Source organism: Streptomyces sp. NPDC102279 (assembly GCF_044766365.1).
GTDB lineage: Bacteria > Actinomycetota > Actinomycetes > Streptomycetales > Streptomycetaceae > Streptomyces.
In genome coordinates, this window is sequence record NZ_JBIWLU010000007.1 from 393208 (window position 1) to 450188 (window position 56981).

The 56981-nt window shown below is 70.9% G+C and carries 54 protein-coding genes and 1 tRNA gene (2 of these 55 only partly in view); 42 read left to right on the top strand and 13 right to left on the bottom strand.

Annotated features, from left to right (window positions below; translation table 11 throughout):
- Nucleotides 1-297 carry the 5' portion of an SCO7613 C-terminal domain-containing membrane protein gene (locus ACIRQH_RS20370; RefSeq protein WP_404226762.1) on the bottom strand. It extends 2367 nt beyond the left edge of the window, so only the first 297 of its 2664 coding nucleotides appear in the window; it begins with the start codon at nucleotides 295-297; its stop codon lies off the left edge, out of view.
- A 175-nt stretch (nucleotides 298-472) separates the two neighbouring features.
- On the opposite strand from ACIRQH_RS20370, the gene ACIRQH_RS20375 reads away from it, so the two are divergent.
- Together ACIRQH_RS20375 and ACIRQH_RS20380 are read left to right on the top strand one after the other, a co-directional pair.
- A complete protein-coding gene (locus tag ACIRQH_RS20375) occupies nucleotides 473-919 on the top strand; it encodes an SRPBCC family protein (RefSeq protein ID WP_404226763.1) in 447 nt (148 codons plus the stop codon).
- Between the two features lie 39 nt (nucleotides 920-958).
- Nucleotides 959-1030 (top strand) — tRNA-Val (locus ACIRQH_RS20380).
- A 65-nt stretch (nucleotides 1031-1095) separates the two neighbouring features.
- On the opposite strand, the gene ACIRQH_RS20385 is transcribed toward ACIRQH_RS20380, so the two are convergent.
- The gene (locus tag ACIRQH_RS20385; RefSeq protein ID WP_358817230.1) at nucleotides 1096-1824 is read right to left on the bottom strand and encodes a 3'-5' exonuclease; all 729 of its coding nucleotides are present in this window, start codon (nucleotides 1822-1824) and stop codon (nucleotides 1096-1098) included.
- A gap of 170 nt (nucleotides 1825-1994) precedes the next feature.
- Between ACIRQH_RS20385 and ACIRQH_RS20390 the strand changes: the two genes are divergently transcribed.
- The 3 genes from ACIRQH_RS20390 (at nucleotide 1995) to thrS (ending at nucleotide 5874) form a co-directional block, all read left to right on the top strand.
- Complete coding sequence (locus ACIRQH_RS20390; protein ID WP_358817231.1) at nucleotides 1995-2561, top strand: DUF4365 domain-containing protein; 567 nt, start codon at nucleotides 1995-1997, stop codon at nucleotides 2559-2561.
- Nucleotides 2558-3784, top strand: a complete 1227-nt coding sequence (locus tag ACIRQH_RS20395; protein ID WP_388868586.1) for a hypothetical protein — start codon at nucleotides 2558-2560, stop codon at nucleotides 3782-3784. Before ACIRQH_RS20390 ends, ACIRQH_RS20395 begins: the two co-directional genes overlap by 4 nt.
- 113 nt (nucleotides 3785-3897) lie before the next feature.
- On the top strand, nucleotides 3898-5874 hold the full coding sequence (thrS, locus tag ACIRQH_RS20400; RefSeq protein WP_388868583.1) for a threonine--tRNA ligase: 1977 nt from the start codon (nucleotides 3898-3900) through the stop codon (nucleotides 5872-5874).
- A 36-nt stretch (nucleotides 5875-5910) separates the two neighbouring features.
- Here thrS and ACIRQH_RS20405 read toward each other — a convergent pair whose 3' ends face one another.
- The gene (locus ACIRQH_RS20405) at nucleotides 5911-6570 is read right to left on the bottom strand and encodes a potassium channel family protein (protein ID WP_388868580.1); all 660 of its coding nucleotides are present in this window, start codon (nucleotides 6568-6570) and stop codon (nucleotides 5911-5913) included.
- A 67-nt stretch (nucleotides 6571-6637) separates the two neighbouring features.
- Here ACIRQH_RS20405 and ACIRQH_RS20410 point away from each other — a divergent pair, with 67 nt between their 5' ends.
- Complete coding sequence (locus tag ACIRQH_RS20410) at nucleotides 6638-7198, top strand: HIT family protein (protein ID WP_388868577.1); 561 nt, start codon at nucleotides 6638-6640, stop codon at nucleotides 7196-7198.
- 143 nt (nucleotides 7199-7341) lie between these two features.
- A complete protein-coding gene (locus ACIRQH_RS20415; protein ID WP_404226764.1) occupies nucleotides 7342-7854 on the top strand; it encodes a DUF4232 domain-containing protein in 513 nt (170 codons plus the stop codon).
- Nucleotides 7855-7920: 66 nt separating this feature from the next.
- On the opposite strand, the gene ACIRQH_RS20420 is transcribed toward ACIRQH_RS20415, so the two are convergent.
- Nucleotides 7921-9588 carry a hypothetical protein gene (locus ACIRQH_RS20420; RefSeq protein WP_388868571.1) on the bottom strand — a complete coding sequence of 556 codons (1668 nt, stop codon included), beginning with the start codon at nucleotides 9586-9588 and terminating at the stop codon, nucleotides 7921-7923.
- A gap of 156 nt (nucleotides 9589-9744) precedes the next feature.
- Nucleotides 9745-11940, bottom strand: coding sequence for an elongation factor G-like protein EF-G2 (locus tag ACIRQH_RS20425; protein WP_388868568.1), 2196 nt, complete (start codon nucleotides 11938-11940; stop codon nucleotides 9745-9747).
- A gap of 219 nt (nucleotides 11941-12159) precedes the next feature.
- Between ACIRQH_RS20425 and pgsA the strand changes: the two genes are divergently transcribed.
- From pgsA to ACIRQH_RS20500, 15 genes are all read left to right on the top strand, one after another.
- The gene (pgsA, locus tag ACIRQH_RS20430; protein ID WP_358821688.1) at nucleotides 12160-12882 is read left to right on the top strand and encodes a phosphatidylinositol phosphate synthase; all 723 of its coding nucleotides are present in this window, start codon (nucleotides 12160-12162) and stop codon (nucleotides 12880-12882) included.
- Nucleotides 12879-13880 (top strand): phosphatidylinositol mannoside acyltransferase, encoded by a 1002-nt coding sequence (locus tag ACIRQH_RS20435; protein ID WP_388930406.1) that lies wholly within the window; start codon nucleotides 12879-12881, stop codon nucleotides 13878-13880. The genes pgsA and ACIRQH_RS20435 overlap by 4 nt, the downstream gene beginning before the upstream one ends.
- Nucleotides 13877-15037, top strand: a complete 1161-nt coding sequence (locus tag ACIRQH_RS20440; RefSeq protein WP_358821662.1) for a glycosyltransferase family 4 protein — start codon at nucleotides 13877-13879, stop codon at nucleotides 15035-15037. Before ACIRQH_RS20435 ends, ACIRQH_RS20440 begins: the two co-directional genes overlap by 4 nt.
- Before the next feature lie 248 nt (nucleotides 15038-15285).
- A complete protein-coding gene (locus ACIRQH_RS20445) occupies nucleotides 15286-15831 on the top strand; it encodes a hypothetical protein (RefSeq protein WP_355866044.1) in 546 nt (181 codons plus the stop codon).
- A 174-nt stretch (nucleotides 15832-16005) separates the two neighbouring features.
- Complete coding sequence (gene pdxS / locus ACIRQH_RS20450) at nucleotides 16006-16926, top strand: pyridoxal 5'-phosphate synthase lyase subunit PdxS (protein WP_358821663.1); 921 nt, start codon at nucleotides 16006-16008, stop codon at nucleotides 16924-16926.
- A 6-nt stretch (nucleotides 16927-16932) separates the two neighbouring features.
- On the top strand, nucleotides 16933-17547 hold the full coding sequence (pdxT, locus tag ACIRQH_RS20455) for a pyridoxal 5'-phosphate synthase glutaminase subunit PdxT (protein WP_388868561.1): 615 nt from the start codon (nucleotides 16933-16935) through the stop codon (nucleotides 17545-17547).
- Nucleotides 17548-17622: 75 nt separating this feature from the next.
- Nucleotides 17623-18375: a YebC/PmpR family DNA-binding transcriptional regulator gene (locus ACIRQH_RS20460; RefSeq protein WP_358821665.1), complete on the top strand. Its 753-nt coding sequence runs from the start codon at nucleotides 17623-17625 to the stop codon at nucleotides 18373-18375.
- A 107-nt stretch (nucleotides 18376-18482) separates the two neighbouring features.
- Nucleotides 18483-19079, top strand: coding sequence for a crossover junction endodeoxyribonuclease RuvC (gene ruvC / locus ACIRQH_RS20465; protein WP_358821666.1), 597 nt, complete (start codon nucleotides 18483-18485; stop codon nucleotides 19077-19079).
- Nucleotides 19076-19687 carry a Holliday junction branch migration protein RuvA gene (gene ruvA / locus ACIRQH_RS20470; protein WP_358821667.1) on the top strand — a complete coding sequence of 204 codons (612 nt, stop codon included), beginning with the start codon at nucleotides 19076-19078 and terminating at the stop codon, nucleotides 19685-19687. The genes ruvC and ruvA overlap by 4 nt, the downstream gene beginning before the upstream one ends.
- 88 nt (nucleotides 19688-19775) lie before the next feature.
- Complete coding sequence (gene ruvB / locus ACIRQH_RS20475; RefSeq protein ID WP_388868553.1) at nucleotides 19776-20846, top strand: Holliday junction branch migration DNA helicase RuvB; 1071 nt, start codon at nucleotides 19776-19778, stop codon at nucleotides 20844-20846.
- 164 nt (nucleotides 20847-21010) lie between these two features.
- Complete coding sequence (gene yajC, locus ACIRQH_RS20480; RefSeq protein WP_358821669.1) at nucleotides 21011-21532, top strand: preprotein translocase subunit YajC; 522 nt, start codon at nucleotides 21011-21013, stop codon at nucleotides 21530-21532.
- Between the two features lie 141 nt (nucleotides 21533-21673).
- On the top strand, nucleotides 21674-23434 hold the full coding sequence (gene secD / locus ACIRQH_RS20485) for a protein translocase subunit SecD (protein ID WP_388868549.1): 1761 nt from the start codon (nucleotides 21674-21676) through the stop codon (nucleotides 23432-23434).
- Nucleotide 23435: 1 nt separating this feature from the next.
- On the top strand, nucleotides 23436-24554 hold the full coding sequence (gene secF, locus ACIRQH_RS20490) for a protein translocase subunit SecF (RefSeq protein WP_358821671.1): 1119 nt from the start codon (nucleotides 23436-23438) through the stop codon (nucleotides 24552-24554).
- A complete protein-coding gene (locus ACIRQH_RS20495) occupies nucleotides 24551-25090 on the top strand; it encodes an adenine phosphoribosyltransferase (RefSeq protein ID WP_358821672.1) in 540 nt (179 codons plus the stop codon). Before secF ends, ACIRQH_RS20495 begins: the two co-directional genes overlap by 4 nt.
- 229 nt (nucleotides 25091-25319) lie before the next feature.
- Nucleotides 25320-27884: a RelA/SpoT family protein gene (locus ACIRQH_RS20500; protein ID WP_388868546.1), complete on the top strand. Its 2565-nt coding sequence runs from the start codon at nucleotides 25320-25322 to the stop codon at nucleotides 27882-27884.
- 101 nt (nucleotides 27885-27985) lie between these two features.
- Here the strand turns inward: ACIRQH_RS20500 and ACIRQH_RS20505 are convergent, their stop codons facing one another.
- Both ACIRQH_RS20505 and ACIRQH_RS20510 read right to left on the bottom strand, forming a co-directional pair.
- Entirely contained in the window at nucleotides 27986-29215 is a 1230-nt protein-coding gene (locus ACIRQH_RS20505) for a DUF349 domain-containing protein (RefSeq protein WP_358821673.1), read from the bottom strand.
- A gap of 135 nt (nucleotides 29216-29350) precedes the next feature.
- Entirely contained in the window at nucleotides 29351-30172 is an 822-nt protein-coding gene (locus tag ACIRQH_RS20510; protein WP_404226765.1) for a peptidylprolyl isomerase, read from the bottom strand.
- A gap of 179 nt (nucleotides 30173-30351) precedes the next feature.
- On the opposite strand from ACIRQH_RS20510, the gene ACIRQH_RS20515 reads away from it, so the two are divergent.
- Nucleotides 30352-31074, top strand: coding sequence for an MBL fold metallo-hydrolase (locus ACIRQH_RS20515; protein WP_358821675.1), 723 nt, complete (start codon nucleotides 30352-30354; stop codon nucleotides 31072-31074).
- A gap of 11 nt (nucleotides 31075-31085) precedes the next feature.
- A complete protein-coding gene (gene hisS, locus ACIRQH_RS20520) occupies nucleotides 31086-32348 on the top strand; it encodes a histidine--tRNA ligase (protein ID WP_388868542.1) in 1263 nt (420 codons plus the stop codon).
- A gap of 47 nt (nucleotides 32349-32395) precedes the next feature.
- Here the strand turns inward: hisS and ACIRQH_RS20525 are convergent, their stop codons facing one another.
- From ACIRQH_RS20525 to ACIRQH_RS20540, 4 genes are read right to left on the bottom strand one after another with little or no spacing between them, the layout of a single operon-like run.
- The gene (locus ACIRQH_RS20525; RefSeq protein ID WP_358821677.1) at nucleotides 32396-33019 is read right to left on the bottom strand and encodes a response regulator transcription factor; all 624 of its coding nucleotides are present in this window, start codon (nucleotides 33017-33019) and stop codon (nucleotides 32396-32398) included.
- The gene (locus ACIRQH_RS20530; protein WP_404226766.1) at nucleotides 33016-34281 is read right to left on the bottom strand and encodes a sensor histidine kinase; all 1266 of its coding nucleotides are present in this window, start codon (nucleotides 34279-34281) and stop codon (nucleotides 33016-33018) included. The genes ACIRQH_RS20525 and ACIRQH_RS20530 overlap by 4 nt, the downstream gene beginning before the upstream one ends.
- Nucleotides 34278-35123, bottom strand: a complete 846-nt coding sequence (locus ACIRQH_RS20535; RefSeq protein ID WP_388930410.1) for an ABC transporter permease — start codon at nucleotides 35121-35123, stop codon at nucleotides 34278-34280. The genes ACIRQH_RS20530 and ACIRQH_RS20535 overlap by 4 nt, the downstream gene beginning before the upstream one ends.
- On the bottom strand, nucleotides 35120-35986 hold the full coding sequence (locus ACIRQH_RS20540) for an ABC transporter ATP-binding protein (protein WP_388868533.1): 867 nt from the start codon (nucleotides 35984-35986) through the stop codon (nucleotides 35120-35122). The genes ACIRQH_RS20535 and ACIRQH_RS20540 overlap by 4 nt, the downstream gene beginning before the upstream one ends.
- Nucleotides 35987-36125: 139 nt before the next feature.
- On the opposite strand from ACIRQH_RS20540, the gene ACIRQH_RS20545 reads away from it, so the two are divergent.
- The 3 genes from ACIRQH_RS20545 (at nucleotide 36126) to rpsD (ending at nucleotide 39116) form a co-directional block, all read left to right on the top strand.
- Nucleotides 36126-36761 carry a vitamin K epoxide reductase family protein gene (locus ACIRQH_RS20545; protein WP_404226767.1) on the top strand — a complete coding sequence of 212 codons (636 nt, stop codon included), beginning with the start codon at nucleotides 36126-36128 and terminating at the stop codon, nucleotides 36759-36761.
- 44 nt (nucleotides 36762-36805) lie between these two features.
- Nucleotides 36806-38161, top strand: a complete 1356-nt coding sequence (locus ACIRQH_RS20550) for a replication-associated recombination protein A (RefSeq protein WP_358821682.1) — start codon at nucleotides 36806-36808, stop codon at nucleotides 38159-38161.
- A 340-nt stretch (nucleotides 38162-38501) separates the two neighbouring features.
- Nucleotides 38502-39116, top strand: a complete 615-nt coding sequence (gene rpsD / locus ACIRQH_RS20555; protein WP_164369968.1) for a 30S ribosomal protein S4 — start codon at nucleotides 38502-38504, stop codon at nucleotides 39114-39116.
- Between the two features lie 39 nt (nucleotides 39117-39155).
- Here the strand turns inward: rpsD and ACIRQH_RS20560 are convergent, their stop codons facing one another.
- Nucleotides 39156-41324: a regulator gene (locus ACIRQH_RS20560; RefSeq protein ID WP_358821683.1), complete on the bottom strand. Its 2169-nt coding sequence runs from the start codon at nucleotides 41322-41324 to the stop codon at nucleotides 39156-39158.
- 161 nt (nucleotides 41325-41485) lie between these two features.
- Here ACIRQH_RS20560 and ACIRQH_RS20565 point away from each other — a divergent pair, with 161 nt between their 5' ends.
- The 13 genes from ACIRQH_RS20565 to nusB all read left to right on the top strand — a co-directional run bounded on the left by ACIRQH_RS20565 (nucleotide 41486) and on the right by nusB (nucleotide 54590).
- A complete protein-coding gene (locus tag ACIRQH_RS20565; RefSeq protein WP_358821684.1) occupies nucleotides 41486-41920 on the top strand; it encodes a DUF948 domain-containing protein in 435 nt (144 codons plus the stop codon).
- Between the two features lie 7 nt (nucleotides 41921-41927).
- Nucleotides 41928-42284, top strand: coding sequence for a DUF6167 family protein (locus tag ACIRQH_RS20570; protein WP_388868525.1), 357 nt, complete (start codon nucleotides 41928-41930; stop codon nucleotides 42282-42284).
- A complete protein-coding gene (alaS, locus tag ACIRQH_RS20575) occupies nucleotides 42284-44956 on the top strand; it encodes an alanine--tRNA ligase (RefSeq protein WP_404226768.1) in 2673 nt (890 codons plus the stop codon). The genes ACIRQH_RS20570 and alaS overlap by 1 nt, the downstream gene beginning before the upstream one ends.
- Nucleotides 44957-44969: 13 nt before the next feature.
- Nucleotides 44970-45434 (top strand): Holliday junction resolvase RuvX, encoded by a 465-nt coding sequence (gene ruvX, locus ACIRQH_RS20580; protein ID WP_355866111.1) that lies wholly within the window; start codon nucleotides 44970-44972, stop codon nucleotides 45432-45434.
- 123 nt (nucleotides 45435-45557) lie between these two features.
- Nucleotides 45558-47366, top strand: coding sequence for an endolytic transglycosylase MltG (gene mltG / locus ACIRQH_RS20585; protein ID WP_388930415.1), 1809 nt, complete (start codon nucleotides 45558-45560; stop codon nucleotides 47364-47366).
- Nucleotides 47347-48186, top strand: a complete 840-nt coding sequence (locus ACIRQH_RS20590; RefSeq protein ID WP_358821687.1) for a shikimate dehydrogenase — start codon at nucleotides 47347-47349, stop codon at nucleotides 48184-48186. Before mltG ends, ACIRQH_RS20590 begins: the two co-directional genes overlap by 20 nt.
- A 233-nt stretch (nucleotides 48187-48419) precedes the next feature.
- Nucleotides 48420-49604, top strand: coding sequence for a chorismate synthase (aroC, locus tag ACIRQH_RS20595; RefSeq protein ID WP_358822707.1), 1185 nt, complete (start codon nucleotides 48420-48422; stop codon nucleotides 49602-49604).
- 29 nt (nucleotides 49605-49633) lie between these two features.
- On the top strand, nucleotides 49634-50116 hold the full coding sequence (locus ACIRQH_RS20600; protein WP_358822708.1) for a shikimate kinase: 483 nt from the start codon (nucleotides 49634-49636) through the stop codon (nucleotides 50114-50116).
- On the top strand, nucleotides 50113-51204 hold the full coding sequence (aroB, locus tag ACIRQH_RS20605; RefSeq protein WP_358822706.1) for a 3-dehydroquinate synthase: 1092 nt from the start codon (nucleotides 50113-50115) through the stop codon (nucleotides 51202-51204). Before ACIRQH_RS20600 ends, aroB begins: the two co-directional genes overlap by 4 nt.
- Before the next feature lie 186 nt (nucleotides 51205-51390).
- Nucleotides 51391-52293 (top strand): Pro-rich N-terminal domain-containing protein, encoded by a 903-nt coding sequence (locus tag ACIRQH_RS20610; RefSeq protein ID WP_388930419.1) that lies wholly within the window; start codon nucleotides 51391-51393, stop codon nucleotides 52291-52293.
- A 123-nt stretch (nucleotides 52294-52416) separates the two neighbouring features.
- The gene (locus tag ACIRQH_RS20615) at nucleotides 52417-53526 is read left to right on the top strand and encodes an aminopeptidase P family protein (RefSeq protein WP_358822704.1); all 1110 of its coding nucleotides are present in this window, start codon (nucleotides 52417-52419) and stop codon (nucleotides 53524-53526) included.
- 60 nt (nucleotides 53527-53586) lie between these two features.
- The gene (gene efp / locus ACIRQH_RS20620; RefSeq protein WP_081223344.1) at nucleotides 53587-54153 is read left to right on the top strand and encodes an elongation factor P; all 567 of its coding nucleotides are present in this window, start codon (nucleotides 53587-53589) and stop codon (nucleotides 54151-54153) included.
- Between the two features lie 2 nt (nucleotides 54154-54155).
- Nucleotides 54156-54590: a transcription antitermination factor NusB gene (gene nusB, locus ACIRQH_RS20625; RefSeq protein WP_358822703.1), complete on the top strand. Its 435-nt coding sequence runs from the start codon at nucleotides 54156-54158 to the stop codon at nucleotides 54588-54590.
- A 421-nt stretch (nucleotides 54591-55011) separates the two neighbouring features.
- On the opposite strand, the gene bldD is transcribed toward nusB, so the two are convergent.
- A complete protein-coding gene (bldD, locus tag ACIRQH_RS20630; protein WP_037621142.1) occupies nucleotides 55012-55512 on the bottom strand; it encodes a transcriptional regulator BldD in 501 nt (166 codons plus the stop codon).
- A gap of 255 nt (nucleotides 55513-55767) precedes the next feature.
- On the opposite strand from bldD, the gene pyrR reads away from it, so the two are divergent.
- Together pyrR and ACIRQH_RS20640 are read left to right on the top strand one after the other, a co-directional pair.
- Nucleotides 55768-56358, top strand: a complete 591-nt coding sequence (pyrR, locus tag ACIRQH_RS20635) for a bifunctional pyr operon transcriptional regulator/uracil phosphoribosyltransferase PyrR (RefSeq protein ID WP_358819967.1) — start codon at nucleotides 55768-55770, stop codon at nucleotides 56356-56358.
- Nucleotides 56359-56440: 82 nt separating this feature from the next.
- A protein-coding gene (locus ACIRQH_RS20640; protein ID WP_358819968.1) for an aspartate carbamoyltransferase catalytic subunit crosses the window boundary here: on the top strand, nucleotides 56441-56981 show its 5' portion. It continues 437 nt past the right edge of the window; the window shows 541 of its 978 coding nt (coding positions 1-541); it begins with the start codon at nucleotides 56441-56443; the stop codon falls past the right edge of the window.

The window sequence follows — 56981 nt, forward strand, 5'->3', positions numbered from 1 at the left end:
GAGCACGGTGGACCGCCCCACGATCCCCAGGTGGCCCCAGCTCACGAGCGTGAACGCGACGGCGGCGACGGTGAGCAGGACGCCGCCGAGGATCAGGAGCACGTTCTGCACACCGGGCGCCGTGGCCTCGGGCCGGCGGACCGGCGGCGGAGGAGGCCCCGTCGGAGCGGGCCGCGGCTGCAGCATGTGGACCAGCCAGGCACGGCGGTGCAGCAACACGGCCCGGCGTGCGTCCAGTTGCCGCAGCTCGGCGTCCAGGAGCCGCAGCTCTTCGGCCGGGGGCGGGATAGGGGTCATGCCTCGGAGTGTGGTTCCGGCCATGCGTCCGGGACATGAGTCCGCGTACTCACGCCGTACTCAGATCCGCCGACCGGCCCCGTGGGCAGGGCGATTCGGCGCCCATGGGGCGACGGCGAACAGGGCTGCGGACGCGCGGACATGGACACCGCCCGAGCGTGGGCACACTCGGTCCATGGACTGGAGTCACTACCGCTTCCACAGCGAGTGGGAACTGCCCGCGCATCCCGCCGCCGTGTACGCCGCCCTGGAACGCGCCGAGAACTACCCGCTCTGGTGGCCCCAGGTGCGCGAGGTGACGCCGGTCGGCGACCGCAGCGGCGTCATCCGGATCCGCTCCACCCTGCCGTACGACATCACCTTCACCGCACGCGAGGCGCGCCGGGACCCTGCGGCCGGCGTCCTGGAGATCGCGATGACGGGCGACCTGGACGGGTGGGCGCGCTGGACCCTCGACGTCACGGGACCGGGCACCCGCGCGCGCTACGACCAGGAGGTGCGCGTGACCACGGCACTGCTGCGCCGCCTGGCCGTGCCCGGACGGCCCTTCTTCCGCGCCAACCACGCCCTGATGATGCGCGCGGGACGACGCGGTCTGAGGAACTACCTCGAAGCGGTTTGAACCCCACCCGCCGGGACCTGTATGGTTCGGTGCGTTCCCGGGCGATTAGCTCAGTGGGAGAGCGCTTCGTTCACACCGAAGAGGTCACTGGTTCGAACCCAGTATCGCCCACCTGGAGAAGACCGGTCCGTCACCGACGGACCGGTTTTTCGTTGTGCTCGCGCCCGCGTGCCCGTTCAGGCGGCGGCCGCCTGCTGATCGGGTCGCAGCGGCCACGCCGGATCCACCGCCTCGTCCGACCCGCTGCGCGCGAACCACGCCTGCAGTCCGCGCGCCTGCGCCGCGTGCCACACCGCCTGGAGCGTGTGCAGCTCGGCCGGCGACAGCCGTTCGAGCCGCGGCGCGAACCGGCGCCCCACCGCCCGCACCAGCTCCAGCGACGCCAGCGCGTCCGCCGCCGCGTCGTGCGCGCCCTCCAGCGCGACGTCGTAGTGCGAGCACAGGTCGGTCAGGGTGCGGCGGCCCTTGCGGTAGCGGTCCAGATGTTTGTCCAGAACCCGCGGGTCGAGCACCCGCAGCGCCGCCGGATCGAACCAGCGGTCCAGCGGCGACGCCCGGTGCCGGCGCAACTCCCGGTCCAGGAGCGTCAGATCGAACGGGGCGTTCATCACCACGAGCGGCCGGCCCACCGCCGCCAGTTCGCCCAGCTCGCGCGCTATCTCCTCCAGCACGGGCGCCGGCCAGCGGCCGTTGCGCTGCAGGTGTTCGTCCGTGAGCCCGTGTACCGCCGTCGCTCCCGCGGGCACCGGCACTCCCGGGTTCACCAGCCATCGGGTCACCCTGGGGCGGGTACCCGCGGCGTCCTGGACGACGACGGCGGCCGACACGATCCTGTCGGTCTCGACGTCCACGCCCGTTGTCTCCGTGTCGAACGCGGCCAGAGGGCCTTCGTACCAGCACGTCATACGCACACAACTCCTCGTTCACCCACGGCAGCTGACGCACCGTCTTCTGCCCGTTTGGTGATACCCGGGCTGTTTGCGCCGTACGCCGGAAGGAGACAACAGAGGTGCGGGTCTTTGCAGTTCAGCGACCCGAAGCGCGGACACACCAAGCCTGGAAGGCTGTTGGACTCATGGCACTCGCCCAGCCCGAACGGGGCGGGCTGCTGCCCCAGCGGACGGCACCCCATCGCGGCTCACTCGCCACCACCGCCTGCATGGAGACCCTGCAGGTGGGCTACCTGCACGCCGTGGCGGCGGCGGCCGGCTGCTCGCTGTCCCAGCCGTTTCCCGACAACGGCATCGACTGGCACGTCAGCCACAGCGCCCCCGGGCACACGGTCGACGACGAAGTCACCATCAAGGTGCAGCTCAAGTGCACGTACCAGATCCCGCCCGACCCACCGGGGCCCGCGTTCTCCTTCACGCTCGACAACGCCCACCTGGCGAAGCTCGCGCGCACCCCGGTCTCGGTGCACAAGATCCTGGTCGTGATGCTCGTGCCCAGATCCCAGGACGACTGGCTGCGCGCCGGCCACGACCGGCTCGACCTGCGGCACTGCTGCTACTGGATCAACCTCGCCGGGCACGCCATCACGGGCCGGCACCGGACCACCGTCCGTATCCCGACGGCCCGGATCTTCGACGACCGTGCCCTCTGCGAGATCATGACGAGGGTCGGGACGGGAGGCAGACCATGACACACCGCCCGATCGACGAGCCGCTGCGACCGGTGAGGCCGCACCCCGCCGAAACCCCCTGGGACGACCCCCCGGCCCCCGACCAGGTCGACCCGGCCGTGCTCGGCGCCCTCCTGCAACGCCACGGCTGGCAACGGCGCGGAGGAGCTCCTGGACGGTACGGCAGGTGGACACCACCAGGGCCCGGGGGCGGCGGCACCAGCCTGCTGGTGCCGGAGAACCGGGCCTTCCCCGACAGCGACGACCTGCTCGGCGAAGCCCTCGTCGCGCTCGCCCGCAGCGGCTCGCCGTCCGCACGCGACGTGCTGCTCGCGCTCGCCGTCCCCAGCGACGAGATCCGCTGGTGGCGTGACGTGCCCACCGGCCCCGCGGGGGCCGCGCCCTGGACCGTCGAGGAGCAACTGCGCGGGGCCGCCCGGCAGATGCTGCTCGCCGCTGCCCTCGCCACCCGCGCGCGTGCCGGCTACTACGGCGCCCGGCACCGCAGGTCCGCCGCCGCCTCCCTGGACAGCGTGCTGGTCGGCGCCGAACCGGGCGGCCGCCGCCTCACCGCGTTCGTCCCCGTCGCCACCGGCCGGGCGCTCTCCGTCCGCCTGCACGAGGCGCTGTACGCGGCCCGCGAGGCGATCGACTACCAGCGGGCCACCGGCGGGATGGACGCCTTCGACGCGGCCGTCGAGGCCGGCGTCAGCCACGAGCTGATGGAAGCCCTGGCGGCCCTCGTGCGCGGGACGGAGGGCGCCCGGATCGCCGTCGAGTGGTCGCCCGCCGAAGGCGTTCCCGAGGGCGGAGCGAACCCCGCCGAGTCCGTCGAGTTCTCACCCGGCGACCTTCCCGTGCTCCGCGACGCGGGCGCCCGGTATCTGCGCGAGGAGCCGTCCGTCCCCGTGCGCATCACCGGCGCGGTCGTCAGGATGCGCCGGTCGGGTCCGCGCGGCGCGGGCACCGTACGGCTGCGGGTCATCGCCGGCGCGGAGGTCCCGAACGTACGGGTCACCCTGGACGAGGAGGCCTACCGGATAGCGGGCCAGGCCCATCTGGTCGGGCTGCCGGTGCGCGTGCACGGACGGCTGGAGAGCCGCGGCGGCTTCCGGCGGCTCACGGACGCCTCCGGTGTCGTCCCGGTACAGGTCGACGAGGCCGAGCGGGACCGGCTGATGAAGTCGTGGCAGGGGACCGCGGAGACCACAGCCTTCTTCGAGGAGGCCTGCAGCGGGGACTGAGGGCGCCCTGTCCACAACCCTTTCGCGGACGGGTCCCCGGGCTCGGTAGGATTCGGGGCATTGCCATCCCATGTCGTACGTGGTGTGGCGTCGCCTTCAGTCAGGAGAGTCCGGTGTCAGACGTCCGTGTGGTCATCCAACGCGATTCCGAGCGGGAAGAGCGCGTGGTGACGACGGGCACTACGGCCGCCGAGCTCTTCGCCGGCCGGCGCACCATCATCGCCGCCCGCGTGGCAGGCGAGCTGAAGGACCTCGCCTACGAGGTGCGGGACGGCGAGGAGATCGAGCCCGTCGAGATCTCCTCCGAGGACGGCCTGAACATCCTGCGCCACTCCGCCGCGCACGTCATGGCCCAGGCCGTGCAGGAGCTCTTCCCCGAGGCCAAGCTGGGCATCGGCCCGCCTGTCAAGGACGGCTTCTACTACGACTTCGACGTCGCGAGGCCCTTCACGCCCGAGGACCTCAAGGCCGTCGAGAAGAAGATGCAGGAGATCCAGAAGCGCGGCCAGCGCTTCTCCCGCCGCGTCGTCACCGACGAGGACGCCCGCGCGGAGCTCGCCGCCGAGCCGTACAAGCTGGAGCTCATCGGCATCAAGGGCTCCGCGTCCTCGGACGACGGCGCGGACGTCGAGGTGGGCGGTGGCGAGCTGACCATCTACGACAACCTCGACGCCAAGACCGGCGAGCTGTGCTGGAAGGACCTCTGCCGCGGTCCCCACCTGCCCACCACCCGCAACATCCCGGCGTTCAAGCTCATGCGCAACGCCGCCGCGTACTGGCGCGGCAGCGAGAAGAACCCCATGCTCCAGCGCATCTACGGCACCGCCTGGCCCTCCAAGGAGGAGCTGAAGGCGCACCTCGAGTTCCTCGCCGAGGCCGAGAAGCGCGACCACCGCAAGCTGGGCAACGAACTCGACCTGTTCTCCATCCCGGAACAGATCGGCTCCGGCCTCGCCGTCTTCCACCCCAAGGGCGGCATCATCCGCCGGGTCATGGAGGACTACTCGCGCCGCCGGCACGAGGAGGAGGGCTACGAGTTCGTCTACACCCCGCACGCCACCAAGGGGAAGCTCTTCGAGACCTCGGGCCACCTGGACTGGTACGCCGACGGCATGTACCCGCCCATGCAGCTCGACGAGGGCGTGGACTACTACCTCAAGCCCATGAACTGCCCGATGCACAACCTGATCTTCGACGCGCGCGGCCGTTCGTACCGTGAACTGCCCCTGCGCCTCTTCGAGTTCGGCACCGTGTACCGGTACGAGAAGTCCGGCGTCGTGCACGGCCTGACCCGCGCCCGGGGCTTCACGCAGGACGACGCGCACATCTACTGCACCAAGGAGCAGATGGCGGACGAGCTCGACAAGACGCTCACCTTCGTCCTGAACCTGCTGCGCGACTACGGCCTCACCGACTTCTACCTGGAGCTGTCCACCAAGGACCCGGAGAAGTTCGTCGGCTCGGACGAGGTGTGGGAAGAGGCCACGGAGACGCTGCGCCAGGTCGCCGAGAAGCAGGGCCTCCCGCTGGTCCCGGACCCGGGCGGCGCCGCCTTCTACGGCCCGAAGATCTCCGTGCAGGCCAAGGACGCCATCGGCCGCACCTGGCAGATGTCGACCGTGCAGCTCGACTTCAACCTGCCCGAGCGCTTCGACCTGGAGTACACCGGCCCGGACGGCTCCAAGCAGCGCCCGGTCATGATCCACCGCGCGCTCTTCGGTTCGATCGAGCGTTTCTTCGCCGTACTCCTCGAGCACTACGCGGGCGCGTTCCCGGCGTGGCTGGCGCCCGTCCAGGCGATCGGCATCCCGATCGGCGACGCGCACGTCGAGTACCTGCAGAAGTTCGCCGCGGAGGCCCGGAAGAAGGGCCTGCGCGTCGAGGTGGACGCCTCCTCGGACCGGATGCAGAAGAAGATCCGCAACGCACAGAAGCAGAAGGTGCCCTTCATGGTCATCGCGGGCGACGAGGACATGGCGGCCGGCGCCGTCTCGTTCCGCTACCGCGACGGCTCGCAGGAGAACGGCATCCCGCTCGACGAGGCGATCGCCAAGATCGCCCGCGTCGTCGAGGAGCGCGCGCAGGTCTGATCCGCGACCACAGCCGACCAGAGGCCCCCGGCAAGTTCAGCTTCGCGGGGGCCTCTCGTCGTCGCCCTCGCGCGAGAACACCTGCAGCAGCCACGACGAGAACGAGCCCGTGACCGCGCCGAGCAGGGCCAGACCGCACGCCATCATGGCGACGGCGATCACGCGTCCCCGTGCCGTCACCGGCGTCACGTCCCCGTAGCCCACCGTCGCCAGTGTGGAGCACGCCCACCAGACGGAGTCCCCGAAGGTGCGGATCGTCGCGCCGGGTGCCGCGTACTCCGCCTGGTAGACGGCGAGGGCCCCTGAGAAGCCGAGCAGCAGCACCCCGATGCTCGCGTAGAACATCACGCGGGCGTACAGCGGCAGCCGGGGTTCCCCCCGCCGGCGCTGCACGGCGTCATAGAGCCGGACGACCCGCAGCGGCCGCAGCAGCGGCAGGAACAGCACCACGGTGTCCAGTACGTGCGTCCGGACGAATCCGAGGCCGCGCCCACTCAGCCGCCAGAGCACCAGGTAGTCGGCGAGGAACATGGCCCAGGTGACCGCGATCACGATGAGGCAGACGTCCCGGCCGTCGCGGGGCAGACCACGGCTCAGCACATGGACCGCGTAGGCGGTCAGGAACAGCATCGACGCGATCCCCAGCGGTACCTCGGTGCGTCGCCGCCAGCGGACCGTCGGGCTGTCGTCGTCCATGGCCCCAGCTTGGCCGCAGGCACCTTTCCCGGGCACCCGCCGACACGCCGCGAACGGGCGAAGCAATATGCTGCACCACATGACGAGTGAGCCGGAGCAGCAGATCGGAGTGGGAACGCAGGACGCGTTCCAGCGCCTTTGGACGCCCCACCGGATGGCTTACATCCAGGGCGAGAACAAGCCCACCGGCCCGGGGGCCGACGACGGCTGTCCCTTCTGCTCGATCCCGGCCAAGTCCGACGAGGACGGGCTGATCGTGAGGCGCGGCGAGCAGGTCTACGCGGTGCTGAACCTCTACCCGTACAACGGCGGGCACCTGATGGTCGTGCCCTACCGGCACGTCGCCGACTACACGGACCTCACCGCTCCCGAGACCGCGGAACTGGGCGAGCTGACCAAGCAGGCCATGACCGCCCTGCGGACCGCCTCCGGCGCGCACGGCTTCAACATCGGCATGAACCAGGGCACGGTCGCGGGCGCCGGAATCGCCGCCCACCTGCACCAGCACATCGTGCCCCGCTGGGGCGGCGACACGAACTTCATGCCGGTCGTCGGCCACACCAAGGTCCTGCCGCAGCTCCTCGCGGACACCCGCAAGATGCTGGCGGACGCCTGGCCCGCCTCCTAGGCGATCGTTTCCCGGGCATCGGCCGTCTCCGCCACGGAGGCGTCACCCGTACGAGGGGAATGCGGCCGCGGCGCGACTGCGCGGGGGGTCCCGGCGGACAGGTCGGAGGGGCTCACCCGGATCCGCCGGGACCACGAAGGGGGATGCCCGTGCATCGTCGCAGCGCCCTGATCGCAGCCACCGCCACCCTGCTCGTCGGTGTGGCGGGACTCGGAACGGCACAGGCGTCGTCACCGACGACTGCCGGCGGCGCGGCTCCGTCCGCGTGTCGTCCGGCGAACCACACCGCCAGGATCGCCGCGGGCCCCGCCGGCGCGGGGCACCGCCACTACCGGGTCACCCTGACGGCCGCGCCCGGGTACGAGCCCTGCCGACTGGCCGGGTCACCGGCCGACATGCGCTTCCACCAGCACGGTTCCCCCCGTGGAGTCACCACGGGCCGGTACGGCCCGCAGCACGCGGTGGTGACCTTCGGCCCGGGGCATCCGGTGCACTTCGACATCCGGGTGCCCGGCGGTCCCGGCGGTGTTCGCGCCGACGAGGCGACCTTCACGCTGAGGACCCCGGACGGGGTGATCCCCGGCGAGTCCAGTGCCCATGGCCCGCTCGTCGTCGACGCCGGCACCGTCATCGGTCCGGTCCTGTCCGGAGGCTGACTCCGGGGCGGGGCGGCCCGTCCCGGAGCGGGGCGGGGCGGCCCGTCTCCGGCCCGCCACCTCGCCCTACGCGTCGTACAGATCGGCCTTGCGCGGTGCGGCGTCCTGCACCGCGGTGCTGAGGAACGCCGAGCGGTTGCCGAACTTCTCGGTGTCCACGCCGTTCTCCTCCAGGACCCTGATCGCCGCCGAGTGCACCACACGCAGGACGGGCGTCGCGGCCCGCAGCGCGTCGTCCGCCATGAAACGGTGCCGCCACGGCTGGTCGGCCCACGCGTGCCGCAGGCCGAACGGCTCGGGCAGCGCCAGGGAGCCGCCCAGCCAGTCCAGGAGCGGCGGATACCAGCTGAGGGGGGCCCGCGCGGCCAGCCGTACGACCTCGTCCGCGGTGACCAGCGGCAGGCTCACCTTGCGGGTCTCCCAGAACCGCACGGTCTTCGCGACCTCCTTGGTCGGGGCCTCCGGCTTCGTGGTGAACAACGAGTTCACCGGGCCCAGCGCGTGACCGGTGACCTCGATGCGCAGCGTCTCGTGCAGCACGGTCACCGTGATCAGCATCGTGATGACCAACTGGCCGTCCCAGAGCGTCCACTGCACCCCGAGGTAGTGCCGGTCGCCGCTGCCGAACTGCTGCTTGTTGCAGATGTCCTGGATGGCGTGGTTCCTGACCGTGTACGCGTCCACATCCGTGCCGCCCGGCCGGGACACCGCCTTCGCGTTCTCCCCGATCGGCGTGACCACCCAGTGCTTGAGCGAAGGCGCCGGGAAACCACCGGTGTTGAGCGGTCCGCGCTCCAGCATGCGCAACTGGTCATGGATGCTGCGGATGACGTCCCAGCTGCGGAACGGGTGGATCTCCTTGGCCGTGTCCCGGGACACCAGGTCCTCGGCGAGCTGCCAGCTGCCCCAGCGCGTCCCCATCCCGAGGATGCCCTTGGGGCCCGCGTAGAACACGGAGTTGGACTGCTGCTCGGCGCTGAGGCGGGCGAGGGACTGACGCAGCCGCTCGGCCGCCGTCTCACCCGGGCTGCCGGGGACCGCCTCCGGAATCTTGGCGCCGATGCCGCCGCCCGACAGGAGGCCGTCCCAGCGGGCGCGCAGGTCCTTGGCCGTGCGCTCGCAGATCTGCTTGGCCCACAGCCAGCCCACGACGGGCAGGACCACCGACGCACGTCCGTACCACCCCCAGAAACCCGTGAACGGCATCCGCACGAGGAAGAGGACGGCGAGGGCGCCGGCGGCGAGCAGGAGCGTGGTGCCGAAGGCAGAGGCGCGTTTGTTCTCGCTCTTGGCGATCTGCGTGCGAATCGTGAAGACCAGCAGCCACACCACGAGACCCGGCAGGAACAGCAGCCCGCAGAGCACCATCACGGCCGACAACCAATTGTCGCGGTCCCGACGGATGTTGGTCGCCGCCAGGCAGTGCTCCACGACGGCCTGCGGCTCGGTGCCGAAGGACTGGATGAGCGGCTTGCGGCCGACGCCCAGCATGCGGCCGGTGACCGCCGTCGAGAAGGCCTCGCCGAGATTCGGCGCGAGCAGCTTGATCCGCGGGGCCTTGACGGTCGACTGATGCCATTCGTTGTCGGCCTTGAGGATCTCCGTGACCGGACTGTCGCGGTACGCCGCCGAGGCCAGGGCGAAGGTGGCCGCCGTCTGCCCCGCGGAGCCCGTGAGCGGCACCTGCGCCCCGGGAGTGAAATCGAAACCCTCGAACGTCACTTCCGCCCCCATCGCCGCCGCACCCGCTCCTGCGGCTTTCCCGACTTCGGTGCTCCGCACACCTGTTGATCAGGTCATCGTCTTGATCAGGTTCTCAGGGTAACGGGCATGACCGACATTCGTCGGCGGACGGCCGAAGCCGTCCGCCACGAACGACGCCCCGAACCCTCAGGAGTCCGGGGTCCGTTCACGGATCCGTTCGGCGATCTGCTGCGGCATCGGTTCGTGCCGCGCGTAATGCCGGTCGAACCGCGCGGTGCCGTGCGAGATGGACCGCAGATCGACGGCGTACCGCCCGATCTCGATCTCCGGCACCTCGGCCCGTACGAGCGTGCGCCCGCCGCCCGCCTGCTCGGTGCCGACGACCCGGCCGCGCCGCCCCGACAGGTCGCTCATCACGGCGCCCACGTAGTCGTCGCCGACCAGCACACTCACCTCGGCCACCGGCTCCAGGAGGTGGATCCTGGCGTCGGCCGCCGCCTCGCGCAGTGCCAGCGCGCCCGCCGTCTGGAAGGCGGCGTCGGAGGAGTCCACCGAGTGCGCCTTGCCGTCGCGCAGCGTGACCCGGACGTCGATGAGCGGATAGCCCGCCGCCACGCCCCGGGCCGCCTGGGTGCGCACGCCCTTCTCGACGGACGGGATGAACTGACGGGGCACGGCGCCGCCGACGACCTTGTCCACGAACTCGATGCCCGAGCCGTTCGGCAGGGGTTCCACCTCGATCTCGCAGATCGCGAACTGGCCGTGCCCGCCGGACTGCTTCACGTGCCGGCCCCGCCCGCTGGACGTGCCGGCGAACGTCTCGCGCAGGGACACCTTGTGCGGGACCACGTCGACCTGCACGCCGTACCGGCTGCGCAGCCGCTCCAGCGCGACGTCCGCGTGCGCCTCGCCCAGGCACCACAGGACGACCTGGTGGGTGTTCGGATTCTGCTCCAGCCGCATGGTGGGGTCCTCGGCGACCAGCCGGCCGAGCCCCTGGGAGAGTTTGTCCTCGTCCGCCTTGCTGTGCGCCTCGATGGCGAGCGGAAGCAGCGGGTCAGGCATCTTCCAGGGCTCCATGAGGAGTGGGTCGTCCTTGCCCGAGAGGGTGTCGCCGGTCTCGGCGCGGTTCAGTTTGGCCACGCTGGCGAGATCCCCCGCGATGCAGTGCGTGAGAGCCCGCTGCTGCTTGCCGAACGGCGCGGACAACGTGCCGATCCGTTCGTCGACGTCGTGGTCCTCGTGGCCGCGGTCGGTGAGCCCGTGCCCGGAGACGTGCAGCGTCGCGTCCGGGCGCAGCGTCCCCGAGAAGACCCGGACCAGGGAGACCCGGCCGACGTACGGGTCGGACGCCGTCTTCACCACCTCGGCGACCAGCGGGCCGTCCGGGTCGCACGCCCTGACCTCGCGCGCCGTGCCGTCCGGCGTGGTCACCGAGGGCGCCGGGCGCTCCAGCGGGGTGGGGAAGCCGCCCGTGACCAGTTCCAGGAGTTCGACCGTGCCCAGGCCCTGCCGGGCGCCCTCGGCGGCCGGGGCGGCGGCCAGTACCGGGAAGAAGGTGCCGCGGGCCACGGCCCGCTCCAGGTCCTGCACGAGCGTCTTGAGGTCGATCTGCTCGCCGCCCAGGTAGCGGTCCATGAGGGTCTCGTCCTCGCTCTCGGCGATGATGCCCTCGATCAGCCGGTTGCGGGCGTCCTCGATGAGCTGCCGCTGCTCGGGGCCCGGCTCCGCCTCCTTGCGCTCCCCGGAGGCGTAGTCGAACAGCCGCTGGGTCAGCAGGCCGATCAGGCCGGTCACGGGCGCGTGCCCGTCCGGAGCCTCGGGCCCCCGCAGCGGCAGATAGAGGGGCAGGACCGCGTCCGGGTCGTCCCCGCCGAACGCCTCCGCGCAGATCCGGGTCATCTCCTCGAAGTCCGCCCTGGCCGATTCGAGGTGGGTGACCACGATGGCGCGCGGCATGCCGACCGCCGCGCACTCCTCCCACACCATCCGGGTCGAGCCGTCCACGCCGTCCGAGGCCGAGACGACGAAAAGGGCCGCGTCCGCCGCGCGCAGACCGGCCCTCAGTTCCCCGACGAAATCCGCGTAACCCGGGGTGTCCAGAATGTTGATCTTGTATCCGTCCCAGTCGACGGGGACCAGGGAGAGCTGTACCGAGCGTTGCTGCCGGTGCTCGATCTCGTCGTAGTCCGAGACGGTGCCGCCGTCCTCCACACGGCCCGCTCGGTTCACCGCTCCCGCCGTCAGCGCGAGAGCCTCCACCAATGTCGTCTTGCCCGCTCCGCTGTGGCCGACCAGCACCACATTCCGTATGGACGCGGGGTGGTCGGCCGCCGTAGCCCTGCCGGCGGCTCCGGGGTGTGCGTTCGCCTTGTCGCCCATGGCCTTGCCTCCCGTGCACGGTGAGGTCACTGTGGGCGCGGACATGCTCAGGCCGCGTGCGGTGGCGGCACCGGTGACGCCCGCGGTGTCTTCGAGCTTCGCACTCGCGTCACGGTGCGTCCATACAGTGGACGCGACGGCGCCGCGACACCGATGGCATCGCGTCGTGACACGGGGGTGCGGGTGCCCGGCCGTCGCACATGCGCACGCGTGACTACGATGGGGCGGCCGGTGGCCAGCAGGGGCCGCACGGCGACACCGAACCTCGGGAAGGCCATGCTGAACAAGTACGCGCGTGCATTCTTCACGCGTGTCCTCACACCGTTCGCCGCGTTTCTCATCCGCCGGGGGGTAAGCCCCGACACGGTCACCTTCCTGGGAACGGCCGGAGTGATGGCGGGCGCACTGGTCTTCTTCCCGCGGGGAGAGTTCTTCTGGGGCACGATCGTCATCACGCTGTTCGTGTTCTCCGACCTCGTCGACGGGAACATGGCGCGCCAGCTCGGCCGCTCCAGCCGCTGGGGGGCCTTCCTGGACTCCACGCTCGACCGGGTGGCCGACGGGGCGATCTTCGGCGGCTTCGCGCTCTGGTACGCCGGCAACGGCGACAACAACGTCCTGTGCGCCGTCTCGATCTTCTGCCTGGCCAGCGGCCAGGTGGTGTCCTACACCAAGGCGCGCGGCGAGGCGATCGGCCTGCCGGTCGCCGTCAACGGTCTCGTGGAGCGCGCCGAACGACTGGTGATCTCCCTGGTCGCGGCCGGTCTGGCGGGCCTGCACGCGTTCGGCGTGCCCGGCATCCAGGTGCTGCTGCCGATCGCGCTGTGGATCGTCGCCGTCGGCAGCCTCGTCACGCTGGTCCAGCGCGTCGTCACCGTCCGCCGGGAGTCCGCCGAGGCGGACGCCGCCGCTGCCGCGGCGAACAGCGAGGCCACCTCGTGACCAGCCTCCAGGACCGGCTGGCGGACGGCGCCTACGCGCTCGGCTGGAGCACCGTCAAGAAGCTCCCCGAGCCCGTCGCCGTGCGCCTCGGCCGGACGATCGCGGACCTCGTCTGGAAGAAGCGCGGCAAGGGCGTGCTGCGCCTGGAGAGCAACTACGCGCGCGTGGTGCCCGACGCGACACCGGAACGCCTCGCCGAACTCTCCAAGGCGGGCATGCGCTCGTACCTGCGCTACTGGATGGAGTCGTTCCGGCTCCCCGCGTGGAGCGCGGACCGGGTGCGGGGCGGCTTCGAGCCGAAGGACCTGCACCACCTCACCGACGGCCTCGCCGCAGGCAAGGGCGTCATCCTCGCCCTGCCGCACATGGCCAACTGGGACCTCGCCGGCGCCTGGGTCACCACCAAGCTGGAGACGCCCTTCACGACCGTCGCCGAGCGCCTCAAGCCCGAGTCGCTGTACGACCGGTTCGTCGCCTACCGCGAGGGCCTCGGCATGGAGGTCCTGCCGCACAGCGGCGGCACCGCCTTCGGCACGCTCGCCCGGCGGCTGCGCGACGGCGGACTGGTCTGTCTGGTCGCCGAACGCGACCTGTCCTCGTCGGGCGTCGAGGTGCGGTTCTTCGGCGAGGCGACCCGCATGCCCGCCGGACCGGCCCTGCTCGCCCAGCAGACCGGCGCCGCACTGCTGCCCGTGACGCTCTGGTACGACGACTCGACCGTCATGCAGGGTCGGGTCCATCCGCCCGTCGAGGTTCCCGCGTCAGGCACCCGTGCCGAGAAGACGTCTGTCATGACACAGGCGATGGCCGACGCCTTCGCCACGGGAATCGCCGACCACCCGGAGGACTGGCACATGCTGCAGCGGTTGTGGCTCAAGGACCTCGACCCCGGGAAGGCATCCCAGGAGTCCCTCGCGCAGGACCCCGCGAACCCCGGGCATCCCGTGAATCCCGAGGCTCCCTTGACTCCCGTGACTCCCGAGAAGAGGACTCCGTGAGGATCGGCATCGTCTGCCCGTACTCCTGGGACGTCCCGGGCGGCGTCCAGTTCCACATCCGGGACCTGGCCGAGCACCTCATCGGCCTGGGGCACGAGGTCTCCGTCCTCGCCCCCTCGGACGACGACACCCCCCTGCCGCCGTACGTCGTCTCGGCGGGTCGCGCGGTCCCGGTGCCGTACAACGGCTCGGTGGCCCGGCTGAACTTCGGCTTCCTGTCCGCCGCGCGGGTGCGGCGCTGGCTGCACGACGGCACCTTCGACGTGGTCCACATCCACGAACCGTCCTCGCCGTCGCTCGGTCTGCTGACCTGCTGGGCCGCGCAGGGCCCGATCGTCGCGACCTTCCACACGTCCAACCCGCGCTCCCGGGCGATGGTCGCCGCGTACTCGATCCTCCAGGCCGCCCTGGAGAAGATCAGCGCGCGCATCGCGGTGAGCGAGTACGCGCGCCGCACCCTCGTCGAGCACCTCGGCGGCGACGCCGTCGTCATCCCGAACGGTGTCGACGTCGACTTCTTCGCCCGTGCCAAGCCCAAGCCGGAGTGGCAGGGCGACACGATCGGATTCGTCGGCCGCATCGACGAGCCCCGCAAGGGTCTGCCGGTGCTCATGAAGGCGCTGCCGAAGATCCTCGCCGAGCGGCCGCAGACGCGGCTCCTGGTCGCCGGACGCGGGGACGCGAAGGAGGCCGTGGAGTCGCTGCCCGCCGAGATGCGGTCGCGCGTCGAGTTCCTCGGAATGGTCAGCGACGAGGACAAGGCCCGCTTCCTGCGCAGCGTCGACCTGTACGTCGCGCCCAACACGGGCGGCGAGAGCTTCGGGATCATCCTGGTCGAGGCGATGTCCGCCGGTGCGCCGGTGCTCGCCGCGGACCTCGACGCCTTCGCCCAGGTCCTCGACCAGGGCGCGGCCGGCGAGCTGTTCGCCAACGAGGACGCGGACGCCCTCGCCGCCGCCGCGGTACGCCTGCTCGCCGACCCGGAGCGCCGCGCCGAACTGCGGGAGCGGGGGAGCGCCCACGTTCGGCGCTTCGACTGGTCGACGGTCGGTGCGGACATCCTCTCCGTCTACGAGACGGTGACGGACGGCGCGGCGGCGGTGGCCACGGACGAACGCACCGGCCTCCGCGCGCGGTTCGGGATGGCCCGGGACTGAGAGCACGGGAGGCGTACGGGCTCCTGGCGGGAGCCCGGCCCCGGAGGCTGTCCCGGCCGTCGTGGTGCGGGCTCCTCGGGCGGTCGAAGCCGACGCGAGTGCCGGCCCACCCGGCGGTCCCCGGCGTCTGGCCTCCGACGCCCGGCGTCTCCGCCCCCCGGCGCCTCTCGGCCCGCCCGGCACGGATGTCGCAAGGGGAGCCCGGTGCCTGACGGGGCCGCGGGTTCGCACGGGTAGCCTTGCCGCCCGTGACCGCAACCCTCATCTGGATCCTCGTCGCGCTCGTCGCGATCGGCCTCTACCTGAGCTGGACCGCCGGACGGCTCGACCGTCTGCACGCCCGGATCGACGCCGCCCGTGCCGCCCTCGACGCGCAGTTGCTGCGCCGGGCCTCCGTGGCGCAGGAACTGGCCACCTCCGGAGTGCTCGACCCGGCCGCCTCGATCGTGCTCTACGAAGCGGCCCACGCGGCCCGGCAGGCCGAGGAGGAGCAGCGTGAGGTGGCCGAGAGCGAGTTGAGCCAGGCCCTTCGGGCGGTGTTCGGGGAGGCCCAGCAGGTCGAGGCGGTGCGGGAGGTGCCCGGTGGCGAGGAGGCGGCCGGCGAGCTGGCCCAGGCCGTCCGGCGGGTGCCGATGGCCCGTCGCTTCCACAACGACGCCGTACGGGCCGCCCGCGCCCTGCGCCGCCACCGCAAGGTCCGCTGGTTCCGGCTCGCCGGCCACGCCCCCTTCCCGATGGCCTTCGAGATGGACGACGAGCCCCCGATCGCCCTGGCGGACCGCCCCACCAGCTGAAACCGCCGCCCGGTCCGGCGCGAGAAGCCAGGGAAGCGACCGGGAGGGGGCCGGGGGAAGGGGCCGGTCGCGGGCAAAACGATCCACCGCGTCCTCATTGGCCCTTGCAGTGGACTGGTCACCTCACGTTTCCTCGAAAGCGCATAAACCCTCTTTCACCCAGTGAGGTCACCCGTGTCCAGCACGCTCTCCAACTCCGCCCAGTCCGAGAACACCGCGATCGGTACCGCCCGCGTCAAGCGCGGCATGGCCGAGCAGCTCAAGGGCGGCGTGATCATGGACGTGGTCAACGCCGAGCAGGCGAAGATCGCCGAGGATGCCGGCGCCGTGGCCGTCATGGCCCTGGAGCGGGTCCCCGCCGACATCCGCAAGGACGGCGGCGTGGCCCGTATGTCGGACCCGAACATGATCGAGGAGATCATCGAGGCGGTCTCCATCCCGGTGATGGCCAAGTCCCGGATCGGCCACTTCGTCGAGGCCCAGGTCCTGCAGTCCCTCGGCGTCGACTACATCGACGAGTCCGAGGTCCTCACCCCGGCCGACGAGGTCAACCACTCCGACAAGTGGGCCTTCACGACCCCCTTCGTCTGCGGTGCCACCAACCTGGGCGAGGCCCTGCGCCGCATCGCCGAGGGCGCGGCGATGATCCGCTCCAAGGGCGAGGCCGGCACCGGCAACGTCGTCGAGGCCGTCCGTCACCTGCGCCAGATCAAGAACGAGATCGCCAGGCTGCGCGGCTTCGACAACAACGAGCTGTACGCCGCCGCCAAGGAGCTGCGCGCCCCGTACGAGATCGTCAAGGAGGTCGCCGAGCTGGGCAAGCTCCCCGTCGTCCTGTTCTCCGCCGGTGGTGTCGCCACCCCCGCAGACGCCGCGCTCATGCGCCAGCTCGGCGCCGAGGGCGTCTTCGTCGGGTCCGGCATCTTCAAGTCCGGCGACCCGGCCAAGCGCGCCGCCGCCATCGTGAAGGCCACCACCTTCTTCGACGACCCGAAGATCATCGCGGACGCGTCCCGCAACCTCGGCGAGGCCATGGTCGGCATCAACTGCGACACCCTCCCCGAGACCGAGCGCTACGCCAACCGCGGCTGGTAGTCACCCATGAACACTCCTGGCACCCCTGTGATCGGGGTCCTGGCCCTCCAGGGCGACGTACGGGAGCACCTCATCGCCCTGGCCGCGGCGGACGCCGTGGCCAGGCCGGTGCGGCGCCCCGAGGAGCTCGCCGAGATCGACGGCCTGGTCGTTCCCGGCGGCGAGTCCACCACCATCTCCAAGCTGGCCGTCCTCTTCGGAGTGATGGACCCGCTGCGCGCGCGCGTGCGCGACGGCATGCCCGTCTACGGCACCTGCGCGGGCATGATCATGCTCGCCGACAAGATCCTCGACCCGCGCTCGGGCCAGGAGACCATCGGCGGGATCGACATGATCGTGCGCCGCAACGCCTTCGGACGCCAGAACGAGTCCTTCGAGGCGTCGGTCGACGTCCTGGGCGTCGAGGGCGATCCTGTAGAGGGCGTCTTCATCCGTGCGCCCTGGGTCGAGTCCGTGGGCGCCGAGACGGAGGTGCTGGCCGAGCACGAGGGCCACATCGTCGCCGTCCGCCAGGGCAACGCGCTGGCCACGTCGTTCCACCCGGAGCTGACCGGCGACCACCGCGTGCACGGTCTGTTCGTCGACATGGTGCGCGCGAACCGGACAGCGACGTCCTTGTAGGATCTGGGGGTCCCCTCAGGCTCCGCAAGCCCGGGGGAGTTCGTCCAGGTTGGGTTACGCGAGGGAGACAGGCAGATGTCCGGCCACTCTAAATGGGCTACGACGAAGCACAAGAAGGCCGTGATCGACGCCAAGCGCGGCAAGCTCTTCGCGAAGATGATCAAGAACATCGAAGTCGCGGCCCGTACCGGTGGCGCGGACGTGTCCGGCAACCCGACGCTGTTCGACGCCATCCAGAAGGCCAAGAAGAGCTCGGTCCCGAACAAGAACATCGACTCCGCGGTCAAGCGCGGAGCCGGTCTCGAAGCCGGTGGCGCCGACTACGAGACGATCATGTACGAGGGTTACGGCCCGAACGGTGTCGCGGTGCTCATCGAGTGCCTCACCGACAACCGCAACCGCGCCGCCTCCGACGTCCGCGTCGCGATGACCCGGAACGGCGGGAACATGGCCGACCCGGGCTCCGTCTCGTACCTCTTCAACCGCAAGGGCGTCATCATCGTCCCCAAGGGGGAGCTGAGCGAGGACGACGTCCTCGGTGCCGTCCTCGACGCGGGTGCCGAAGAGGTCAACGACCTCGGCGAGACCTTCGAGGTCGTCTCCGAGGCCACCGACCTGGTCACGGTGCGCACCGCGCTCCAGGAGGCCGGCATCGACTACGACTCCGCCGACGCCAACTTCGTCCCGACCATGCAGGTCGAGCTCGACGAGGACGGCGCCCGGAAGATCTTCAAGCTGATCGACGCCCTGGAGGACAGCGACGACGTGCAGAACGTCTTCGCCAACTTCGACGTCAGCGACGAGGTCATGGAGAAGGTCGACGCCTGAGGGCTCGTACCGAGCGACGGGCCGACGGGACACACTCCCGTCGGCCCGTCGCTTTGTCGGTGCCACCCGATAGCCTGCACGAACAGGCGAACCGAGGAGGGGCCGGCGTGCGCGTGCTGGGGGTTGACCCGGGGTTGACCCGGTGCGGTGTCGGGGTGGTCGAGGGGGTCGCGGGCCGTCCCCTGACCATGTGCGGCGTCGGGGTCGTCCGCACCCCGGCGGACGCCGAGCTGGGCCTGCGCCTGGTCGCCGTCGAGCAGGGCATCGAGCAGTGGCTCGACGAGTACCGGCCCGAATTCGTCGCCGTGGAGCGGGTGTTCAGCCAGCACAACGTCCGTACGGTGATGGGTACCGCCCAGGCCAGCGCCGTCGCGATGCTCTGCGCGGCCCGGCGCGGCATCCCGGTCGCCCTGCACACACCGAGCGAGGTCAAGGCCGCCGTCACGGGCAGCGGACGCGCGGACAAGGCGCAGGTCGGGGCGATGGTCACCCGGCTGCTCCGGCTCGACGCGCCCCCCAAGCCCGCCGACGCCGCCGACGCCCTCGCGCTCGCCATCTGCCACATCTGGCGCGGCCCCGCCAAGAACCGCCTGCAGCAGGCCGCCGGCGCGAACGGACAGCACCAGGCCGTCGCGCAGAACCGACTGCAGCAGGCGGTCGCCGCGCACGCCTCACGCCAAGCCTCGAAAGGCCGTACCGCATGATCGCCTTCGTCAGCGGCCCGGTGGCCGCCCTCGCCCCCGACTCCGCCGTGGTCGAGGTGAGCGGTATCGGGATCGCCGTCCAGTGCTCGCCCAACACGCTCTCCGGGCTCCGCATGGGCAGGGAGACCAAGCTCGCCACCTCCCTCGTCGTCCGCGAGGACTCCCTCACGCTCTACGGCTTCGTCGACGACGACGAGCGTCAGGTCTTCGAGCTGCTCCAGACCGCGAGCGGTGTCGGTCCGCGGCTGGCCCAGGCGATGCTCGCCGTGCACAGCCCGGATGCTCTGCGCCGCGCCGTCTCCACCGGCGACGAGAAGGCGCTCGTCGCTGTCCCCGGCATCGGCAAGAAGGGCGCCCAGAAGCTGCTGCTGGACCTGAAGGACCGGCTCGGCGAACCCCTCGGCCCCGGTGGCCCGGCCATCGGCACGGCGGTCACCGCCGGCTGGCGCGAGCAGCTGCACGCCGCCCTCATCGGTCTCGGATACGCGACCCGCGAGGCCGACGAGGCCGTCTCCGCCGTCGCCCCGCAGGCCGAGGCCGCCGAAGGCGCCCCCCAGGTCGGCCAGCTTCTCCGGGCGGCCCTGCAGACACTCAACCGAGCCCGCTGAGGACCCTGGCCGCCGCGCCGGCCCACGTCGCGGGGTGACCCGCGCCCGCCCGACCGCCCCACCACCACGAGACCGCGAGGCACCACCGATGAACTGGGACGACACGACCGACGAAGCCGCCGCGGAGCGGTTGGTGGGATCTGTCGCCGACCGTGAGGACCAGGCCGTCGAGGCCGCCCTGCGGCCCAAGGACCTGGACGAGTTCATCGGACAGGAGAAGGTCCGCGAACAGCTCGACCTGGTCCTGCGGGCCGCACGCGCGCGGGGAGCCACCGCGGACCACGTGCTCCTGTCCGGAGCCCCCGGGCTGGGCAAGACCACCCTCTCCATGATCATCGCGGCCGAGATGGGCGCCCCCATCCGCATCACCAGCGGCCCCGCCATCCAGCACGCGGGAGACCTCGCCGCGATCCTCTCCTCCCTCCAGGAGGGCGAGGTCCTGTTCCTGGACGAGATCCACCGCATGTCCCGGCCCGCCGAGGAGATGCTCTACATGGCGATGGAGGACTTCCGCGTCGACGTCATCGTCGGCAAGGGCCCCGGCGCCACCGCCATCCCCCTGGAGCTGCCCCCCTTCACCCTGGTCGGCGCCACCACGCGCGCGGGACTGCTGCCGCCGCCGCTGCGCGACCGCTTCGGCTTCACCGCGCACATGGAGTTCTACGGACCCGGCGAGCTGGAGCGCGTCATCCACCGCTCCGCCGGCCTCCTCGACCTGGAGATCGGCACGGAGGGTGCCGCCGAGATCGCCGGCCGCTCCCGCGGCACGCCCCGCATCGCCAACCGCCTGCTGCGCCGCGTGCGCGACTACGCGCAGGTCAAGGCCGACGGGATCATCACCCGGGAGATCGCCTCGGCCGCCCTCAAGGTCTACGAGGTCGACGCGCGGGGCCTGGACCGGCTCGACCGCGGTGTCCTCGAGGCGCTCCTCAAGCTGTTCGGCGGCGGCCCGGTCGGTCTGTCCACGCTAGCTGTCGCCGTGGGGGAGGAGCGTGAGACCGTGGAGGAGGTCGCCGAGCCCTTCCTCGTACGGGAGGGCCTCCTCGCCCGTACTCCCCGTGGCCGGGTGGCGACACCCGCGGCATGGGCGCATCTCGGCCTCACGCCGCCCCGCCAGTCCGCGGGCGGAAAGGGACAACAGGACCTGTTCGGGGCGTGACGGCGCGCACAAGGGCCGGGCCAGGAACCCCGGTGCCATGTTGAGCGTTGTTCCCTGAGCGCGGACTCGCTTAGACTCCGCCGATGCCGCCCTTGCCGACGGCATACATACCCCCATCCAGCAGGCCGCTCACCATGTGCGGTCGAAGAAGGAAGTTCCGACCCGTGAGTCTCGTGACCCTCCTCCCGTTCATCGTGCTCATCGGGGCCATGTTCCTGATGACCCGCTCGGCCAAGAAGAAGCAGCAGAAAGCGGCTTCCATGCGCAACGAGCTGCAGCCCGGCTCCGGCGTGCGCACGATCGGTGGCATGTACGCCACGGTCAAGGAGGTCAACGAGGAGACGCTCCTCCTCGACGCGGCCCCGGGTGTGGAGCTGCTCTTCGCGAAGAACGCGATCGGTGCCGTCCTCACGGACGACGAGTACAACCGCATCGTGCACGGCATCGAGCACGACCTGAAGGCCGACGGCAGCTACGTGCCCGACGACGCCTCCTCCCTCACCGAGACCGACGAGCCCGCCGCCGACGCCTCTTCCGACGCCTCCGACGACAAGCCCCTCGACCTCGGCAAGAAGGACGCGCCCGTCGCGCCCGCCGACGAGGTCGCCGAGGCGAAGGCCGACCAGGCCGCCGACGTCGACGCGAGCGAGCCGAAGAAGACCGACGGCGAGGCCGACGCGAAGTAGTCACGACCCGGGAGCGCGGCGCGACCCGCTCGCACTCCGCACCTCCCGGGACGTGCTGTTCTCGCACGGAGTCCCGACACCATGGCATGGCCGTCCACGCGCTCACCCGGCGCAGGGCGGCCCGAGAGGGAGTACGAGAAGGTGGCAGCACCGAAGAAGGGCCGGAGCGCCGGTGGCCAGAGCAGGCCGGGGCGCGCGCTGGTCCTGATCCTGATCGCCATCGCGGCGCTCACCGGGGGAATGTTCGCCTCGGGACACACCACTCCGCGTCTCGGCATCGACCTCGCCGGCGGTACGAGCATCACGCTCACGGCGAAGAACGAGCCCGGCCAGCCCAACGCGATCAACAAGACCAACATGGACACCGCGGTCGACATCATGAACCGCCGTGTCAACGGTCTCGGTGTGTCCGAGGCCGAGGTGCAGACCCAGGGACGCGACAACATCATTGTCAACATCCCCAAGGGCACGAACTCGAAGCAGGCCCGCGAGCAGGTCGGCACCACGGCCAAGCTCTACTTCCGTCCCGTGCTGGCCACCGAGGCCTCCGGCGCCGCCGCGTCGGCCACTCCCTCGCCGAGCACGTCGAGCAGCTCCAAGACGACCGACAAGGCCACCGACAAGGCGACCTCGTCCTCGTCCCCGTCGTCCTCCGTGACGCCGTCGGCGACCGCCACCTCCCAGGGCCGCGCGGTCACCGACGCCCTGAAGGCGGACTCCAGCCCGTCGGCCTCCGCGAGCGCGACCGGCTCCGCCGCCGCCACGCCCACGCCGAGCGGCAGCGTGGATCCCGCGACCGCAAAGCTGCAAGCCGCGTACACGAAGCTCGACTGCACGAAGAAGGCGGACCGCGCCACCGCCGGTGACGGTGTCAAGCCGACCGAGCCGACGGTTGCCTGTGGTGAGGACTCGCCGGGGCAGTGGTCCAAGTACGTGCTCGGCCCGGCGGAGGTCGCCGGTACGGACATCAAGAAGTCCGGGGCCGTCTTCGACACCCAGAGTGCCGCGGGCTGGAAGGTCACCATGGACTTCACGTCCGGTGGCTCCAAGAAGTTCGCCGCCATCACCGGCAAGCTGGCCCAGCAGCAGCAGCCGCAGAACCAGTTCGCCATCGTCCTCGACGGTGAGGTCGTCTCCGCCCCCTCGGTCGCCCAGTCGCTGAGCGGCAGCGCCGAGATCTCCGGGTCCTTCACCCAGACCGAGGCGCAGGACCTGGCCAACATGCTGAACTACGGCGCGCTGCCGCTCAGCTTCAAGGAGTCCAGCGTCACCACGGTGACCGCCGCGCTCGGTGGCGAGCAGCTGCACGCCGGTCTGATCGCCGGCGCCATCGGCCTCGCCCTGGTCGTCATCTACCTGGTGATCTACTACCGGGGCCTGTCGGCCATCGCCATCGCCTCCCTGCTCGTCTCCGCCGTCCTCACGTACGTGCTGATGGCGCTGCTCGGCCCGGCGATCGGCTTCGCGCTGAACCTTCCGGCCGTCTGTGGAGCGATCGTCGCGATCGGCATCACAGCGGACTCGTTCATCGTGTTCTTCGAACGCATCAGGGACGAGATCCGCGAGGGTCGCACCCTGCGGCCCGCCGTCGAGCGCGCCTGGCCGCGCGCCCGGCGCACCATCCTGGTCTCCGACTTCGTGTCGTTCCTCGCCGCGGCGGTGCTCTTCATCGTCACCGTCGGCAAGGTCCAGGGCTTCGCGTTCACCCTCGGTCTGACCACCGTGCTGGACGTCGTCGTCGTGTTCTTCTTCACGAAGCCGCTGATGACGCTCCTCGCCCGCAAGAAGTTCTTCGCGAGCGGCCACCCGTGGTCCGGCCTCGACCCGAAGCGACTGGGCGCCAAGCCGCCGCTGCGCCGTACCCGTCGCCCCTCCGCCCCCGTCGACACGAAGGAGGCGTGAGATGTCGAAACTCGGCACCCTCGGCGCCCGACTGCACCGCGGCGAGATCGGCTACGACTTCGTCGGCAAGCGCAAGATCTGGTACGGCGTCTCGATCCTGATCACCATCACGGCCATCCTCGGCCTGACGGTGCGGGGCCTGAACATGGGCATCGAGTTCCAGGGCGGCGCCGTCTTCACCACCGAGAAGAGCAGCATCTCGGTGAGCCAGGCGGAGACCTTCGCGGAAGACGCCTCCGGCCACGACGCGGTCGTCCAGAAGCTCGGCAACGGCGGACTGCGCGTCCAGATCGCCGGCATCGACACCGACAAGTCGGACACGATCAAGGAACAGCTCGCCAAGGACCTCGGCGTCGACTCGGAGAAGATCAACGCCGACCTGGTCGGCCCCAGCTGGGGTGACCAGATCGCCAACAAGGCCTGGGAAGGCCTGGCGATCTTCATGGTCCTCGTCGTGATCTACCTGGCCATCGCCTTCGAGTGGCGCATGGCCATCGCGGCCCTGGTCGCCCTGATCCACGACATCACCATCACGGTCGGCATCTACGCCCTGGTGGGCTTCGAGGTCACCCCGGGCACGGTGATCGGTCTGCTCACGATCCTCGGTTACTCGCTCTACGACACGGTCGTCGTCTTCGACAGCCTCAAGGAGCAGACGAAGGACATCACCAAGCAGACCCGCTGGACCTACAGCGACGTCGCCGACCGCTCGATCAACGGCACGCTGGTGCGTTCCATCAACACCACGGTGGTCGCGCTGCTGCCGGTCGCCGGCCTGCTGTTCATCGGCGGCGGCGTGCTCGGCGCGGGCATGCTCAACGACATCTCGCTGTCGCTGTTCGTCGGCCTCGCGGCCGGTGCGTACTCCTCGATCTTCATCGCCACGCCGCTCGTCGCCGACCTCAAGGAGCGCGAGCCGCAGATGAAGGCGCTGCGCAAGCGCGTCCTCGCCAAGCGGGCGCAGGCCGCGGCCAAGGGCGAGTCCCTCGAGCCGCAGGCCGCCGAGGCGTCGTACGACGACGAGGAGCCCGAGGACGTCGCACCCGCGGTCGTCGGTCCCCGCAACCAGCCCGCGTCGCGCACCCGCGGCCGTGGCCGTCCCTCGGGGAAGCGCCGATGACCGGTATCGAGGAGCTGCTGTCCAGCCGTATCCGTGACGTGGCGGACTACCCGGAGCCGGGCGTGGTGTTCAAGGACATCACCCCGCTGCTGGCCGACCCGGCCGCGTTCGGCGCGCTGACCGACGCTCTGGCGGACGTCGCCACCCGTACCGGAGCCACCAAGATCGTCGGTCTGGAGGCGCGGGGGTTCATCCTCGGCGCTCCGGTCGCGGTGCGCGCCGGGCTCGGCTTCATCCCCGTGCGCAAGGCGGGCAAGCTCCCCGGAGCGACCCTCTCGCAGGCGTACGACCTGGAGTACGGCTCCGCCGAGATCGAGGTGCACGCCGAGGACCTCAGCGCGGGCGATCGCGTGCTGGTCGTCGACGACGTCCTCGCCACCGGCGGCACCGCCGAGGCCTCGCTGCAGCTCATCCGCCGCGCGGGCGCCGAGGTCGCGGGCGTCGCCGTCCTGATGGAGCTGGGCTTCCTGGGCGGCCGCGGCCGACTGGAGCCGACGCTGGCCGGAGCTCCGCTGGAGGCGCTGCTCACGATCTGAGCGCCCTTCGCGGCCCCCGGGAGGAAAGTCCCGGGCAAGCCCGCCGAAAGGCCTGAGACACCCGCAGGACACCCCGAAGGCGGGCCCCGGAGGAATCCGGAGCCCGCCTTCGGCGTTCCTGCTGTACGAGGTGGTCCCGGCGGCCGGCAGAGAGTCCGACGCCCGGGATCGCTACCATGGGGTTTCCGGAGCCTGACCGGGGGACCCGGAACGCGCACGAGGAGCCCTCTTGCCAGACGAGGCCCAGCCACTCGCCCCCAGTGCGGAACGCCTGGGGGGAACCGCCTCCACGAAGCCCGAGCCCGTCTCGGGCACCGCGGAGAAGCCCGCCGAGAACGCCGCGAGCGGGCCGGTCGAGCACGCCCAGTCCGCACCGGACGACACGGCGGCCGAGCAGCCACGTCCCAAGCCGGCTCCCCCCGAGCGCACCGGGAACACCCCGGTGGTCCGCCCCGCGGCCGGCCAGCCCGCCCGCACCGGCGGCTCCTCCAACCGCGTCCGCGCCCGCCTGGCCCGGCTCGGCGGCCAGCGCTCGAACCCGTACAACCCGGTTCTGGAGCCGCTGCTGCGGACGGTGCGCAGCCACGACCCCAAGATCGAGACGGCCACGCTGCGGCAGATCGAGAACGCCTACCAGGTCGCCGAGCGCTGGCACCGGGGCCAGAAGCGCAAGAGCGGCGACCCGTACATCACGCACCCGCTCGCCGTCACCACCATCCTCGCCGAGCTGGGCATGGACCCGGCCACCCTGATGGCCGGTCTCCTGCACGACACCGTCGAGGACACCGAGTACGGCCTGGACACCCTCAAGCGGGACTTCGGCGACCAGGTCGCCCTGCTCGTCGACGGCGTCACCAAGCTCGACAAGGTCAAGTTCGGTGAGGCCGCGCAGGCCGAGACCGTGCGCAAGATGGTCGTCGCCATGGCCAAGGACCCCCGCGTCCTGGTCATCAAGCTCGCCGACCGCCTGCACAACATGCGCACCATGCGCTATCTCAAGCGTGAGAAGCAGGAGAAGAAGGCGCGCGAGACCCTGGAGATCTACGCGCCGCTCGCCCACCGCCTGGGCATGAACACCATCAAGTGGGAGCTGGAGGACCTCGCCTTCGCGATCCTCTACCCCAAGATGTACGACGAGATCGTGCGTCTGGTCGCCGAGCGCGCCCCCAAGCGCGACGAGTACCTCGCCATAGTGACCGACGAGGTCCAGTCCGACCTTCGCGCGGCGCGCATCAAGGCGACCGTCACCGGCCGCCCGAAGCACTACTACAGCGTCTACCAGAAGATGATCGTCCGCGGCCGTGACTTCGCGGAGATCTACGACCTGGTGGGCATCCGCGTCCTCGTGGACACCGTCCGCGACTGCTACGCGGCACTCGGCACCGTGCACGCGCGATGGAACCCGGTCCCCGGCCGGTTCAAGGACTACATCGCGATGCCCAAGTTCAACATGTACCAGTCGCTGCACACGACGGTGATCGGCCCCAACGGCAAGCCCGTCGAGCTGCAGATCCGTACGTTCGACATGCACCGCCGCGCCGAGTACGGCATCGCGGCCCACTGGAAGTACAAGCAGGAGACCGTCGCCGGATCCTCCAAGATCCGTACCGACGTGCCCCGCGCCGCGAAGGGCAGCGCGGGCCAGGACACCGTCAACGACATGGCGTGGCTTCGTCAGTTGCTCGACTGGCAGAAGGAGACCGAGGACCCCAGCGAGTTCCTGGAGTCCCTGCGCTTCGACCTGTCGCGCAACGAGGTCTTCGTCTTCACGCCCAAGGGCGACGTGATAGCGCTCCCGGCCGGTGCCACGTCGGTGGACTTCGCGTACGCGGTCCACACGGAGGTCGGCCACCGGACCATAGGAGCGCGAGTCAACGGCCGGCTCGTCCCCCTCGAGTCGACCCTGGACAACGGCGACCTCGTCGAGGTCTTCACCTCCAAGGCGGCCGGCGCGGGCCCCTCCCGCGACTGGCTCGGCTTCGTGAAGTCGCCGCGCGCCCGGAACAAGATCCGCGCGTGGTTCTCCAAGGAGCGCCGCGACGAGGCGATCGAGCACGGCAAGGACGCCATCGCGCGCGCGATGCGCAAGCAGAACCTGCCGATTCAGCGCATCTTCACCGGCGACTCGCTCGTCACCCTCGCGCACGAGATGCGCTACCCCGACATCTCGTCGCTGTACGCGGCGATCGGCGAGGGGCACGTCACCGCGCAGAGCGTCGTCCAGAAGCTCGTCCAGGCACTCGGCGGCGACGAGGCGGCCACCGAGGAGATCGACGAGTCCGTACCGCCCGCCCGGGGCCGCGGCCGCAAGCGGCGCAGCAACAACGACCCCGGTGTGGTCGTCAAGGGCGTCGACGACGTCTGGGTCAAGCTCGCCCGGTGCTGCACCCCGGTGCCCGGCGACCCGATCATCGGCTTCGTCACCCGTGGCAGCGGCGTATCGGTTCACCGCAGCGACTGCGTCAACGTCGACTCGCTGTCCCGTGAGCCCGAGCGCATCCTCGAGGTCGAGTGGGCACCCACCCAGTCCTCGGTCTTCCTCGTCGCCATACAGGTGGAGGCGCTGGACCGTTCACGTCTCCTGTCGGACGTCACGCGCGTCCTGTCCGACCAGCACGTCAACATCCTGTCGGCGGCCGTCCAGACCTCCCGTGACCGGGTGGCCACCTCCCGCTTCACCTTCGAGATGGGCGACCCCAAGCACCTGGGGCACGTCCTGAAGGCGGTCCGGGGCGTGGAGGGCGTGTACGACGTCTACCGCGTGACCTCGGCCCGCAGGCCCTCCGACGCCTGACCTCCGCGCCGCCCCGCCCGGGCGGCGCGTGCAGCACACGAAGGGGCTCCCGTACGCACCGTACGGGAGCCCCTTCGTGTGAAGCCGTCGCGGCCGAAGCCTCAGCCGCCGAACTCCTGAAGGCCCTTCAGCGCCTGGTCCAGCAGCGCCTGACGGCCGTCGAGCTCCTTCTGGAGCTTGTCGGCCCTCGAGGTGTTGCCCGCGCTGCGCGCCGCCTCGATCTGACCCTGGAGCTTGTCCACGGCGGACTGCAGCTGACCGGTGAGACCCTCGGCACGCGCGCGTGCCTCCGGGTTCGTCCGGCGCCACTCGGTCTCCTCGGAGTCCTGGAGCGCCCGCTCCACCGTGTGCATACGGCCCTCGACCTTCGGGCGGGCGTCACGCGGCACGTGGCCGATGGCCTCCCAGCGCTCGTTGATCGAGCGGAAGGCCGCACGGGCCGCCTTCAGATCCTGCACCGGGACGAGCTTCTCGGCCTCCTCGGCCAGCTCCTCCTTGAGCTTGAGGTTCTCCGTCTGCTCCGCGTCCCGCTCGGCGAAGACCGAACCGCGCGCCGCGAAGAACACGTCCTGGGCGCCGCGGAAGCGGTTCCACAGGTCGTCCTCGTGCTCGCGCTGAGCACGGCCCGCGGCCTTCCAGTCCGCCATCAGCTCGCGGTAACGGGCGGCCGTCGGACCCCAGTCCGCCGAACCGGACAACGATTCGGCCTCCGCGACCAGCTTCTCCTTGGTCTTGCGGGCCTCCTCGCGCTGCGCGTCCAGCGAGGCGAAGTGCGCCTTGCGCCGCTTGGAGAACGCCGAGCGGGCGTGCGAGAAGCGGTGCCACAGCTCGTCGTCCGACTTGCGGTCGAGCCGCGGCAGCCCCTTCCACGTGTCCACCAGGGCACGCAGCCGCTCGCCCGCCGCGCGCCACTGGTCGCTCTGCGCCAGCTCCTCGGCCTCGACGACCAGCGCCTCCTTGGAGTGCCGCGCCTCGTCGGACTGCTTGGCCCGCTGGACCTTGCGCTCCTCACGACGCGCGTCGACCGTCTCGACGAGCTTGTCGAGACGGACCTTCAGGGCATCCAGGTCACCCACCGCGTGGTGGGCCACCACCTGCTCACGGATGTGATCGATGGCGGCCTGGGCGTCCTTCGCCGACAGGTCGGTGGTCTTCACTCGCTTCTCGAGGAGGCCGATTTCGACAACCAGGCCCTCGTACTTGCGCTCGAAGTAGGCCAGCGCCTCATCGGGGGAGCCGGCCTGCCAGGAACCGACGACCTGCTCGCCGTCGGCCGTACGCACGTACACGGTCCCCGTCTCGTCGACGCGTCCCCACGGGTCGCTGCTCACAGCGCCTCCTCCACATGATGCCTGCGAGGGGCGTCAGCGCCCCCTGGCATCGTCCACAGTTTCGTCACGGCCAACATAGGCGACCGGCGGGGCGGCTGTCCGCATCCCGCGCGACCGAAATTAAGCAGCCGGCGGTCAGGATTTCGCCACGGTCATCTTGTTGATCACGACGGTCGCGTTGGGGGCGCCGTCGCCCTGGCCCGTGCTCTCACCGGCCGCCGCGATCTTCTTGAGGACCGTCATGCCGGACTTGGAAATAGTTCCGAACGGTGTGTAGCTGGGCGGCAACTGACTGTCCTGGTAGACGAGGAAGTACTGGCTGCCGCCGGTGTGCTTCTGGCCGGTGTTGGCCATGGCGATCGTGCCCGCCGGATACACCCCGGCCTTCAGCGTCTTGTCCTTCAGGTTCTCGTCCGGAATCGTGTAGCCGGGACCGCCGGAGCCCTGGGCGGTCGGGTCGCCGCACTGCAGGACGTAGATGCCGTTGGTGGTGAGCCGGTGGCACTTGGTGTGGTCGAAGAACCCCTTGCCGGCGAGGTAGGAGAACGAGTTCACCGTGTGCGGGGCCGCGGACGCCTTGAGGGCGATGTCTATGTCCCCGCAGGTCGTCGCCATCTTCATCGTGTAGGCCGCGGACTTGTCGATGGTGACCGCCGGCTCCTTCTTCCAGCTGAGCGACTTCACCTTGCCCGCCGTCGGCTTCTCGCACGGGTCGGACGCCTTGCTCGGGGTGGCGCTCGGCGACACCTCGGAACCGGCACTGGTCTTCTTCTTGCCGTCGTCCTTGAAGACCCCGGTCGCGAACGACAGCGCACCGCCCGCGACGAGTACGCCGACGACCGACGCGATCACCGCGTTGCGTGTATGGGTCTTGCGTCGCGCGGCCGTGCGGCGCTGCTGCTGTCGCAAGAACTTCTCCCGGGCGAGCTGACGCCGCCGCTGTTCCTGGCTGACCACCGGGTTTCTCCTCGTGCGTCTCGTACGTCGATGGGACGCGTGCGTCTTGTGAGCCGACCGCCTGCGTGTGCCCCGTACCGTATATGGGTTCGCTGAGGAATCGGCAGCGCCGGTAGGCTCTGATCCACAGCCACCCGCCCCGTACGACACCAGCGCGTACGCCACCACGAAGGACGATCGTGCTCATTGCCGGGTTCCCCGCCGGGGCCTGGGGGACCAACTGTTACCTGGTCGCCCCCGCCGCGGGTGAGGAGTGCGTGATCATCGACCCGGGCCATCAGGCCGCCCAGGGAGTCGAGGAAGCACTCGCCAAGCATCGGCTCAAGCCCGTCGCGGTCATCCTCACGCATGGCCACATCGACCACGTCGCCTCGGTCGTTCCCGTGTGCGGGGCGCACGACGTGCCCGCCTGGATCCACCCCGAGGACCGGTACATGATGAGCGACCCCGAGCGGGCGCTCGGCCGTTCCATCGGGATGCCGCTGATGGGCGAACTGACCGTGGGAGAGCCGGACGACGTGCGGACCCTGACCGACGGCGCGGAGCTGAAGCTGGCGGGCCTCGACCTGTCCGTCGCGCACGCGCCGGGCCATACGAAGGGGTCGGTGACGTTCCGGATGCCCGAGAGCGCGGACATTCCGTCCGTGTTCTTCTCCGGGGATCTGCTCTTCGCCGGCTCCGTCGGACGCACCGACCTGCCCGGCGGCGACATGGACGAGATGCTCGACTCGCTGGGCCGCGTGTGCCTGCCGCTCGACGACTCGACCGTGGTGCTGTCCGGCCACGGCGCCCAGACGACCATCGGCCAGGAGCGCGCCACCAACCCGTATCTGCGGCAGGTGGCGGCCGGCCGCCAGGAACGCGGAGCGGACCCGACCGCCGCTCCTCGACGAGGAATGTGACGAGAGACTTCGTGAGCACCTTCAAGGCCCCCAAGGGCACGTACGACCTGATCCCGCCGGTGAGCGCCACGTACCTCGCGGTGCGCGAGGCGATCGCCGCCCCGCTGCGCAACTCCGGCTACGGCTACATCGAGACGCCCGGTTTCGAGAACGTCGAGCTGTTCGCCCGCGGTGTCGGTGAGTCCACCGACATCGTGACCAAGGAGATGTACGCCTTCGAGACCAAGGGCGGCGACAGGCTGGCGCTGCGCCCCGAGGGAACCGCCTCCGTGCTGCGCGCGGCCCTGGAGGCCAACCTGCACAAGGCGGGCAACCTCCCCGTCAAGCTCTGGTACTCCGGCTCCTACTACCGCTACGAGCGTCCCCAGAAGGGCCGTTACCGCCACTTCTCCCAGGTGGGCGCCGAGGCGATCGGTGCCGAGGACCCGGCGCTCGACGCCGAGCTGATCATCCTGGCGGACCAGGCGTACCGCTCGCTGGGCCTGCGGAACTTCCGCATCCTGCTGAACAGCCTGGGCGACCAGGAGTGCCGTCCCGTCTACCGGGCCGCGCTGCAGGACTTCCTGCGCGGTCTGGACCTGGACGAGGAGACGTTGCGCCGTGCGGAGATCAACCCGCTGCGCGTGCTCGACGACAAGCGGGACGACGTCCAGAAGCAGCTGACCGGTGCGCCGTTGCTCCGGGACTACCTGTGCGACGCGTGCAAGGCGTACCACGAGGAGGTGCGCGATCTGATCACGGCTGCGGGCGTCTCCTTCGAGGACGACCCGAAGCTGGTGCGCGGCCTGGACTACTACACGCGCACCACGTTCGAGTTCGTGCACGACGGTCTCGGCTCGCAGTCCGCGGTGGGCGGCGGCGGCCGCTACGACGGGCTGTCCGAGATGATCGGCGGCCCCGCGCTGCCGTCCGTCGGCTGGGCCCTCGGCGTCGACCGCACGGTGCTGGCGCTGGAGGCGGAGGGCGTCGAGCTCGACATCCCCGCCTCCACCAGTGTGTTCGCCGTGCCGCTCGGGGAGGAGGCGCGCCGGGTGCTGTTCGGCGTGGTCACCGAACTGCGCAGGCTCGGTGTCCCCGCCGACTTCTCGTACGGCGCCAAGGGCCTCAAGGGCGCGATGAAGAACGCCAACCGGTCGGGCGCGCGGTACACCGTCGTGGCCGGTGAGCGTGACCTCGCCGAGGGCGTCGTGCAGCTCAAGGACATGGAGTCCGGTGAGCAGACGGCGGTCGGCGTGGGTGAGATCGTGGGCGAACTGCGCTCGCGCCTGGGCTGACCGGGCCGTTCCCGCCCCCTCCGCTCGGAGCGGAGGGGGCGGGAGCCTCAGTCCAGCAGTCCGAAACGCATCGCGCTCGTCACGGCCGCCGTGCGGTCGTCCACCCCCAACTTGCCGAAGACGCGCAGCAGATGGGTCTTCACGGTGGACTCGCCGATGAAGAGCCGGCGTCCGATCTCGGCGTTGGTGCAGCCCTCGGCGACCAGCCGCAGCACCGCGGTCTCCCGCTCGGAGAGACGCGGCTGTTCAGGCCGGGTGCGCAGCCGGTCGACCAGGCGGGCGGCGACGGAGGGGGCGAGCACCGTCTCACCGCGTGCGGCGGCCCGTACGGCGTCCGCCAGTTCGGCCCGGGGCAGATCCTTCAGCAGATAGCCCGCGGCCCCGGCCTCCACCGCACGCAGGATGTCCCGGTCCGTCTCGTAGGTGGTCAGCACGACCACCCGGCACGGCAGCCCGGCCCGGGCCATCGACACGATCGCGTCGACACCCCCGCCCTCGGGCATCCGCAGGTCCATCAGCACGATGTCCGGCCGGAGTTCGGCCGCCAGGGCCTGGGCCCGCGGTCCGCTGGACGCCTCGCCGACGACATCGAGATCGGGCTCGGCGCTGAGCATCGCGCGCAGCCCCTCGCGTACGACGGGATGGTCGTCGGCGAGCAGGATCCGGATCACGTGTCGCTCCTCGGTACGGGCAGCGACACCGTGACGGTCGTGCCGTCGCCGGGTGCGCTGTGGATCAGGGCGGTGCCGCCCACCTCCCGGGCCCGTGCGCGCAGTCCCGCGAGGCCGTACCCGCCGGCCGGTGCCGACGGGTCGAAGCCGCAGCCGTCGTCGCGCACGGAGAGGGTCAGCGAGGCGGCGCCATACGTCAGACCCACCATGATCCCGGGTGAACTCCCCGCGTGCTTGCGGGTGTTGGCCAAAGCCTCCTGGCAGGAGCGGAGGATCACCACCTCGGGGCCGGCGGGCAGGGGCCGGACCGGACCGGTGACCTCGACGCCCGCGTCGTGCCGGGCGGCGAGCCGGCGCAGCGCGTCGGGCAGCGTGGCGCCGTCCAGGTCGGCGGGGGTGCCGTCGGTGACCAGGGCCCGCGCCTCGGCGAGGTTCTGCCGGGCCGTCTGGTCCATCAGGGCCAGATGGCGCCGGGCCTTCGGCAGATCGTGGTCGAGTTCCGCCTCCACCGCCTGGACCAGCATCAGCAGGCTGGTGAAGCCCTGGGCCAGGGTGTCGTGGATCTCCCGGGAGAACCGTTCGCGTTCCGCCAGCGCGCCGTGCGCCGCCGAGAGCCGGGAGACCTCGTGCCGGCTGGCGTCCAACTCGGTGATCAACTCGGCCCGTTCCTGGCTCTGCTCCATGATGCGGATGATCCAGCTGCCCAGCGCCGCCGAGAAGACGAGCGTGACCACCGCGAAGACCGAGTTGAAGAAGAGGTCCTGTCCCGCGGGCCGCCACAGCAGGGCCCAGCCCGCCACCGGCGCGATGTTGATGACGGTGCAGGCGGTCAGCGCGCGCCGCAGCCGCAGGGCGATGAAGCACTGGGGGATCAGCGCGAACGTCATCAGCCGGGTCTCACCGACCAGCACGCCCGGCGGCAGGAACAGCAGGACGGCCCCCGCGATGTAGCCGAGGGCGCGGCGCTCGTCGGGGACGTCGGCCGTCAGGACGGGGCGTCCGACCGCCAGGTACCAGGGGATGAGCAGCAGGAGCAGGCCGCCGGCCGCGAGCCGGACGTGCCACCCCGGGTGGGCCGTGCCGAGCACGAACACCAGGGTGGCCACCCACACGACGGTGAAGTACGCGTCCCACAGCCGGAACGAGCGCTCCCAGGTGTTCGACTCCCGGGCGCCGCCGCGTGCCGAAGCCGCCGGGGCCGGGGCCGGAGCGGCGGGATCGCCGCCCGGCGCCGGCCCGAGGCGCGAGGCCGGAACGGTCATCCGTCGCGCCGGTTCTTCCAACGGAAGGTCAGCAGGCACAGCAGCAGTCCGCCGACGCACCACGCCCCCAGCACCAGGGCGATCCGCCCGAACTCCCAGCCGCCGGTCTGCTCCAGGACCTGAGCCGACCCGGGCAGGAACACCCCGCGCAGGCCCTGGCACATCCACTTGAGGGGGAACAGCGCGCCGATGTTCAGCATCCAGTCCGGGATGGTGTCGATGGCGATGTAGACGCCGGAGATGAACTGGAGGACCAGGAACGGCAGGACGACCACCGAGGTGGCGCTCTTGCCCGACTTCGGGACCGAGCTGACCGCGATGCCGAGGAGCGCGCAGGCTGTCAGGCCGAGGACGAAGATCCAGGCGAAGTCGGCCCACTTGCCGGCGTCCGCGGGCAGGTCGACGTCGTACAGCGTGGTGCCGACCAGGAGCAGGATGGCCGTCTCCATCGCGCCGGTGACGAGAACCAGCCAGATCTTGCCGAGGAAGTAAGCGGCCGGTGGCATCGGTGTGCCGCGCAGCCGGCGCAGCACCTTCTCGTCCCGTTCGATCGCGATCGATATGCCGAGGGACTGGAAGCTGGTGGACATGATGCCCGCGGCCATCATCGCCGGGACGTACAACTGGGAGGCGGTGATGCCCGCGCCCTTCACGTCGTCGCTGAAGATCGACGCGAACAGGAAGAGGAAGACGACGGGGAAGGCGAAGGTGAACACCACCTGGTCGCGCTGGCGGAAGAACTGCTTGATCTCCAGGGCGCCGCGACTCAGCCCGACCCCCCAGGCGCCGGGCAGCCTTCCGGCCGCCGTCCCGGTGCGTTCGCGTACGTCGGTCGTGGTCATCGCGCGCCCTCCTGGCCGGTCAGTCGCAGATAGACGTCCTCCAGGGTCGGCCGGCTGATCCGGAGCCCGGGGATCTCGCCGTCGAAGCGGTGGACGAGTTCGGTGACGGTCTTGGTGGGCGTGTCCGTGCGCTCGCTGCGCGCGGTGCCGTCGGTCTCGGTCCACGCGACCGTCGCCTCCGTGCCGAAGCGCTCGCGCAGCGCGGCCGGTTCGCCCTCGGCGACGACCCTGCCGCGGGCGACCACCGCCAGCCGGTCGGCTAGCGCCTCCGCCTCCTCCAGGTAGTGCGTGGTCAGCAGAATCGTCGTGCCCTCGTCGGCGAGCTTGCGGATCAGCTCCCAGAACTGCCGTCGCGCGGCCGGGTCGAAGCCCGTCGTCGGCTCGTCCAGGAGCAGCAGCTCGGGGCCGCCGATGACGCCCAGGGCGACATCGAGCCGCCTGCGCTGGCCGCCCGACAGCGACTTGATCCGGCTGCCCGCCTTCTGTTCCAGACCGACGAGGCCGATGACCTCCTCGGGATCACGTGAATTCGGGTAATAGCGGGCGAAATGCCGCACTGTCTCGTCCACCGTCAACTCGGCGGGCGCGGATTCGTCCTGCCAGACGATGCCGACGCGCGAGCGCCACGCGCGCGTGCCCGTCGCCGGGTCCGAGCCCAGCACCGACACCTCGCCCGCGTCGCGCCGCCGGTTGCCCTGGAGGATCTCCACCGTGGTGCTCTTGCCCGCCCCGTTCGGTCCGAGCAGGCCGAACACCTCGCCCCGCCGGATGCCGAGATCGATGCCGTCGACAGCGGTGACGTCCCCGTACTGCTTGCGCAGCCCCCGTACGTCCACCGCGAGTTGCTCCCCGTGTGTCGTCATGCCGACGAGCATGCCCCCGAACCGAACGCTCCGGGACGACCGTGCGGGCCTTCTTATGTCCACCGAACGGTGGACAAGGGGGCCGGTGCGGCACAATGAGCCTGCCCGCAGGCCCCTTCGAAGCAACGGAAACGGCGTGATGAGCAAGACGACAGTCAAGGACGTCCCGACCGAGCAGGAACGCCCCGCGGCTCCCCGGACGGCCGGCGGCAGTCGCGCGCTCGCCCTGCTGCTGGTGATCACGGGCGCGGCCGGTCTCCTTGCCGCGTGGGTCATCACGATCGACAAGTTCAAGCTGCTGGAGAACCCGAACTTCGTGCCCGGGTGCAGCCTGAACCCGGTGGTCTCCTGCGGGAACATCATGAAGAGCGACCAGGCCTCGGCCTTCGGCTTCCCGAACCCGATGCTGGGTCTCGTCGCCTACGGCATCGTGATCTGCGTCGGCATGAGCCTGCTCGCCCGCGCGACCTTCCCCCGCTGGTACTGGCTGACCTTCAACTTCGGCACGCTCTTCGGTGTCGCGTTCTGCACCTGGCTGCAGTTCCAGTCGCTGTACCGGATCAACTCGCTGTGCCTGTGGTGCAGCCTCGCCTGGGTCGCCACGATCACCATGTTCTGGTACGTGACGTCCTTCAACGTCCGCAACGGCTTCCTGCCCGCCCCGCGCTGGGCGAAGGGCTTCTTCGGCGAGTTCACCTGGGTCCTGCCCGTGCTGCACGTCGGCATCATCGGCATGCTGATCCTGACCCGCTGGTGGGACTTCTGGACCAGCTGACGGCCCTGCGGGGATTGTCAGTGGCGTGACATAGGGTTTTGGACGTGGAGCCCGACCTGTTCACCGCCGCAGCAGAAGAACGCCAGGAGAAGGACCCGTCCAGCAGTCCCCTGGCGGTGCGGATGCGCCCGCGCACCCTCGACGACGTCGTGGGTCAGCAGCATCTGCTGAAGCCGGGCTCACCCCTGCGCAGACTCGTCGCCGAGGGCAGCGGCGGCCCGGCCGGACCGTCCTCGGTGATCCTCTGGGGCCCGCCGGGCACCGGGAAGACGACCCTCGCGTACGTCGTCTCCAAGGCCACCGACAAGCGCTTCGTGGAACTCTCCGCGATCACCGCGGGCGTCAAGGAAGTGCGCGCGGTCATCGAAGGCGCCCGCCGCGCCACCGGCGGCTACGGCAAGGAGACCGTCCTCTTCCTCGACGAGATCCACCGCTTCAGCAAGGCCCAGCAGGACTCCCTGCTCCCCGCGGTCGAGAACCGCTGGGTCACGCTGATCGCCGCGACCACCGAGAACCCGTACTTCTCGGTGATCTCCCCGCTGCTCTCCCGCTCCCTGCTCCTCACCCTGGAACCGCTCACCGACGACGACCTGCGCGCCCTGGTGCGCCGGGCGCTCGGCGACGAGCGCGGTCTCAAGGAAGCCGTCGGCCTCCCCGACGACACCGAGGAGCACCTGCTGCGGATCGCCGGCGGGGACGCCCGCCGCGCCCTGACCGCCCTGGAGGCCGCCGCCGGCGCGGCCCTCGACAAGGGCGAGCCGGAGATCACCCTCCAGACCCTGGAGGAGACCGTCGACCGCGCCGCCGTGAAGTACGACCGCGACGGCGACCAGCACTACGACGTGGCGAGCGCGCTCATCAAGTCCATCCGCGGCTCCGACGTGGACGCCGCCCTGCACTACCTCGCCCGGATGATCGAGGCCGGCGAGGACCCCCGCTTCATCGCCCGCCGTCTGATGATCTCCGCCAGCGAGGACATCGGCCTCGCCGACCCGAACGCGCTGCCGACAGCCGTCGCCGCCGCCCAGGCGGTCGCCATGATCGGTTTCCCCGAGGCCGCGCTCACCCTCAGCCACGCGACCATCGCCCTCGCCCTGGCCCCGAAGTCCAACGCCGCGACGACCGCCATCGGCGCCGCCATGGAGGACGTCCGCAAGGGCCACGCGGGCCCGGTGCCGACCCATTTGCGCGACGGTCACTACAAGGGCGCGGCCAAGCTCGGCCACGCCCAGGGCTACGTGTATCCGCACGACCTGCCCGAGGGGATCGCCGCCCAGCAGTACGCGCCGGAGGAGCTCAAGGACCGGGAGTACTACACCCCGACCCGGCACGGAGCCGAGGCGCGCTACGCGGACGCCGTGGAGTGGACCAGGAAGCACCTCGGTAGAGGACGCTCCTGAGCACCCTGTACGATGTCTCGAAGCGCTGCGTCCCGTGTCCGGCTCCGGTCGGCACCACCAGAACGGGACATTCAGCCGGAGCCCCCGCCTGAACGGGGGGATTCCAGGAGCGTCGCGCACCGTCGAAGGTGTCGCGGGCAACCCACCACCACCCGGATCTCCGGGATCGGTCGGTGGGTCACTCGCGTGCTGCACGTATGTGCCCAGACCCAGGAGCGGCTGCCCGCCCCGTCCACGTGGATCGTCACGTCGGCGAGGAGGGTTTCCCGGGCTGCGGATTGCGACCTCCCCTAACCCTGGTGAAGCCGTATTCGCATCAGAGACATGAGGTGTTTGGTTCATGCCGAACCAGTCCCGCCCCAAGGTCAAGAAGTCGCGTGCCCTCGGCATCGCGCTGACCCCGAAGGCCGTCAAGTACTTCGAGGCCCGCCCCTACCCGCCGGGCGAGCACGGCCGCGGCCGCAAGCAGAACTCGGACTACAAGGTCCGTCTGCTGGAGAAGCAGCGTCTGCGCGCGCAGTACGACGTGTCCGAGCGTCAGCTCGTCCGCGCCTACGAGCGTGCCGCCAAGACGCAGGGCAAGACCGGTGAGGCCCTGGTCATCGAGCTCGAGCGCCGTCTCGACGCGCTGGTGCTGCGTTCGGGCATCGCCCGCACGATCTACCAGGCCCGCCAGATGGTCGTCCACGGCCACATCGAGGTCAACGGTGGCAAGGTCGACAAGCCGTCGTTCCGTGTCCGTCCCGACGACGTCGTGATGGTCCGCGAGCGCAGCCGCAGCAAGACGCTGTTCGAGGTCTCCCGTGCCGGTGGGTTCGCCCCCGACGGTGAGACCCCGCGCTACCTCCAGGTGAACCTCCCGGCCCTGGCGTTCCGCCTGGACCGTGAGCCGAACCGCAAGGAGATCCCGGTGATCTGCGACGAGCAGCTCGTCGTCGAGTACTACGCCCGCTGATCTTCTTCCGGCGGACGTCGCACCACCTGCGCGTCAGCGTCAGCCCGTCGTCTCCCCGCCCTTCGCGGTGGGGGAGACGGCGGGCTTTCGCATGTCCGGGGGCACTCTGCGCGGCGACGGCACCACCCCGAGCGGAGGCGCCCCCGCTCCGCCGAGCGCCCGGGCGACCGCGGCCTCCTGCCCGAGCTGCTCGCCCTCCCGTACGCACTCCTCGTACCGCTCGTCGCCCAGCGACTGTCGGGCCAGCGCCGCGCAGCGCTCGTGCGGCGCGTTGTAGTACGCCGAGCCGAACAGGGGTAGGCCCACCGACGGCCACATCCTCGACGCCGCACCCTGGAGCAGCGCGGCCTCGGCCGGATCGCCCTCCACGACCGTGATCAGGGCGAGCAGCTCGACCGCGAGGACGGCGCCGAGCAGATCGTGGAAGGCGTGCGCGATACCGAGCCCCCGTCGCAGGAGTTCCCGGGCGCGCGCGGGGTCGCCGCCCGCCTGGGCCTCGTACGCCAGCACGTACAGCGCGTACCCGAGCGCCCAGCGCTCCCCGTGGTCCTCGCAGACCCGGCGGACGTCCTCGCACAGTTTCACCGCGCCCGGCAGATCGCCCTGGAAGGCGAGCGCCATCGCCAGCTCGACCTGCCCCATCAGCACGTTGCTGTTCAGCTCGCCGATCTCGTGATAGCGGTCGAGGGCCGAGCGCAGCAGTGTCTCGGCGCGCGTCATGTCGTCCGTGACCAGGGCCAGGCAGCCGGTGCGATGCTCGGCGTACGCGATCGCCACGGCGTTCTCGGAGCGCTCCGCCTCCTCGCGGCACTCGTGGAGTGCGGACAGCGCGGGCACCGGGTCCCCCTGGAGGACCGCCACATAGCCGAGCACCCACAGGGCCTTCAGCCGCGACTGGTCACGGTCGCCGTCCAGCTCGACACTGCGCTCCAGCCAGTGCCGGCCCTCCGAGAGCCGGCCGCAGCCCACCCAGTAGAACCAGAGGGCGCCCGCCAGGTACTGCCCCAGATGCGCGTCGTCCGGCTCGGTCAGCGAGAACTCCAGCGCGCAGCGCAGATTCGGCAGCTCCGTCTCGACCCGCGCCGCGACCTCGCCCTGACGCGGTGAGAACCAGTCCAGCTCGCACCAGGTGGCGAGGCCCATGTACCAGTCGCGGTGCCGGCGGCGCAGCCGCTCCGCGTCCCCCGTCGCCTCCAGCCACTCGGCGCCGTACGCCCGCACCGTGTCCAGCATCCGGTAGCGGACCCCGGCCGCCGTCTCCTCGCGGGACAGCACGGACTGCGCGAGCAGCGCGTCCAGCACGTCGAGCACGTCGTCGGCGTGCAGTCCGTCCCCGCTGCACACGTACTCGGCGGCCTCCAGGTCGAACCGTCCGGCGAACACCGACAACCGCGACCACAGCAGCCGCTCCTCCGGCGTGCAGAGCTCATGGCTCCAGCCGATCGCGGTCCGCAGTGTCTGATGCCGGGGCAGCGCGTCCCGCCCGCCCCCGGTCAGCAGCCGGAACCGGTCCTCCAGGCGCGCTAGCAACTGACCGGGGGAGAGGGCGCTGAGGCGTCCCGCGGCCAGCTCCACCGCCAGCGGGATCCCGTCCAGACGACGGCACAGCTCCCGTACGTCGGCCCGGTTCCCCTCGTCCAGCGTGAATCCCGGGACCCGCGCCGCCGCCCGGTCCGCGAACAGCTCGGCGGCCTCCGCCTCGGCAAGCGGGGCCAGCGGGAACACCCGCTCGCCGCCGAGATCCAGCGGCCTGCGCCCCACGGCCAGCACCCGTAGCTCCGGCGCCCTCCGCAGCAGCTCGGCCACCAGCGAGGCGGTCACCTCCACCAGGTGCTCGAAGCCGTCCAGCACGAGCAGGAGGCGCCGGTCGGCGAGATGAGCGAGCAGCACCTGACGGGGTGGCTTCGCGGTGTGGTCCGTCAGACCGAGGGCCTCGAGCACCGCGTACTCGACGAGTCCCGGATCGTGCACCGCGGACAGATCCACGCGGCACACCGCGTCGAGCCCGTCCGCGCACGTCGCCGCGTGCACCGCGAACCGGGACTTCCCCACACCGCCGACCCCGGTCACCGTGACCAGCCTGACCGTCCCCAGCAGCTCGGCCAGACGCGCCAGTTCGGCCGCGCGCCCCACGAACGCGTCGAGTTCCAGGGGCAGATTGCCGGATGTCGCGGGAGCGGAGCGCCGGGCGGGCTGAGAACGCTGCATGGGATACGGAGCGTACTGACCCGTGAGCACTCCGTACAATCGCTTCGCGCAACTCCAGGTGCGGCAGCCGGTAATGCGGTACGGAGCCGCGGTGTCGGCGCGATAGGCTCGGGTGACGACTTTTCGATGATCAGGCAGGCAGTCAGGGAGCGGGTGCAACAGTGTCCGGTGGTGAGGTGGCCGGGATCCTGGTGGCCGTGTTCTGGGCGATCCTGGTGTCCTTCCTCGCCGTCGCGCTGGCGAGACTGGCCCAGACGCTCCGGGCGACCACCAAGCTCGTGGCGGACGTGACCGAACAGGCCGTCCCCCTCCTGGCGGACGCGTCGGCGGCCGTGCGCTCCGCGCAGACCCAGATCGACCGCGTCGACGCCATCGCGTCGGACGTCCAGGAGGTCACGTCGAACGCGTCGGCACTGTCGACGACCGTCGCCTCCACCTTCGGCGGCCCCCTGGTCAAGGTCGCGGCGTTCGGTTACGGCGTGCGCCGGGCCATCGGAGGCCGTCGAGAGAACGAGCCCGACAAGGCGTCCCGGCGAACCGTGATCGTGGGCCGCACCGTCCCGTCGTCGCGACGGGGAAAGCGGAAGAAGGACTGACGCAGCGATGTTCCGCCGTACGTTCTGGTTCACCGCAGGCGCAGCCGCGGGTGTATGGGCCACCACCAAGGTCAACCGCAAGATCCGGGCGCTGACCCCCGAGAGCCTCGCGGCGCAGGCCGCCAACAAGGCGATCGACGCGGGTCACCGGCTCAAGGACTTCGCCCTCGACGTCCGTGACGGGATGGCCCAGCGGGAGGCCGAACTCGGTGAGGTGCTCGGCCTGAACGGCCGCACCGACCCCGAACTCCCCACGCAGCGCCGGATCGCCGCGCTCGGCGACGCCGGGCAGCCCGGCAACGACAAGCAGATCAAGTACATCGAGAACACGACGTACACGTACAACCGGAATGAGGACCACTGATGGAGTCGGCTGAAATCCGCCGCCGCTGGTTGAGCTTCTACGAGGAGCGCGGTCACACCGTCGTCCCTTCGGCGTCGCTCATCGCGGACGACCCGACTCTGCTCCTGGTCCCCGCCGGCATGGTCCCCTTCAAGCCGTACTTCCTCGGCGAGGTCAAGCCGCCCTGGTCGCGCGCCACCAGCGTGCAGAAGTGCGTGCGCACGCCGGATATCGAAGAGGTCGGCAAGACCACCCGGCACGGCACGTTCTTCCAGATGTGCGGCAACTTCTCCTTCGGCGACTACTTCAAGGAAGGCGCCATCACCTACGCCTGGGAGCTGCTCACGCTGCCCCAGGACAAGGGTGGCTACGGGCTCGACCCGGAGCGTCTGTGGATCACGGTCTACCTGGAGGACGACGAGGCCGAGGCCATCTGGCGCGACAAGATCGGCGTCCCGGCCGAGCGCATCCAGCGTCTCGGCAAGAAGGACAACTACTGGTCCATGGGCGTCCCCGGACCCTGCGGCCCGTGCTCCGAGATCAACTACGACCGCGGCCCCGAGTTCGGCGTCGAGGGCGGCCCGGCCGTCAACGACGAGCGGTACGTGGAGATCTGGAACCTGGTCTTCATGCAGTACGAGCGCGGCGAGGGCACCTCGAAGGACGACTTCGAGATCCTCGGCGACCTGCCCAGCAAGAACATCGACACCGGCCTCGGCCTGGAACGTCTCGCGATGATCCTGCAGGACGTGCAGAACCTGTACGAGATCGACACCTCGATGGCCGTCATCGAGAAGGCCACCGAACTGACCGGTGTCGCGTACGGTGCCGCCCCGGACTCCGACGTCTCGCTGCGCGTGGTCACGGACCACATGCGCACCTCCGTGATGCTCATCGGCGACGGCGTGAGCCCCGGCAACGAGGGCCGCGGCTACGTGCTGCGCCGCATCATGCGCCGTGCCATCCGCAACATGCGGCTGCTCGGTGCCACCGGCCTCGTCGTCAAGGACCTCGTCGACGTCGTGATCGAGATGATGGGCCAGCAGTACCCGGACCTGGTCGGCGACCGGCAGCGGATCGAGACCGTGGCCCTCGCCGAGGAGGCCGCCTTCGTCAAGACGCTGAAGGCCGGCACGAACATCCTCGACACCGCCATCTCCGACACCAAGGAGTCCGGCGGCAAGGTTCTCGCCGGCGACAAGGCGTTCCTGCTCCACGACACCTGGGGCTTCCCGATCGACCTCACCCTCGAGATGGCCGCCGAGCAGGGCCTGTCGGTGGACGAGGACGGCTTCCGCCGCCTGATGAAGGAGCAGCGGGACAAGGCCAAGGCCGATGCCCGCGCCAAGAAGTCCGGCCACGCCGACCTCGGCGCCTACCGTCAGATCGCCGACGCCGCCGGTGAGACCGACTTCGTCGGGTACGACGGCACCGAGGCCGAGTCGACGATCGTCGGCATCCTCGTGGACGGCGTCTCCTCGCCGGCCGCCACCGAGGGCGACGAGGTCGAGATCGTCCTCGACCGCACCCCCTTCTACGCGGAGGGCGGCGGCCAGATCGGCGACACCGGCCGCATCCGGGTCGAGTCCGGCGCGATCATCGAGATCCGCGACTGCCAGAAGCCCGTTCCGGGTGTGTACGTCCACAAGGGCGTCGTGCAGGTCGGCGAGGCCACGGTCGGTGCCAAGGCCCAGGCCGTCATCGACGTGCGCCGCCGCACGGCCATCGCCCGCGCCCACTCGGCCACCCACCTCACGCACCAGGCGCTGCGCGACGCCCTCGGCCCGACGGCCGCCCAGGCCGGTTCCGAGAACCAGCCCGGCCGCTTCCGCTTCGACTTCGGTTCCCCGTCGGCCGTCCCGACGGCCGTCATGACCGACGTCGAGCAGCAGATCAACGAGGTGCTCTCCCGCGACCTGGACGTCGAGGCCGAGGTCATGAGCATCGACGAGGCCAAGAAGCAGGGCGCCATCGCCGAGTTCGGCGAGAAGTACGGCGAGCGCGTCCGTGTGGTGACCATCGGCGACTTCTCCAAGGAGCTGTGCGGCGGCACGCACGTGCACAACACCGCCCAGCTCGGCCTGGTCAAGCTGCTCGGTGAGTCGTCCATCGGTTCCGGGGTGCGCCGCATCGAGGCCCTCGTCGGCGTCGACGCCTACAACTTCCTCGCCCGTGAGCACACGGTCGTCGCCCAGCTCCAGGAGCTGGTCAAGGGCCGCCCCGAGGAGCTTCCGGAGAAGGTCTCCGCCATGCTCGGCAAGCTGAAGGACGCCGAGAAGGAGATCGAGAAGTTCCGCGCGGAGAAGGTCCTCCAGGCCGCCGCCGGTCTCGTCGAGTCCGCCCAGGACGTCAACGGCGTCGCCCTGGTCACCGGCCAGGTACCGGACGGCACCGGCGCCGACGACCTGCGCAAGCTGGTCCTCGACGTGCGTGGCCGTATCCAGGGCGGACGGGCCGCCGTCGTGGCCCTGTTCACCGTGGCCGGCGGCAAGCCGCTGACGGTCATCGCCACCAACGAGCCCGCCCGTGAGCGCGGTCTGAAGGCCGGCGAGCTGGTCCGGGCCGCGGCCAAGACCCTCGGTGGCGGCGGTGGCGGCAAGCCGGACGTCGCCCAGGGCGGCGGCCAGAACCCGGCCGCCATCGGCGACGCCGTCGCCGCGGTCCAGCGCCTCGTCGCCGAGACGGCAAAGTAAGAAGATCGTGGAGATGCGCAGAGGACGGCGGCTCGCGATCGACGTCGGGGACGCCCGGATCGGGGTCGCCTCGTGCGACCCCGACGGGATCCTCGCGACACCGGTGGAGACGGTCCCGGGACGTGACGTCCCGGCCGCCCACCGCCGGCTGAAGCAGCTCGTCGAGGAGTACGAGCCGATCGAGGTCGTCGTCGGCCTCCCTCGCTCCCTCAAGGGGGGCGAGGGGCCCGCCGCCGTCAAGGTCCGTGCCTTCACCCAGGAGCTCGCGCGGGGGATCGCTCCCGTTCCGGTGCGGCTCGTGGACGAGCGCATGACCACGGTGACGGCCAGTCAGGGACTGCGTGCCTCGGGCGTGAAGTCGAAGAAGGGCCGGTCGGTCATCGACCAGGCGGCGGCCGTCATCATTCTGCAGCAGGCCCTGGAATCCGAACGGGTGTCAGGTAAATCTCCCGGCGAGGGCGTCGAAGTGGTCATGTGATCGCGATACGGTAACGTTCCGCGCGATGCGGTGGTGTTCGAACAGCCCCCGCACAGCAAAGAGGCGGACGGGAGCCGAGCCACTGGAGCCGGCAGCTGCCGGCTCGCGGCTCGTAGGGGATCGATGACTGAGTATGGCCGGGGCCCAGGCTCCGAACCGTGGCATCCGGAGGACCCGTTGTACGGGGACAGCGGATGGGGCGGACAGGCCGCCGACGGCCGGTCCGCCTACGACGGCGGCCAGCCGCAGCACTATCCGCAGGCTCAGGCGCACCAGGCTCAGCAGGGCGACTGGGGCACCGGCGGGCAGGCGTACGACCAGGGGCAGCAGCAGTACCAGCAGCCCCAGGGCGGTCCCGGGCAGTACCAGGGTCAGCAGCAGTTCCACGGGCAGCAGCAGTACCAGGGCCAGCAGCAGTACCCCGGGCAGGGGCATCCCCAGTACGGGGACCAGGCGCAGCAGCACTACGACGGCCAGGGACAGCCGCAGTACGTCGATCAAGGTCAGCAGCAGTACGGCGGTCAGGGCGGGCAGCAGTACGAGAACGGTGAGTGGCAGACCGGGGGCCACCCCCAGGTGTCCTACGGTGCCGACCCGACCGACCCCTACGCGGGCCAGTACACCGGCGAGCAGCCCGACTTCTACAACACTCCCGAGGCCTATCCGCCGCCCGAGCCTCCCGCCCGGCGCCGTGCCGAGCCCGAGCCGAAGACGGACTGGGACCCGGGTCCCGACCAGGGCGAGCACGCCTTCTTCGCGGGCGGCGACGATGACGACGACCTCGACGACGATGACGACCCCAAGGGGCGCCGGGGCCGCGGTGACCGCAAGGGCCGGGGCGGCGGCAAGGGCAAGAAGCGGCGCAGCGGCTGTGCGTGCCTGGTGGTCGTCGCGGTCTTCGGCGGTGGCCTCGCGGGCGTCGGCTACTTCGGCTACCACTACTACCAGAACCGTTTCGGCTCGGCGCCCGACTACGCGGGCGACGGCTCCGGCCAGGTGACCGTCGAGATCAACAAGGGCGCCGGCGGCTACGAGATCGGCCAGAAGCTCAAGGAGCTCGGGGTCGTCAAGAGCGTGGACGCCTTCGTCTCCGCCCAGCAGGAGAATCCTCAGGGCCAGAAGATCCAGGCGGGCGCCTATCTGCTGCGCAAGGGGATGTCCGCGGCGAGTGCCGTCGAATTGATGCTCGACCCCAAGAGCCAGAACAACGTGGTCGTGGCCCCCGGTAACCGGAATGCCACGGTCTACGCGTCGATCGACAAACAGCTCGGCCTTTCCAAGGGCACCACCAGCGGTGTCGCGAAGAAGGACTACAAGAGCCTCGGTCTGCCGAGCTGGGCGAACAGCAACCGCGACATAAAGGATCCGCTCGAAGGATTCCTCTGGCCCGCCACCTACCCCGCGGCCAAGGGGATGAAGCCCGAGAGCGTGCTCAAGGGCATGGTGAAGCAGGCGTCCAGCAACTACGCGGCCCTGGGCCTCGCGGAGAAGGCGAAGTCCCTCAAGCTCGCCGACCCGTTGCAGGTCGTCACGGTCGCCAGTCTCGTCGAGGCCGAGGGCAAGACGCACGACGACTACCGGAAGATGGCCGAGGTCATCTACAACCGTCTCAAGTCCAGCAACACCGAGACGAATCAATTGCTCCAGTTCGACTCGACCTTCAATTATCTGAAGGGCCAGAGCAATATCCACATCAGCGAGTCCGAGATCAACAGCAACAAGGACCCCTACAACACGTACACGCAGAGGGGACTGCCGCCCGGCCCGATCGGCAATCCGGGTGTCGATGCCCTGAAGGCGACGCTCAATCCGACGGGTGAGGGCTGGATGTATTTCGTGGCGACCGACGGTCACAGCAAGACCGAATTCGCCAAGACGAACGCAGATTTCGAGAAGCTCAAGGAAAAGTTCAATGACAGTTCGGGCAACTGATGCCCGCCGGGCCGCCGTGCTCGGGTCGCCGATCGCCCACTCCCTCTCCCCGGTGCTGCACCGCGCCGCGTACCGGGAGCTGGGCCTCGCCGACTGGTCGTACGACCGTTTCGAGGTCGACGAGGAGTCGCTGACCGGGTTCTTCGACGGGCTCGGCCCCGAGTGGGCCGGGCTGTCGCTGACCATGCCGCTCAAGCGAGCGGTGATCCCGCTGCTCGACGGCGTCACCGAGACGGCCGCCTCCGTCGAGGCGGTCAACACCGTGGTGTTCACCGAGGACGGGCGGCGCACGGGCGACAACACCGACATCCCGGGGATGGTCGCGGCGCTGCGCGAGCGGGGGATCGAGCAGGTCGACTCGGCCGCGATCCTCGGTGCCGGCGCCACCGCCTCCTCCGCTCTCGCCGCCCTCGCGCGGATCTGCACCGGCGAGGTCGTCGCCTACGTCCGCAGCGCGGAGCGGGCCGCCGAGATGCGGCTGTGGGGCGAGCGGCTCGGCGTCGAGGTGCGGACCGCCGACTGGGCGGACGCCGCCGAGGCGCTGCGGGCACCGCTGGTGATCGCCACGACTCCGGCGGGCACCACGGACGCCCTGGCCGCAGCCGTTCCGGAACGCCCGGCGACCCTCTTCGACGTGCTCTACGACCCCTGGCCCACGGACCTCGCGGCACGCTGGTCGGCGTACGGCGGTGCCGTCGTCGGCGGACTCGACCTGCTCGTCCACCAGGCGGTGCTGCAGGTCGAGCAGATGACCGGGCGCGCCCCCGCCCCGCTCGACGCGATGCGCAAGGCCGGCGAACACGCCCTCGCCGCCCGCTAGAGCCCGGCGGCACGGCGCTCCGTACGCCTCCCGGCCCGCTCCGGCACGGCGCTCATGGCCCGCAGTGCCCCGGTCGGCCGCGTCCGCCTGATGGACCTGCGGCCGGTTCCCGCCGTCGGACGTGGGAGGATCGGGGATGGCGGGCCAGGGCCGCGCACCCGGTCGCGCCGTCGCCGTACGCGAGGACGCGCGTACGCAGCAGCAGCACCAGGGCGCGAGCATGAGGAGCACCGTTGAGCAGGTTGCGCTGGCTGACCGCGGGGGAATCCCACGGTCCCGCACTTGTGGCCACGCTGGAGGGACTTCCCGCCGGCGTGCCGATCACCACGGACATGGTGGCGGACCACCTGGCCCGGCGGCGCCTCGGCTATGGACGCGGCGCCCGGATGAAGTTCGAGCGTGACGAGGTCACCTTCCTCGGCGGCGTCCGGCACGGACTCACCCTCGGCTCCCCGATCGCCGTCATGGTCGGCAACACCGAGTGGCCCAAGTGGGACCAGGTCATGGCGGCCGACCCGGTCGCCCCGGAGATCCTCGCCGACCTCGCCCGCAACGCCCCGCTGACCCGCCCCCGGCCCGGCCACGCCGACCTCGCCGGCATGCAGAAGTACGGCTTCGACGAGGCCCGCCCGATCCTGGAGCGCGCCTCCGCCCGCGAGACCGCGGCCCGCGTGGCGCTCGGCGCGGTCGCCCGCTCGTACCTCAAGGAGACGGCCGGGATCGAGATCGTCTCCCACGTCGTCGAGCTGGCAGCGGCCAAGGCGCCCTACGGCGTCCTCCCCAAGCCCTCCGACGTCGACAAGCTCGACGCCGACCCGGTGCGCTGCCTCGACGCCGACACGTCGAAGGCGATGGTCGCGGAGATCGACCAGGCCCACAAGGACGGCGACACGCTCGGCGGCGTCGTCGAGGTGCTCGCGTACGGCGTGCCGGTGGGCCTCGGCTCGCACGTGCACTGGGACCGGCGCCTCGACGCCCGGCTCGCAGCCGCGCTCATGGGCATCCAGGCGATCAAGGGCGTCGAGGTCGGCGACGGCTTCGACCTGGCCCGTGTGCCCGGTTCCCAGGCGCACGACGAGATCGTCCACACCGCGGACGGCATCCGGCGCTCCACCGGCCGCTCCGGCGGCACCGAGGGCGGCCTCACCACCGGCGAACTGCTGCGCGTCCGCGCCGCGATGAAGCCGATCGCCACCGTGCCGCGCGCGCTGGCCACCATCGACGTCGCCACCGGCGAGGCCGCCAAGGCCCACCACCAGCGCTCCGACGTCTGTGCGGTCCCGGCCGCCGGCATCGTCGCCGAGGCCATGGTCGCCCTCGTCCTGGCCGACGCCGTCGCGGAGAAGTTCGGCGGCGACAGCGTCACCGAGACCCGCCGCAACGTGACCGGCTACCTCGAGAACCTGGCCATCCGGTGACCGCGCCACGTCTGGTCCTCGTCGGCCCCATGGGGGTCGGCAAGTCCACGGTGGGCGCGCTCGTCGCCGAGCGGCTCGGCTGCGTCTACCGGGACACGGACGACGACATCGTCGCCGCGCAGGGCCGCACCATCGCCGACATCTTCGTCGACGAGGGCGAGGCCGCCTTCCGCGCGATCGAGAAGCGGGCCGTGCACGAGGCGCTCGCCGGACACGAGGGCGTGCTCGCGCTCGGCGGCGGCTCCATCCTCGACGAGGACACCCGCGCGCTGCTCGCCGGCCACCAGGTCGTCTACCTCTCCATGGACGTGGAGGAGGCGGTCCAGCGCACCGGACTGAACGCGGCCCGGCCGCTGCTCGCCGTCAACCCGCGCCGTCAGTGGCGCGAGCTGATGGAAGCCCGCCGCCCCCTGTACACCGAAGTCGCCCGCGCGGTCGTGGCGACCGACGGCCGCACCCCCGATGAGGTCGCCCGAGCGGTCCTCGACGCACTGGAGTTGAAGGAAGCATGAGCGAGGCAGTGACCCGCATCCAGGTCGGTGGCACCGCGGGCACCGATCCCTACGAGGTCCTGGTCGGCCGTCAACTCCTCGGTGAACTGGCCGGGTTGATCGGCGTCAAGGCCAAGCGTGTCGCGGTCGTGCACCCCGAGGCGCTCGCCGACACCGGTGAGGCACTACGCGCCGACCTGGCGGAGCAGGGCTTCGAGGCCGTCGCCATCCAGGTGCCGAACGCCGAGGAGGCCAAGACCGTCGAGGTCGCGGCCTACTGCTGGAAGGCGCTCGGCCAGTCCGGCTTCACCCGCACCGACGTCATCGTCGGAGTGGGCGGCGGCGCGACCACCGACCTGGCCGGCTTCGTCGCCGCCAGCTGGCTGCGCGGGGTGCGCTGGATCGCCGTCCCCACCACCGTGCTCGGCATGGTCGACGCGGCCGTCGGCGGCAAGACCGGCATCAACACCGCCGAGGGCAAGAACCTCGTCGGGGCCTTCCACCCGCCCGCCGGCGTGCTCTGCGACCTGGCCGCGCTCGACTCGCTGCCGGTCAACGACTTCGTCTCCGGACTCGCCGAGGTCATCAAGGCCGGCTTCATCGCCGACCCGGCGATCCTCGAACTCATCGAGTCCGACCCCGAGGCGGCCCGGACGCCCGCGGGACCGCACACCGCGGAGCTGATCGAGCGTTCCATCAAGGTCAAGGCGGAGGTCGTCTCGGGCGACCTCAAGGAGTCGGGGCTGCGCGAGATCCTCAACTACGGCCACACGCTCGCGCACGCCATCGAGAAGAACGAGCGCTACAAGTGGCGGCACGGCGCGGCGGTCTCCGTCGGCATGCACTTCGCCGCCGAACTCGGCCGTCTCGCGGGCCGGTTGGACGACGCGACCGCCGACCGCCACCGCACGGTCCTGGAGTCCGTGGGTCTCCCGCTGAGCTACCGCTACGACCAGTGGCCGAAGCTCCTGGAGAACATGAAGGTCGACAAGAAGTCCCGCGGCGACCTGCTGCGCTTCATCGTCCTCGACGGACTGGCCAAGCCCACCGTCCTGGAGGGCCCCGACCCGGCCGTCCTCCTCGCGGCGTACGGCGAGGTCGCGGAGTAGTACGCGACGACCCGGCGGACGTATTCACCGGGAAGACCCCTGCTCAACCCGTTCCGCCCCCTGGGCACTTCGGGCCTTCCCCGGCCGTTCACACAACGACGGCCGGGGAAGGTACCGTTCGGTAGCGGCGGGACCGGTGTCCCGTTCGCCAGCGACCATTGCCTGTACGAGACGGAGTGGCACCGGATGCAGCACGCAGTGGGGGCTCCGCTGCCGCCGCCCCATCAGCCGGGGCACGGACCGGCCGCCGGCTGGTCACCGGCCGGACAGCACCCGGGGCAGCCGGGTCCGGCACCCGCTCCGGGATTCGCCGGAGGTCCGGTCCCTCCGGGCGCTCCTCCGGCTCAGCCCCCGCAGCACCCCATGGCCCCGCACCACGGGCCCGGACAGCCTCCGCAGCACCCCTCCGCGCACCCCCCGCAGCACCTCCCGGTGCCGCCGCCGGACACCACCGGGCATGTGCAGCTGCCTCCGGGCGGCCCGGTCGGAATGCCGAGCGCGCCGCCGGCCCCCGGCACCCCCGACCCGGCCGCCACCACGCTCGCGGTCCTGCTGATCGGCCCCGCGGGCGCCGGGAAGACCAGCGTCGCCAAGTACTGGGCCGACCATCGCCGTGTGCCCACCGCCCACATCAGCCTCGACGACGTGCGCGAGTGGGTGCGCTCGGGCTTCGCCGACCCGCAGACAGGGTGGAACGACCACTCCGAGGCGCAGTACCGCCTGGCGCGCCGCACCTGCGGCTTCGCCGCGCGGAACTTCCTGGCCAACGGCATCTCCTGCATCCTCGACGACGCGGTCTTTCCGGACCGCCCGGTCGTCGGCCTCGGCGGCTGGAAGCGGCACGTGGGCCCCGGTCTGCTGCCGGTCGTCCTGCTGCCGGGCCTGGAGATCGTCCTGGAGCGCAACGCGGAGCGCTCGGGGAACCGCCGCCTCAGTGACGAGGAGGTCGCGCGCATCCACGGCCGGATGGCCGGCTGGTACGGCTCGGGCCTGCCCATCATCGACAACTCCCAGCTCGACGTGGCCACCACGGCTCGCGTCCTGGACGACGTCCTCGCCCGGTCGATCGCCAGCCCGCCCCAGTGGTGACGCACCGCTGAAGCCGTACGGCACCGGTCTGCCCGCCCGCCACGGACCCGTCCGGTCCCCCCGGGGGACCCGTCCGGCCCTCTGGACCGGCGTCATCCGTCCGCCGCTCGTACGCTCGGTTTCATGTCAGAGGTGTACGCGACCCGCAGAGAGCGGCTCCGGGAGCGCTGTGCGGCGAGTGGCAGCGCCACCGCGCTGGTGACTCGCCCCGCAAACGTGAGGTATCTCGCCGGCGCGGCCCCGCACGGCTCCGTCCTGCTGCTGCTCGGCCGCGGCGAGGACCTGCTGCTGTGCGGCGGACCGCCGACCGGTGACGCCGTCGAGGGACGGCCGGACGAGGCGGTGGACGTGAGGGTGCTGCCACGGGCCGGCGGAGATCCCGCCGTCGCCGCCGCGGGCATGGCCGCCGGACAGGGCGCCGAATCCCTCGCCGTCGAGGAGCACCACCTGACCGTGACCCGGCACCGCGCCCTCGGCTCGGTGGCGCCCGGGCTGCGCCTCGCGGACCTGGGCGGCGCCGTCGAGCAGCTGCGCGTCATCAAGGACGAGGAGGAGATCTCCTCCCTGCGGGTCGGCGCGGAGATCGCCGACCAGGCGCTCGGTGAACTCCTCGAATCCATCCTCGTCGGCCGGACGGAACGCCATCTCGCGCTGGAACTGGAGCGCAGGCTCGTCGACCACGGAGCGGACGGCCCGGCCTTCGCGACCTCGGTAGGTACCGGCCCGAACTCGGGCAGACGGGGTCACCGGCCCACCGACCGGCGGGTGGAGGAGGGCGACTTCCTCTCCGTCTGTCTCGGCGCGACCTACCGGGGCTACCGCTGTGAGATCGGCCGTACGTTCGTGATCGGCACCTCGCCCGCCGACTGGCAGATCGAGCTGTACGACCTCGTCTTCGCCGCTCAGCGCGCCGGGCGGGAGGCGCTCCTGCCCGGCGCCGCCTACCGCGACGTGGACCGCGCGGCCCGTCAGGTGCTGGACTCCGCGGGGCACACGGAAGGCGTCTCCTCCCTCACCGGGCACGGTGTCGGGCTCGAAATCGACGAGGACCCGCAGCTTGCCCCCGCGGCCATGGGTAAACTGGACGCTTGCGTGCCGGTCACCGTCGAACCGGGGGTCCACCTCCCGGGACGGGGCGGTGTCCGGATCGATGACACGCTCGTCGTACGCCCTGAGGCGGACGGCGGACCCGAGCTACTCACCATCACGACCAAGGAGCTGCTCGCGCTCTAGCTCTCCGAGCTGTGCGCCTGCGCCGGGGTCGTCCACGTCAGTCCAGGAGATTCCGCAACCGTGGCTTCCACGAACGACCTCAAGAACGGCCTGGTGCTCAAGCTCGACGGAGGCCAGCTCTGGTCCGTCGTCGAGTTCCAGCACGTCAAGCCCGGCAAGGGCCCGGCCTTCGTGCGCACCAAGCTGAAGAACGTGCTCTCCGGCAAGGTCGTCGACAAGACGTTCAACGCCGGCGTCAAGGTCGAGACGGCCACGATCGACAAGCGCGACATGCAGTTCTCGTACATGGACGGCGAGTACTTCGTCTTCATGGACATGGACACGTACGACCAGCTCATGGTCGACCGCAAGTCCGTCGGCGACGCCGCCAACTTCCTGATCGAGGGCTTCACCGCCACCGTGGCCCAGCACGAGGGCGAGGTGCTCTTCGTCGAGCTGCCCGCCGCCGTCGAGCTGGTCATCCAGGAGACCGAGCCGGGCGTCCAGGGCGACCGCTCCACCGGTGGCACCAAGCCCGCCACCCTGGAGACCGGCCACCAGATCCAGGTCCCGCTCTTCATCACCACCGGTGAGAAGATCAAGGTCGACACCCGCTCGAGCGACTACCTCGGCCGGGTGAACAGCTAACCGTGGCTGCCCGCAACACGGCCCGCAAGCGCGCCTTCCAGATCCTCTTCGAGGGCGACCAGCGCGGCGTGGACGTCCTGACGGTCCTCGCGGACTGGATCCGGCACTCCCGGTCCGACACCCGGCAGCCGCCGGTCAGCGAGTACACGATGCAGCTGGTCGAGGGGTACGCCACCAAGGTGCGCCGGATCGACGACCTCATCTCGCAGTACGCCGTCGGCTGGACGCTGGACCGGATGCCGGTCGTCGACCGCAACATCCTGCGTCTCGGCGCCTACGAGCTGATCTGGGTCGACGAGACCCCTGACGCCGTGGTTCTCGACGAGTCGGTGCAGCTGGCCAAGGAGTTCTCCACGGACGAGTCGCCCTCGTTCGTGAACGGCCTGCTCGGCCGTTTCAAGGAGCTGAAGCCGTCGCTGCGCCGCGACGAGGACTAGAACGACGGACGCGTACGACCCGCAGAGGTCGTACGCATCGCCGGAGGGCCCGCAGCCGACCGCTGCGGGCCCTCCGGCGTTCCTCCCGGGGTCCAGGCGCCTAGGGCGCCCTCCCGCCCTCTCGTGGTGCCTCTGGTGCTTCTGAGGCCGCTGCGCGCGCAGAAAGCCGCCGGGGGGGGGGGGGCCCCCCCCGGGGCGGCCCCCCCCCCCCCCCCCGGGAGGGGGGGGGGGGGGGGGGGGGCGCCCCCGCCGGGGGGGGCCCCCCCCCCCCCCCCCCCCCCCCCCCCCCCCGCGGGCCCCCCCCCCCGGGGGGGGGGGGGGGGCGGGGGGGGCGGCCCCCCCCGCGGGGGGGGGGGGGCCCCCCCCCGCGCCGCCCCCCCCCCCCCCGGGCGCCACGTTTCTGCTGAGCTGTGGTGCGGGATCAGCCCTCGTCGTGGGCGACCGCGCGACGCGCGTCGGCGTCCAGGACGCCCCAGCTGATCAGCTGCTCCGTCAGGACCGAGGGGGATTGGTCGTAGATGACGGCGAGGGTGCGCAGGTCGTCCTGGCGGATCGACAGCACCTTGCCGTTGTAGTCACCGCGCTGCGACTGGATCGTCGCCGCGTAGCGCTGGAGGGGGCCCGCCTTCTCGGCCGGCACGTGGGCCAGCCGCTCCAGGTCGAGGACCAGCTTCGGCGGCGGCTCGGCGGCACCGCCGGGCGTGGTGCCGGGCAGCAGCTCCTGCACCGGGACCCCGTAGAAATCGGCCAGTTCGGCAAGGCGCTGGACGGTCACGGCGCGGTCGCCGCGCTCGTACGAACCGACCACGACCGCCTTCCAGCGTCCCTGGGACTTCTCCTCGACGCCGTGGAGGGAAAGGCCTTGCTGGGTGCGGATGGCGCGGAGCTTGGCCCCGAGCTGTTTGGCGTATTCGCTGGACATATAGCTCCCCGGACGCTGTATCAACGTGCGGCTCCGCCGCGCGGCTGGTGACTCTGGTGACTCACTGTGAGGTTACGCAGCGTTACTCTCCCCCGTCAAGCGGAAGGGGTCGGACCCGGTCCCCGCACGGGAGTCGCCGGGGGGTGGCTCAAAGGGTGGTGATCAGGCGCGTTGCCGGGCTGGTACCGTGGATGGCGCAATTCCGACGTCCTTTAATGATCCGTCCCGTGAGGCGGAGAAGGAGGTCCGTTTCCTATGGACTCAGAGCAGGACAAGCAGCAGTACGAAGCCGATGCGCGGCCCGTTCTGGAGGCTCCCGACATCGCGCGGGTGCTGACCCGCATCGCCCACGAGATCGTCGAGCGCGCCAAGGGCGCCGACGACGTCGTGCTCCTCGGCATCCCGACCCGGGGCGTCTTCCTCGCCCGTCGGCTGGCCGACAAGCTCGAAGAGATCACCGATCGCAAGATCCCTGTCGGCTCCCTCGACATCACGATGTACCGCGACGACCTGCGCATGCATCCGCCGCGTGCGCTGGCCCGCACCGATATCCCCGGTGACGGCATCGACGGCCGCCTCGTCGTCCTCGTCGACGACGTGCTCTTCTCCGGCCGCACCATCCGCGCCGCGCTCGACGCGCTGAACGACATCGGCCGCCCGCGCGCCGTGCAGCTCGCGGTCCTGGTCGACCGGGGCCACCGCGAACTGCCCATCCGCGCCGACTACGTCGGCAAGAACCTCCCCACGTCGTTGCGGGAGACGGTCAAGGTCCAGCTCGCCGAGGAGGACGGTCGCGACACCGTGCTGCTCGGTGCCAAGCGGACCGCCCCGGACGAGCAGCAGTAGCACTCCGGCCCACCCCGCCGAGTGCGCTCCCGCGCGCCCGCATGCCCGAATCCTCCCTGAACTTCCCTACGGAGCCTGACAGATGCAGCGTCATCTCATCTCGGCCGCCGACCTCACCCGCGACGACGCCGTCCTGATCCTCGACACCGCCGAGGAGATGGCCCGGGTCGCCGACCGGCCGATCAAGAAACTGCCGACCCTGCGCGGCCGTACCGTCGTCAACCTCTTCTTCGAGGACTCGACGCGGACCCGGATCTCCTTCGAGGCCGCCGAGAAGCGCCTCTCCGCCGACGTCATCAACTTCACCGCCAAGGGATCGAGCGTCTCCAAGGGCGAGTCCCTCAAGGACACCGCCCAGACCCTGGAGGCCATGGGGGTCGACGCCGTCGTCATCCGGCACGGCGCCTCCGGGGCCCCGTACCGGCTCGCCACCTCCGGGTGGATCGACGCCGCCGTGATCAACGCGGGCGACGGCACCCACCAGCATCCCACGCAGGCCCTGCTCGACGCCTTCACCATGCGCCGCCGGCTGGTCGGCCGGGACGCCGGGATCGGCCAGGACCTGGCCGGCAGGCGCATCACGATCGTCGGCGACATCCTGCACAGCCGGGTCGCCCGCTCGA

Coding starts and splice junctions, on each gene's coding strand:
- ACIRQH_RS20410 (WP_388868577.1), top strand. CDS start 6,638: ATGCTGCACCACATGACGAGTGAGCCGGAGCAGCAGATCGGAGTGGGA.
- ruvA (WP_358821667.1), top strand. CDS start 19,076: ATGATCGCCTTCGTCAGCGGCCCGGTGGCCGCCCTCGCCCCCGACTCC.
- aroB (WP_358822706.1), top strand. CDS start 50,113: ATGAGCGAGGCAGTGACCCGCATCCAGGTCGGTGGCACCGCGGGCACC.
- ACIRQH_RS20530 (WP_404226766.1), bottom strand. CDS start 34,281: ATGACCGTTCCGGCCTCGCGCCTCGGGCCGGCGCCGGGCGGCGATCCC.
- ACIRQH_RS20390 (WP_358817231.1), top strand. CDS start 1,995: ATGGCACTCGCCCAGCCCGAACGGGGCGGGCTGCTGCCCCAGCGGACG.
- pyrR (WP_358819967.1), top strand. CDS start 55,768: ATGGACTCAGAGCAGGACAAGCAGCAGTACGAAGCCGATGCGCGGCCC.
- ruvX (WP_355866111.1), top strand. CDS start 44,970: ATGCGCAGAGGACGGCGGCTCGCGATCGACGTCGGGGACGCCCGGATC.
- ACIRQH_RS20495 (WP_358821672.1), top strand. CDS start 24,551: ATGACCGGTATCGAGGAGCTGCTGTCCAGCCGTATCCGTGACGTGGCG.
- ACIRQH_RS20600 (WP_358822708.1), top strand. CDS start 49,634: ATGGGGGTCGGCAAGTCCACGGTGGGCGCGCTCGTCGCCGAGCGGCTC.
- alaS (WP_404226768.1), top strand. CDS start 42,284: ATGGAGTCGGCTGAAATCCGCCGCCGCTGGTTGAGCTTCTACGAGGAG.
- pdxT (WP_388868561.1), top strand. CDS start 16,933: ATGAACACTCCTGGCACCCCTGTGATCGGGGTCCTGGCCCTCCAGGGC.
- rpsD (WP_164369968.1), top strand. CDS start 38,502: ATGCCGAACCAGTCCCGCCCCAAGGTCAAGAAGTCGCGTGCCCTCGGC.
- ACIRQH_RS20395 (WP_388868586.1), top strand. CDS start 2,558: ATGACACACCGCCCGATCGACGAGCCGCTGCGACCGGTGAGGCCGCAC.
- ACIRQH_RS20590 (WP_358821687.1), top strand. CDS start 47,347: ATGACAGTTCGGGCAACTGATGCCCGCCGGGCCGCCGTGCTCGGGTCG.
- ACIRQH_RS20540 (WP_388868533.1), bottom strand. CDS start 35,986: ATGACGACACACGGGGAGCAACTCGCGGTGGACGTACGGGGGCTGCGC.
- ACIRQH_RS20375 (WP_404226763.1), top strand. CDS start 473: ATGGACTGGAGTCACTACCGCTTCCACAGCGAGTGGGAACTGCCCGCG.
- ACIRQH_RS20405 (WP_388868580.1), bottom strand. CDS start 6,570: ATGGACGACGACAGCCCGACGGTCCGCTGGCGGCGACGCACCGAGGTA.
- ACIRQH_RS20385 (WP_358817230.1), bottom strand. CDS start 1,824: ATGACGTGCTGGTACGAAGGCCCTCTGGCCGCGTTCGACACGGAGACA.
- ACIRQH_RS20560 (WP_358821683.1), bottom strand. CDS start 41,324: ATGCAGCGTTCTCAGCCCGCCCGGCGCTCCGCTCCCGCGACATCCGGC.
- ACIRQH_RS20570 (WP_388868525.1), top strand. CDS start 41,928: ATGTTCCGCCGTACGTTCTGGTTCACCGCAGGCGCAGCCGCGGGTGTA.
- ACIRQH_RS20415 (WP_404226764.1), top strand. CDS start 7,342: ATGCCCGTGCATCGTCGCAGCGCCCTGATCGCAGCCACCGCCACCCTG.
- ACIRQH_RS20460 (WP_358821665.1), top strand. CDS start 17,623: ATGTCCGGCCACTCTAAATGGGCTACGACGAAGCACAAGAAGGCCGTG.
- mltG (WP_388930415.1), top strand. CDS start 45,558: ATGACTGAGTATGGCCGGGGCCCAGGCTCCGAACCGTGGCATCCGGAG.
- ACIRQH_RS20615 (WP_358822704.1), top strand. CDS start 52,417: ATGTCAGAGGTGTACGCGACCCGCAGAGAGCGGCTCCGGGAGCGCTGT.
- ACIRQH_RS20535 (WP_388930410.1), bottom strand. CDS start 35,123: ATGACCACGACCGACGTACGCGAACGCACCGGGACGGCGGCCGGAAGG.
- pgsA (WP_358821688.1), top strand. CDS start 12,160: ATGGGGCGGCCGGTGGCCAGCAGGGGCCGCACGGCGACACCGAACCTC.
- bldD (WP_037621142.1), bottom strand. CDS start 55,512: ATGTCCAGCGAATACGCCAAACAGCTCGGGGCCAAGCTCCGCGCCATC.
- secF (WP_358821671.1), top strand. CDS start 23,436: ATGTCGAAACTCGGCACCCTCGGCGCCCGACTGCACCGCGGCGAGATC.
- ACIRQH_RS20545 (WP_404226767.1), top strand. CDS start 36,126: ATGAGCAAGACGACAGTCAAGGACGTCCCGACCGAGCAGGAACGCCCC.
- ACIRQH_RS20420 (WP_388868571.1), bottom strand. CDS start 9,588: ATGGGGGCGGAAGTGACGTTCGAGGGTTTCGATTTCACTCCCGGGGCG.
- ruvB (WP_388868553.1), top strand. CDS start 19,776: ATGAACTGGGACGACACGACCGACGAAGCCGCCGCGGAGCGGTTGGTG.
- ACIRQH_RS20425 (WP_388868568.1), bottom strand. CDS start 11,940: ATGGGCGACAAGGCGAACGCACACCCCGGAGCCGCCGGCAGGGCTACG.
- ACIRQH_RS20610 (WP_388930419.1), top strand. CDS start 51,391: ATGCAGCACGCAGTGGGGGCTCCGCTGCCGCCGCCCCATCAGCCGGGG.